General features: G+C 63.0%; 56 protein-coding genes, 2 tRNA genes and 2 pseudogenes (1 of these 60 running past the window's edge). 32 read left to right on the plus strand and 28 right to left on the minus strand.

Going from position 1 to position 56,117, the window contains the following annotated elements; translation table 11 throughout:
- Positions 1–623: 623 nt before the first annotated feature.
- The 4 genes from thrC to JQ624_RS32725 all read left to right on the plus strand — a co-directional run bounded on the left by thrC (position 624) and on the right by JQ624_RS32725 (position 4,664).
- Positions 624–2,042 carry a threonine synthase gene (gene thrC / locus JQ624_RS32710; protein ID WP_212423025.1) on the plus strand — a complete coding sequence of 473 codons (1,419 nt, stop codon included), beginning with the start codon at positions 624–626 and terminating at the stop codon, positions 2,040–2,042.
- On the plus strand, positions 2,039–3,328 hold the full coding sequence (locus JQ624_RS32715) for a pitrilysin family protein (protein ID WP_212423026.1): 1,290 nt from the start codon (positions 2,039–2,041) through the stop codon (positions 3,326–3,328). Before thrC ends, JQ624_RS32715 begins: the two co-directional genes overlap by 4 nt.
- A 10-nt stretch (positions 3,329–3,338) precedes the next feature.
- Positions 3,339–3,926, plus strand: coding sequence for a GNAT family N-acetyltransferase (locus tag JQ624_RS32720; protein ID WP_212423027.1), 588 nt, complete (start codon positions 3,339–3,341; stop codon positions 3,924–3,926).
- Between the two features lie 102 nt (positions 3,927–4,028).
- Positions 4,029–4,664, plus strand: a complete 636-nt coding sequence (locus JQ624_RS32725; RefSeq protein WP_212423028.1) for a hypothetical protein — start codon at positions 4,029–4,031, stop codon at positions 4,662–4,664.
- A gap of 54 nt (positions 4,665–4,718) precedes the next feature.
- Here the strand turns inward: JQ624_RS32725 and JQ624_RS32730 are convergent, their stop codons facing one another.
- The 5 genes from JQ624_RS32730 to JQ624_RS32750 all read right to left on the minus strand — a co-directional run bounded on the left by JQ624_RS32730 (position 4,719) and on the right by JQ624_RS32750 (position 7,299).
- The gene (locus tag JQ624_RS32730) at positions 4,719–5,204 is read right to left on the minus strand and encodes an ATP F0F1 synthase subunit B (RefSeq protein WP_212423029.1); all 486 of its coding nucleotides are present in this window, start codon (positions 5,202–5,204) and stop codon (positions 4,719–4,721) included.
- Positions 5,205–5,208: 4 nt separating this feature from the next.
- Positions 5,209–5,757 (minus strand): F0F1 ATP synthase subunit B', encoded by a 549-nt coding sequence (locus tag JQ624_RS32735; RefSeq protein WP_212423030.1) that lies wholly within the window; start codon positions 5,755–5,757, stop codon positions 5,209–5,211.
- Between the two features lie 59 nt (positions 5,758–5,816).
- Complete coding sequence (locus JQ624_RS32740) at positions 5,817–6,047, minus strand: F0F1 ATP synthase subunit C (RefSeq protein WP_016847054.1); 231 nt, start codon at positions 6,045–6,047, stop codon at positions 5,817–5,819.
- Positions 6,048–6,102: 55 nt separating this feature from the next.
- Positions 6,103–6,858 (minus strand): F0F1 ATP synthase subunit A, encoded by a 756-nt coding sequence (locus JQ624_RS32745; RefSeq protein WP_212423031.1) that lies wholly within the window; start codon positions 6,856–6,858, stop codon positions 6,103–6,105.
- 69 nt (positions 6,859–6,927) lie between these two features.
- Positions 6,928–7,299, minus strand: a complete 372-nt coding sequence (locus JQ624_RS32750) for an AtpZ/AtpI family protein (protein ID WP_212423080.1) — start codon at positions 7,297–7,299, stop codon at positions 6,928–6,930.
- Between the two features lie 275 nt (positions 7,300–7,574).
- Between JQ624_RS32750 and JQ624_RS32755 the strand changes: the two genes are divergently transcribed.
- The 3 genes from JQ624_RS32755 to JQ624_RS32765 all read left to right on the plus strand — a co-directional run bounded on the left by JQ624_RS32755 (position 7,575) and on the right by JQ624_RS32765 (position 9,394).
- Positions 7,575–8,198: a 2-hydroxychromene-2-carboxylate isomerase gene (locus JQ624_RS32755; protein ID WP_212423032.1), complete on the plus strand. Its 624-nt coding sequence runs from the start codon at positions 7,575–7,577 to the stop codon at positions 8,196–8,198.
- 66 nt (positions 8,199–8,264) lie between these two features.
- Complete coding sequence (locus tag JQ624_RS32760; protein WP_212423033.1) at positions 8,265–8,804, plus strand: hypothetical protein; 540 nt, start codon at positions 8,265–8,267, stop codon at positions 8,802–8,804.
- Positions 8,805–8,920: 116 nt separating this feature from the next.
- On the plus strand, positions 8,921–9,394 hold the full coding sequence (locus tag JQ624_RS32765; RefSeq protein WP_212423034.1) for a secondary thiamine-phosphate synthase enzyme YjbQ: 474 nt from the start codon (positions 8,921–8,923) through the stop codon (positions 9,392–9,394).
- Between the two features lie 75 nt (positions 9,395–9,469).
- Here the strand turns inward: JQ624_RS32765 and JQ624_RS32770 are convergent, their stop codons facing one another.
- From JQ624_RS32770 to JQ624_RS32795, 6 genes are all read right to left on the minus strand, one after another.
- Positions 9,470–11,092: an MFS transporter gene (locus tag JQ624_RS32770; protein WP_212423081.1), complete on the minus strand. Its 1,623-nt coding sequence runs from the start codon at positions 11,090–11,092 to the stop codon at positions 9,470–9,472.
- Between the two features lie 375 nt (positions 11,093–11,467).
- Entirely contained in the window at positions 11,468–11,836 is a 369-nt protein-coding gene (locus JQ624_RS32775; RefSeq protein ID WP_212423035.1) for a hypothetical protein, read from the minus strand.
- 96 nt (positions 11,837–11,932) lie between these two features.
- A complete protein-coding gene (locus tag JQ624_RS32780) occupies positions 11,933–12,256 on the minus strand; it encodes a hypothetical protein (RefSeq protein ID WP_025590700.1) in 324 nt (107 codons plus the stop codon).
- Positions 12,253–12,672 (minus strand): hypothetical protein, encoded by a 420-nt coding sequence (locus JQ624_RS32785; RefSeq protein WP_212423036.1) that lies wholly within the window; start codon positions 12,670–12,672, stop codon positions 12,253–12,255. Before JQ624_RS32785 ends, JQ624_RS32780 begins: the two co-directional genes overlap by 4 nt.
- 73 nt (positions 12,673–12,745) lie before the next feature.
- A complete protein-coding gene (locus JQ624_RS32790) occupies positions 12,746–14,725 on the minus strand; it encodes a sodium:solute symporter family protein (protein WP_212423037.1) in 1,980 nt (659 codons plus the stop codon).
- Between the two features lie 14 nt (positions 14,726–14,739).
- Positions 14,740–15,018 carry a DUF4212 domain-containing protein gene (locus JQ624_RS32795; RefSeq protein ID WP_249130245.1) on the minus strand — a complete coding sequence of 93 codons (279 nt, stop codon included), beginning with the start codon at positions 15,016–15,018 and terminating at the stop codon, positions 14,740–14,742.
- A gap of 334 nt (positions 15,019–15,352) precedes the next feature.
- Here JQ624_RS32795 and JQ624_RS32800 point away from each other — a divergent pair, with 334 nt between their 5' ends.
- The 4 genes and pseudogenes from JQ624_RS32800 to JQ624_RS32815 form a co-directional block, all read left to right on the plus strand.
- Entirely contained in the window at positions 15,353–15,961 is a 609-nt protein-coding gene (locus JQ624_RS32800) for a hypothetical protein (RefSeq protein WP_212423038.1), read from the plus strand.
- 65 nt (positions 15,962–16,026) lie between these two features.
- Positions 16,027–18,159, plus strand: a complete 2,133-nt coding sequence (locus JQ624_RS32805) for a DUF294 nucleotidyltransferase-like domain-containing protein (protein ID WP_212423039.1) — start codon at positions 16,027–16,029, stop codon at positions 18,157–18,159.
- Positions 18,160–18,334: 175 nt separating this feature from the next.
- Positions 18,335–19,009: a response regulator transcription factor gene (locus tag JQ624_RS32810; protein WP_212423040.1), complete on the plus strand. Its 675-nt coding sequence runs from the start codon at positions 18,335–18,337 to the stop codon at positions 19,007–19,009.
- Between the two features lie 64 nt (positions 19,010–19,073).
- A pseudogene (locus JQ624_RS32815) lies at positions 19,074–19,262 on the plus strand (transposase); the annotation flags it as partial.
- A gap of 98 nt (positions 19,263–19,360) precedes the next feature.
- On the opposite strand, the gene JQ624_RS32820 reads toward JQ624_RS32815, so the two are convergent.
- The 7 genes from JQ624_RS32820 to JQ624_RS32850 form a co-directional block, all read right to left on the minus strand.
- Positions 19,361–22,870: a hybrid sensor histidine kinase/response regulator gene (locus JQ624_RS32820; RefSeq protein ID WP_212423041.1), complete on the minus strand. Its 3,510-nt coding sequence runs from the start codon at positions 22,868–22,870 to the stop codon at positions 19,361–19,363.
- Between the two features lie 171 nt (positions 22,871–23,041).
- A complete protein-coding gene (gene hemA / locus JQ624_RS32825) occupies positions 23,042–24,271 on the minus strand; it encodes a 5-aminolevulinate synthase (protein ID WP_212423042.1) in 1,230 nt (409 codons plus the stop codon).
- Positions 24,272–24,586: 315 nt separating this feature from the next.
- Complete coding sequence (locus JQ624_RS32830; protein WP_212423043.1) at positions 24,587–25,399, minus strand: outer membrane protein; 813 nt, start codon at positions 25,397–25,399, stop codon at positions 24,587–24,589.
- Positions 25,400–25,655: 256 nt separating this feature from the next.
- Positions 25,656–26,717: an MBL fold metallo-hydrolase gene (locus JQ624_RS32835; RefSeq protein WP_212423044.1), complete on the minus strand. Its 1,062-nt coding sequence runs from the start codon at positions 26,715–26,717 to the stop codon at positions 25,656–25,658.
- 162 nt (positions 26,718–26,879) lie between these two features.
- Complete coding sequence (locus JQ624_RS32840; RefSeq protein WP_212423045.1) at positions 26,880–29,006, minus strand: methyl-accepting chemotaxis protein; 2,127 nt, start codon at positions 29,004–29,006, stop codon at positions 26,880–26,882.
- 217 nt (positions 29,007–29,223) lie between these two features.
- Complete coding sequence (locus tag JQ624_RS32845; RefSeq protein WP_212423046.1) at positions 29,224–29,949, minus strand: outer membrane protein; 726 nt, start codon at positions 29,947–29,949, stop codon at positions 29,224–29,226.
- Positions 29,950–30,173: 224 nt separating this feature from the next.
- A complete protein-coding gene (locus JQ624_RS32850; protein ID WP_212423047.1) occupies positions 30,174–30,494 on the minus strand; it encodes a DNA-binding transcriptional regulator in 321 nt (106 codons plus the stop codon).
- Between the two features lie 97 nt (positions 30,495–30,591).
- Here JQ624_RS32850 and JQ624_RS32855 point away from each other — a divergent pair, with 97 nt between their 5' ends.
- Positions 30,592–30,825 carry a hypothetical protein gene (locus JQ624_RS32855; RefSeq protein ID WP_212423048.1) on the plus strand — a complete coding sequence of 78 codons (234 nt, stop codon included), beginning with the start codon at positions 30,592–30,594 and terminating at the stop codon, positions 30,823–30,825.
- A gap of 6 nt (positions 30,826–30,831) precedes the next feature.
- On the opposite strand, the gene JQ624_RS32860 is transcribed toward JQ624_RS32855, so the two are convergent.
- Together JQ624_RS32860 and JQ624_RS32865 are read right to left on the minus strand one after the other, a co-directional pair.
- The gene (locus JQ624_RS32860) at positions 30,832–32,295 is read right to left on the minus strand and encodes a GH1 family beta-glucosidase (RefSeq protein ID WP_212423049.1); all 1,464 of its coding nucleotides are present in this window, start codon (positions 32,293–32,295) and stop codon (positions 30,832–30,834) included.
- A 12-nt stretch (positions 32,296–32,307) separates the two neighbouring features.
- Positions 32,308–33,333, minus strand: a complete 1,026-nt coding sequence (locus tag JQ624_RS32865) for a family 16 glycosylhydrolase (RefSeq protein WP_212423050.1) — start codon at positions 33,331–33,333, stop codon at positions 32,308–32,310.
- A gap of 256 nt (positions 33,334–33,589) precedes the next feature.
- Here JQ624_RS32865 and JQ624_RS32870 point away from each other — a divergent pair, with 256 nt between their 5' ends.
- Positions 33,590–34,630 (plus strand): HD-GYP domain-containing protein, encoded by a 1,041-nt coding sequence (locus JQ624_RS32870; protein ID WP_212423051.1) that lies wholly within the window; start codon positions 33,590–33,592, stop codon positions 34,628–34,630.
- 905 nt (positions 34,631–35,535) lie between these two features.
- Positions 35,536–35,817, plus strand: coding sequence for a hypothetical protein (locus tag JQ624_RS32875; protein WP_212423052.1), 282 nt, complete (start codon positions 35,536–35,538; stop codon positions 35,815–35,817).
- A gap of 52 nt (positions 35,818–35,869) precedes the next feature.
- On the opposite strand, the gene JQ624_RS32880 is transcribed toward JQ624_RS32875, so the two are convergent.
- A tRNA-Thr gene (locus tag JQ624_RS32880) sits at positions 35,870–35,944 on the minus strand.
- A 329-nt stretch (positions 35,945–36,273) separates the two neighbouring features.
- On the opposite strand from JQ624_RS32880, the gene JQ624_RS32885 reads away from it, so the two are divergent.
- The 15 genes from JQ624_RS32885 to JQ624_RS32955 all read left to right on the plus strand — a co-directional run bounded on the left by JQ624_RS32885 (position 36,274) and on the right by JQ624_RS32955 (position 48,485).
- Positions 36,274–36,486, plus strand: coding sequence for a hypothetical protein (locus tag JQ624_RS32885; RefSeq protein ID WP_312014531.1), 213 nt, complete (start codon positions 36,274–36,276; stop codon positions 36,484–36,486).
- An 88-nt stretch (positions 36,487–36,574) separates the two neighbouring features.
- Positions 36,575–38,281, plus strand: a complete 1,707-nt coding sequence (locus tag JQ624_RS32890; protein WP_212423053.1) for an FAD-dependent oxidoreductase — start codon at positions 36,575–36,577, stop codon at positions 38,279–38,281.
- 51 nt (positions 38,282–38,332) lie between these two features.
- Positions 38,333–38,644, plus strand: a complete 312-nt coding sequence (locus JQ624_RS32895) for a UBP-type zinc finger domain-containing protein (protein WP_212423054.1) — start codon at positions 38,333–38,335, stop codon at positions 38,642–38,644.
- 191 nt (positions 38,645–38,835) lie between these two features.
- Complete coding sequence (locus JQ624_RS32900) at positions 38,836–39,336, plus strand: hypothetical protein (RefSeq protein WP_212423055.1); 501 nt, start codon at positions 38,836–38,838, stop codon at positions 39,334–39,336.
- Positions 39,337–39,424: 88 nt separating this feature from the next.
- On the plus strand, positions 39,425–40,249 hold the full coding sequence (locus JQ624_RS32905) for an alpha/beta fold hydrolase (RefSeq protein ID WP_212423056.1): 825 nt from the start codon (positions 39,425–39,427) through the stop codon (positions 40,247–40,249).
- A gap of 17 nt (positions 40,250–40,266) precedes the next feature.
- Positions 40,267–40,926, plus strand: a complete 660-nt coding sequence (locus JQ624_RS32910; protein ID WP_212423057.1) for an epimerase — start codon at positions 40,267–40,269, stop codon at positions 40,924–40,926.
- Positions 40,927–41,156: 230 nt separating this feature from the next.
- Entirely contained in the window at positions 41,157–42,446 is a 1,290-nt protein-coding gene (gene murA / locus JQ624_RS32915; RefSeq protein ID WP_212423058.1) for a UDP-N-acetylglucosamine 1-carboxyvinyltransferase, read from the plus strand.
- A gap of 101 nt (positions 42,447–42,547) precedes the next feature.
- Positions 42,548–43,003, plus strand: a complete 456-nt coding sequence (locus JQ624_RS32920) for a DUF2948 family protein (RefSeq protein WP_212423059.1) — start codon at positions 42,548–42,550, stop codon at positions 43,001–43,003.
- Between the two features lie 235 nt (positions 43,004–43,238).
- The gene (gene hisD, locus JQ624_RS32925) at positions 43,239–44,534 is read left to right on the plus strand and encodes a histidinol dehydrogenase (RefSeq protein WP_212423060.1); all 1,296 of its coding nucleotides are present in this window, start codon (positions 43,239–43,241) and stop codon (positions 44,532–44,534) included.
- The gene (locus JQ624_RS32930) at positions 44,531–45,034 is read left to right on the plus strand and encodes a UPF0262 family protein (RefSeq protein ID WP_212423061.1); all 504 of its coding nucleotides are present in this window, start codon (positions 44,531–44,533) and stop codon (positions 45,032–45,034) included. The genes hisD and JQ624_RS32930 overlap by 4 nt, the downstream gene beginning before the upstream one ends.
- 120 nt (positions 45,035–45,154) lie before the next feature.
- Positions 45,155–45,622 carry a low molecular weight phosphatase family protein gene (locus JQ624_RS32935; RefSeq protein WP_212423062.1) on the plus strand — a complete coding sequence of 156 codons (468 nt, stop codon included), beginning with the start codon at positions 45,155–45,157 and terminating at the stop codon, positions 45,620–45,622.
- Positions 45,623–45,720: 98 nt separating this feature from the next.
- Positions 45,721–47,133, plus strand: a complete 1,413-nt coding sequence (locus tag JQ624_RS32940) for an amidase (RefSeq protein ID WP_212423063.1) — start codon at positions 45,721–45,723, stop codon at positions 47,131–47,133.
- A 258-nt stretch (positions 47,134–47,391) separates the two neighbouring features.
- A complete protein-coding gene (locus JQ624_RS32945) occupies positions 47,392–48,015 on the plus strand; it encodes a Maf-like protein (RefSeq protein ID WP_212423064.1) in 624 nt (207 codons plus the stop codon).
- Positions 48,005–48,208, plus strand: coding sequence for a DNA gyrase inhibitor YacG (gene yacG, locus JQ624_RS32950; protein WP_212423065.1), 204 nt, complete (start codon positions 48,005–48,007; stop codon positions 48,206–48,208). Before JQ624_RS32945 ends, yacG begins: the two co-directional genes overlap by 11 nt.
- A 201-nt stretch (positions 48,209–48,409) precedes the next feature.
- A tRNA-Phe gene (locus JQ624_RS32955) sits at positions 48,410–48,485 on the plus strand.
- Between the two features lie 345 nt (positions 48,486–48,830).
- On the opposite strand, the gene JQ624_RS32960 is transcribed toward JQ624_RS32955, so the two are convergent.
- The 4 genes and pseudogenes from JQ624_RS32960 to JQ624_RS32975 form a co-directional block, all read right to left on the minus strand.
- Entirely contained in the window at positions 48,831–49,712 is an 882-nt protein-coding gene (locus JQ624_RS32960) for an ArdC family protein (protein WP_212423066.1), read from the minus strand.
- A 304-nt stretch (positions 49,713–50,016) separates the two neighbouring features.
- Complete coding sequence (locus tag JQ624_RS32965) at positions 50,017–50,649, minus strand: hypothetical protein (protein WP_212423067.1); 633 nt, start codon at positions 50,647–50,649, stop codon at positions 50,017–50,019.
- A gap of 17 nt (positions 50,650–50,666) precedes the next feature.
- Positions 50,667–51,179, minus strand: a complete 513-nt coding sequence (locus JQ624_RS32970; protein ID WP_212423068.1) for a hypothetical protein — start codon at positions 51,177–51,179, stop codon at positions 50,667–50,669.
- 44 nt (positions 51,180–51,223) lie between these two features.
- Positions 51,224–51,664: pseudogene (locus JQ624_RS32975) on the minus strand (hypothetical protein).
- 118 nt (positions 51,665–51,782) lie between these two features.
- Here JQ624_RS32975 and JQ624_RS32980 point away from each other — a divergent pair.
- From JQ624_RS32980 to JQ624_RS32990, 3 genes are all read left to right on the plus strand, one after another.
- A complete protein-coding gene (locus JQ624_RS32980; protein WP_212423069.1) occupies positions 51,783–52,724 on the plus strand; it encodes a DUF4238 domain-containing protein in 942 nt (313 codons plus the stop codon).
- On the plus strand, positions 52,714–53,418 hold the full coding sequence (locus tag JQ624_RS32985) for a hypothetical protein (protein ID WP_212423070.1): 705 nt from the start codon (positions 52,714–52,716) through the stop codon (positions 53,416–53,418). Before JQ624_RS32980 ends, JQ624_RS32985 begins: the two co-directional genes overlap by 11 nt.
- Before the next feature lie 259 nt (positions 53,419–53,677).
- On the plus strand, positions 53,678–54,082 hold the full coding sequence (locus JQ624_RS32990) for a hypothetical protein (protein WP_212423071.1): 405 nt from the start codon (positions 53,678–53,680) through the stop codon (positions 54,080–54,082).
- A 110-nt stretch (positions 54,083–54,192) separates the two neighbouring features.
- Here the strand turns inward: JQ624_RS32990 and JQ624_RS32995 are convergent, their stop codons facing one another.
- The 3 genes in view from JQ624_RS32995 to JQ624_RS33005 are tightly spaced (at most 42 nt apart) and all read right to left on the minus strand, a layout consistent with a single transcriptional unit that may run on beyond the window.
- Positions 54,193–54,903: a phosphatidylserine/phosphatidylglycerophosphate/cardiolipin synthase family protein gene (locus JQ624_RS32995; protein WP_212423072.1), complete on the minus strand. Its 711-nt coding sequence runs from the start codon at positions 54,901–54,903 to the stop codon at positions 54,193–54,195.
- 18 nt (positions 54,904–54,921) lie between these two features.
- Complete coding sequence (locus JQ624_RS33000; protein ID WP_212423073.1) at positions 54,922–55,491, minus strand: hypothetical protein; 570 nt, start codon at positions 55,489–55,491, stop codon at positions 54,922–54,924.
- A gap of 42 nt (positions 55,492–55,533) precedes the next feature.
- A protein-coding gene (locus JQ624_RS33005) for a DUF6680 family protein (protein ID WP_212423074.1) crosses the window boundary here: on the minus strand, positions 55,534–56,117 show its 3' portion. It continues 19 nt past the right edge of the window; the window shows 584 of its 603 coding nt (coding positions 20–603); its start codon lies beyond the right edge, outside the window — the gene reads right to left on this strand; its stop codon occupies positions 55,534–55,536.

Raw genomic sequence — 56,117 nt, forward strand, 5'->3', positions numbered from 1 at the left:
GCGACTGACGTGTGTGGCCTATCGCGTACGGCGAAGTCGTGTGGTCCTGACGCCGCGGTGCTGGCGTCAAGTTGCGCGGGGTTGATTTCCTGCGCGGCGACGGTGGCAAGAAAGCCGTTCACCGGGGAGAGCTCGAAGTAAGCCGTAAAGCCATTGCGCAGGGAAGGCCGGAGTGTTCCGCCTGTACCTGTATGCTCGTGTGCGCGTTCCTTGTGCGCAATTGCACACGAGACCGCGGGTGCAGCGTGCACCCGGTCTTCCCTGCGCCCTCTGACAAAGAGGGCGGGAAGTTCTCCAGCAAACCTCGGGCAGTTCATGTCGCGAGATCGCGAATGTATTTCTATCGTAGGATGGGTGGAACGAAGCGATACCCATCGCCACACGCACCGGCATTGATGGGTATCGCTTCGTTCCACCCATCCTGCGGGCTTCTCGCAATGGCAGGGAAACAGCCGGGCTCCGACCGGCGGGGCAGCCGCTCCGCCATCCCGATTTTTCGCCCTCATGGCATTTCCCCTTCACCCCAAAACGCTTTATGGTGCCGCTCGCTTCGCGCTTGGCGAAATCTAATACATGATCAATATCAAAGGCTTGGCATAGGGCTTGCGCCTTTGGAGGGTGGTTTGACGCGCTATATTTCGACGCGGGGGGAGGCCCCCGCCCTGGGTTTCTGCGATGTGATGCTGACCGGGCTCGCCCGCGACGGCGGCCTCTATGTGCCCGAGGTCTGGCCGCAGCTTTCGCACGAGACCATCGCGGGATTTTTCGGCCGGCCCTACTGGGAAGTCGCGGTCGACGTGATCCGGCCGTTTACGGCGGGCGAGATTTCCGACGCCGATCTCGGCCGGATGGCGAATGAAGCCTACGCCACCTTCCGCCATCCGGCGGTGGTGCCGCTCGATCAGATCGGGCCCAATCAATTCGTGCTGGAGCTGTTCCACGGCCCGACGCTGGCGTTCAAGGACGTCGCGATGCAGTTGATCTCGCGGCTGATGGATCACGTGCTGGCCCGGCGCAGCCAGCGCACCACCATCGTGGTTGCGACCTCGGGCGATACCGGCGGCGCCGCGGTCGATGCCTTTGCGGGTCTCGACAATGTCGATCTGGTCGTGCTGTTCCCGAACGGGCGCATCTCTGACGTGCAGCGGCGGATGATGACGACGACGGGCGCGTCCAATGTGCATGCGCTCGCGATCGAAGGCACCTTCGACGATTGCCAGGCGCTCGTGAAGGCGATGTTTAACCATCACGGCTTTCGCGACGCGGTTTCGCTGTCGGGCGTCAATTCGATCAACTGGGCGCGGATCGTCGCGCAGGTCGTGTATTATTTCACCTCCGCCACGGCGCTCGGCGCGCCCGCGCGCATGGTGGATTTCACCGTGCCGACGGGGAATTTCGGCGACATCTTTGCAGGCTATGTCGCCAAGAAGATGGGCCTGCCGGTTCGCTGGCTGCGCATCGCCTCCAACGTCAACGATATCCTGCCGCGCACACTCAAGACCGGAATCTACGAGGTCCGCGAGGTTCACGCCTCCGCTTCGCCCTCGATGGACATCCAGATCTCCTCGAATTTCGAGCGGCTCTTGTTCGAGGCGAGCGGTCGCGATGCCGAGAGCGTCCGCCGGCTGATGGCCTCGCTGAAACAGTCCGGACGTTTCGTGCTGCCGGATGCCATCCTGGCCGCGATCCGCGAGGAGTTCGACGCAGGCCGCGCCGATGAGACCGAGACGTCGGCTGCGATCCGGGCCGCCTGGCGCGAGGCCGGCGACCTCGTCGATCCCCATACCGCGGTGGCGCTGGCGGTGGCCGATCGCGACACCTCGGATTCGAAGATCCCCAACATCGTGCTGTCGACCGCGCATCCCGCCAAATTTCCCGATGCGGTGGAAGCCGCCTGCGGCGTGCGGCCGCAACTGCCGGCCTGGCTCGACGGCCTCATGACCAAATCCGAACACATCACGGTGATGAAAAACGATTCAGCCGAAGTGGAGCGATTCGTGCGCTCGGTGAGCCGTGCCGCGAAGCAGGGAGTTGCCGGATGAGCGTTGACGTAACCAAGCTGCCATCCGGCCTGACCGTCGTTACCGACACCATGCCGCATCTGGAAACCGCGGCGCTCGGCGTCTGGGCCGGCGTCGGCGGCCGTGACGAAAAGCCGAACGAGCACGGCATCTCGCATCTTCTGGAACACATGGCCTTCAAGGGCACGACCCGGCGCTCCTCGCGCGAGATCGTCGAGGAAATCGAGGCGGTCGGCGGCGATCTCAATGCCGGAACCTCGACCGAAACCACCGCCTATTATGCGCGGGTAATGAAGGCCGACGTGCCGCTGGCGCTCGACGTGCTCTCCGACATTCTCGCCAATCCGTCCTTCGTGCCGGATGAACTCGAGCGCGAGAAGAGCGTGATCGTGCAGGAAATCGGCGCGGCGCAGGATACCCCTGATGACGTCGTGTTCGAGCACCTCAACGAACTCTGCTTTCCGGACCAGCCGATGGGCCGTTCGCTGCTCGGCACCGCCAAGACGCTGAAGAAGTTTGATCGCGACATGCTGCGCGGCTATCTCTCGACGCACTACCGCGGGCCCGACATGGTGGTGGCCGCCGCGGGCGCGGTCGACCACAAGCGCGTGGTCGAGGAAGTGGCGCAAAGATTTGCCAGCTTCGACGCCACGGCCGCGCCGAAGCCGGTGCCCGCGATGTTCGGCAAGGGCGGCTCGCGCGTGGTGCACCGCGACCTCGAACAGGCGCATCTGACGCTGGCGCTCGAGGGCGTCCCGCAAACGGATCTATCGCTGTTCTCGCTGCAGGTCTTCACCAACACGCTGGGCGGCGGAATGTCGTCGCGGCTGTTCCAGGAAGTGCGCGAGAAGCGCGGCCTGTGCTACTCGATCTACACCTTCCACGCGCCCTATTCCGACACCGGCTTTTTCGGCCTCTATACCGGCACCGATCCCGGCGACGCGCCGGAGATGATGGAAGTGATCGTCGACGTCATCAACGATGCGGTCGAAACCCTGACCGAAGCCGAGATCGCCCGCGCCAAGGCGCAGATGAAGGCGGGGCTGTTGATGGCGCTGGAGAGCTGCTCCTCCCGGGCCGAACAGCTGGCGCGGCACATCCTGGCCTATGGCCGGCCGCAGACGGTGGAAGAGCTGGTCGCGCGAATCGATGCGGTCAGCGTCGAATCGACCCGCAACGCTGCGCACGCGCTGCTCACCCGCAGCCGGCCGGCGGTCGTCGCACTTGGCAGCGGCAGGGGGCTGGACACGGCGGTGTCTTTTGCGGAAGGATTGACGAGGTCGAAGGCGAAGACGCTTCTACATTGAGGTAGAGGGCATGGCCCTGTTTCGTTTGCCAACCAGCGGACCGGCCGCACTCGTACCGCGCGGCCACGGGCTGCTGCTGCGCGCCCCGCAAATGTCGGATTTCCTGCAATGGGCGCAATTGCGCGAGCAAAGCCGGGCCTACCTCACGCCGTGGGAGCCGATCTGGCCGTCGGACGATCTGACCCGCGCCGGCTTTCGCCGCCGGTTGCGCCGCTACGCCGAGGATATCGCCGCCGACCGCTCCTATCCGTTCATCATCTTCCGCGAGTCTGACGGCACCATGATCGGCGGCATCACGCTCGCCAATGTCCGCCGCGGCATCGTGCAGGCCGGCACCATCGGCTATTGGGTCGGCGCGCCCCATGCCCATCGCGGCTACATGACCGCGGCGCTCCGGGTGCTGCTGCCGACGCTGTTCGGCGAGCTCAATCTGCACCGCATCGAGGCCGCCTGCATTCCCTCCAATTCACCGTCGATCCGGGTGCTGGAGAAATGCGGCTTCACCCGCGAGGGGCTGGCGCGGCGCTATCTCTGCATCAACGGCGTCTGGCAGGACCATCTGCTGTTCGGCCTGCTGCATGAGGATTTCCGCGGCTGAACCGTTGATTTGTAAGCCTTTTGGGTGCCTTGGGTTCGCCGCCATTGGGCTGCTATAACGCCGCCGGGAACAATGACGCGAGACGATGGGATCAGGGGTCGCATGGGTGACAATCGTTTGGCCAAGGTGATGGCGGCTGCGGCGGTCGCGGGCGGGCTGGCCTGCCTGATGGCGGCGCCGGCATCGGCGCAATCGCTGACGGATCGTTTCAAGAGCCTGTTCGGCGGCAAGTCGGACGCGGAGCCGGCCGCGAATGCGCCGGCGGTGCCCGAGGACACGGGCGACCTGACCTGCCCGCCGGTCACGGTCAGGGCCGGCGCGGCCACCTACGCCGTGGCGGCGCCCGGCAAGCAGCCGGTCGGCAACGACCTGCGCTTTCAGGCCACGATCTCCAAAATGGCCCGCGAATGCAGCCTCAATGGCGGCGTGATCACGGCGCGGATCGGCATTCAGGGCCGCGTCATTGCCGGCCCCGCCGGCGCCCCGTCGTCGGTCCAGGTTCCGATTCGCGTCGCGGTGGTGCAGGGCGGCGTGTCTGAGAAGACCATCGCCACCAAGGCCTACCAGACCACCGTCACGATGACGGAAGGCGGCAGCGAGCCGTTTACGCTGGTGGCCGAAGATCTCGCCTATCCCGCGCCTTCCGGCGCCGTCGGCGACAGCTACATCTTTTATATCGGCTTCGACCCGCAGGCCCTGAAGCCCGAACGCCCGGCGCCGAAAAAGAAGAAGCAATAAAAAAAGCCGGCGCGAGATGATCGCGCCGGCTTTGATTTGGTGGGTCGAAAGCGCTCAGTTCAGCTTGGCGCGAACCTCGGCAATGCCCTTGGCGAGCAGGTCGTCGGCGACCGAGCCCTTGACCGACTGCGACAGGATGGTCGAGGCGGCTTCGACTGCAGCGTTGGCGGCGGCGGCGCGGACGTCGGCCAGCGCCTGGGCTTCGGCCAGCGCAATCTTGCTCTCGGCGGTCTTGGTGCGGCGGGCGACGAAGTCTTCCATCTTGGCCTTGGCCTCGATCGCGATGCGCTCGGCTTCGGCCTTGGCGTTGGCGATGATCTCCTGAGCCTCGCGCTCGGCGCTGGCGCGGCGGGTCTGGTACTCGCCGAGCAGCTTGGCGGCCTCCTCCTTGAGACGGCGGGCGTCGTCAAGTTCGGCCTTGATGCGTTCGCTGCGATGATCGAGCGCCGTCAGCACCGTCTTGTGGATGCCGAGATAGGCAAACAGCACAAAGAGGATGACGAAGGCGATCGCGACCCAGGTTTCCGGTTGGGTGAACATCCGTCTATCCCTTCAACGTAGCATCGACGGCCTTGCTCACCGTCTTGCCGTCGGGCAGCACGCCCGTGAGGCGCTGCACGATCGCGCCGGCTGCATCCGCGGCGATGCCGCGGACATTTTTCATCGCGGTCTCGCGGGTCGCCGCGATCTGCTTCTCGGCAGCGGCAAGCCTGATGGCCAACTGGTCTTCCAGCTTCTTGCGCTCGGCTTCCGAGGCCGCGTTCAGTTTCTCGCGGGTCTCGTTGCCGATGGCCTGCGCGCGGGAACGCGCCGAAGCGAGTTCCGTCTCATACGCCTTCAGCGCAGCGTCGGACTCGTCCTTCAGCTTCTGCGCCGCGGCCAGATCGCCCTCGATCGCATTCTGACGTGCGTCGATCACGCTTTCGACGCGCGGCAGCGCAAAGCGGGACACGATTACATAGAGCGCGACGAATGCGATAGCGAGCGATACCAGCTGCGAAGCAAACGTGCTGGACTCGAACGGAGGAAATCCTCCGCCGTGTCCGCCATCGGCTTCTGTGTGGGCGCCGGTACCATGACTTTTTTCAGCCACGGAGTTCTCCTCTTGCTGTCAGCGCGCCGCCCGGACCGGGCGGTGCGAGTGGGTGCAGCTCAGAGCGGGACGAACAGCAGCAGCAGCGCGATCAGCAGCGAGAAGATGCCGAGCGCTTCGGTCACGGCGAAGCCGAAGATCAGGTTGCCGAACTGGCCCTGCGCTGCCGAAGGATTGCGCACCGCTGCGGCGAGGTAGTTGCCGAAGATGATGCCCACGCCGACGCCCGCGCCGCCCATGCCGATGCATGCGATGCCCGCGCCGATAAGTTTTGCTGCTGCCGGTTCCATTTTCTAGAGCTCCTTGAGAGATAAGACAGAGTGAGGGTGGAAATTCCCCGGACGATTAGTGTCCCGGATGAATGGCGTCGTTGAGGTAGATGCAGGTGAGGATCGCGAACACGTAGGCCTGCAGGAATGCGACCAGGAGCTCGAGCGCGGTGAGCGCGACGGTGAGCGCCAGCGGCAGCATGCCGCCGGCCCAGCCGAGCGCGCCGAGCGCGACGCCGAGCATGGCGACGAAGCCCGCGAACACCTTCAGCGCGATGTGACCGGCCAGCATGTTGGCGAACAGACGCACGCTGTGCGAGACCGGCCGCAGGAAGAACGACAGGATTTCGATGAACATGACCAGCGGCAGGATGTACATCGGAACGCCGGTCGGCACGAAAATCTTGAAGAACTTGAGGCCGTTCTTGTAGATGCCGTAGACCAGGACCGTGAAGAAGACCAGGAGCGCAAGCGCCACGGTGACGATGATGTGGCTCGAAACCGTAAACGTGTAGGGAATGATGCCGATCAGGTTCGAGACGCAGATGAACATGAACAGCGAGAAGATCAGCGGGAAGAACTTCATGCCTTCCGAGCCGGCGGTAGAGCGGATCGTGCTGGCGACGAACTCGTAGGAGATTTCGGCGATCGATTGCAGTCGCCCCGGAATCAGTTGCCCTCTCGCCATGCCGCCGATCATCAGCAGCGAGATCACCGCCACCGTGATGAACATGTAGAGCGACGAGTTGGTGAAGGCGATCGTGTGCTTGCCGATATGGCCGATCGTGAAAAGGGGTTCGATATTGAACTGGTGGATCGGGTCGATTTTCATCCGCGCGGCTCTTTATCCACCGGCCTGGCCGGCAATCGAATTTCCAATGTCGTGACTTCCCGTCGACGCTCAGCGCCTGCCTGGACCTGCGCCGGCAGTTCTCACCACGTTGACCACGCCGGCGACGAAGCCGAGCAGCAGAAACACGATGAAACCGAACGGCGATGTCGACAATAAACGGTCGAACCCCCAGCCAATCGCCGCTCCGACGACAACGCCCGCGACCAATTCCGAGGAAAGCCGGAAACCAAGCGCCATGGCAGAAGTTCTGGCAGCTCTGTCTCCGCTTTCAGTTCCGGGTTGATCAGTCCTGATTTTGCGGCTGTCACGAATTTCGGACAACCGGTGATCCAGACTTCCGAGCCTTGCGGAAAGCGCAGCTTCGTCGGAAGACGGCTGATCGCGATTTCCACCTGCGTTGTCGTTTTTGTCTTCGGCCATGCCCAAGACATTAAACGATGCCAGCGGTTGATGGAAATTACGCCCGTCACCCTTGAAAGCCGCGCGGACCATACTTACCGCGTCTATTCAAGTCAAGATTAGGCCGTAACCAGTTAGTTCGTTGATTTAATTGGACTTATTCAAGCGTCGCCTGCGACACTGTGGACCCGTCATCGCAGTGCAGCAGCTATTCCCGCATCGATCGATCTTGCGCCCGTTTGGGCGGTCTGTTGGGATGCTTCGAGTGAAGCGAACATCCTCGTGCCGGAGCCCGCATGCCGCGTCAGGTTGATTACTATTTTTCGCTGCAATCGCCCTGGGCCTATATCGGGCACCAGTCCTTTCGGCGTCTGGTAAGTACCTATGATCTAAAGGTAAATCACAAGCCGGTGGTGCTGGTCGATCTGTTCTCGGAGACCGGCGGCCTGCCCTTGATGAAGCGCCACCCGGTCCGGCAGCGCTACCGGATGGTCGAACTGCAGCGCTGGCGCGACAAGCGCGGACTGAAGTTTCATCTGCAGCCGGCGCACTGGCCATTCAATGCACGCCTGGCCGATGGCGTCGTGATTGCGGCGCTCGAGGCCGGCCACGATCCCGACCGCTATTTGCGCCGGGCCTTTGCCGCCGTCTGGGAAGATCAGCTCAATCTCGCCGATCCCGCAACGATCGCGAAACTCGCCGACGAATCGGGGCTACCCGGCAAGCAATTGGTGGAGCGCTCCGGCTCGGAGGAAATCAGCGCAGCGTACGAGCAGAACCGGCAGGACGCGCTGGCGGCCGACGTGTTCGGCTCGCCGGTCTATGTGCTGGAGGGCGAAGTGTTCTGGGGACAGGACCGCCTCGAATTGCTGGAAGATGCGTTGAAATCCGGCCGAGCGCCCTATAGCTCAAAGGTCTAGGGACGCGCCTTGAAAGCGTCCCGGCGGTCGAGGAAACCGGTACTGTCCTGCGGCGGGAGCAAGCCCATGAGCACAGCAAAATCGTCCTCAAAATTCCTTGGGCTCGTCGTGCTGGCCTTTTGCCTCGCAGGCACCGGGCAAGCGCTCGCGGGAGCGCTGCCGGAAACCGAGAATGGCCGCTATGCGCTGTCACCGACGGGGGATGGCGTGCTCCGGCTCGATACAAGAACCGGAGCGATTTCGACCTGCAACAATTCGGGCGCGGGCTGGGCCTGCTACGCCGTCCCGGACGAGCGCGCGGCGATGGACACGGAAATCGGCCGGCTGCAAGCAGACATTGGCCGGCTGCAGGCCGACAATGAAAGGCTCAAGGCCCAACTCGCCGAGCGCGAGCCGACGGTGCCCGGCAAGATCGAAGAGCCGCTGCCGAAATCGGATTCGCTGAAGAAGAGCGAGCCGAAGGTGGCGGAGGGCGAGCGCAAGATCGAAATCCCGCTGCCGAGCGACCGCGACATGGATCGCATGATGTCGTTCCTGGAGCGCGCCTGGCGGCGCTTGATCGAAATGGCCAACCGGGTGCAGCGGGACGTCAACGGCAAGATTTGACGGAGACGTTGAATTCGGGTGGGCAAAGCGAAGCGTGGCCACCAACTTTAACCATGCAAGAACCGGTGGGCACGGCGCGAAGAGCGCCTTTGCCCACCCAACGAAGTTTGACGTTGATGCCTGCACCCAAATCCCTCTCCCGCACCACGCCCTCCGCCGTCGCCGCCAACACCATCGTATCCTCGCTGCTGACCGTGCAGACTTCCGGCGCGGGCTTTACCGATCTCACCGCCGAGGTCGCGAAATTCGTGGCGGACGCGCGGGCGCGCGAAGGTGCGGTGACGCTGTTCATTCGTCACACCTCGGCGTCGCTCACGATCCAGGAAAATGCCGACCCGACCGTGCTCGTCGATTTGACGACGGCGCTGAACCGGCTCGCGCCCGAGAACGCCGGCTGGCGCCACAACACCGAGGGGCCGGACGACATGCCGGCGCATATCAAGACCATGCTGACCGCAACCTCGCTGCACATCCCGGTGCTGCAGGGCGCGCTTGCGCTGGGCACGTGGCAGGCGATCTATCTGGTCGAGCACCGCGCGCGGCCGCACCGGCGCGAGATCGTGCTGCAGTTCGCGGGCAGCGTCGATTGAGGCATCCGCAAAAACAAACCGGCCGCGGATTGCTCCGCGGCCGGTTCGTGATTTCGTTCCGCCGAACGAAACCGGTTACTTCGTGATGTCGACGTCCTTGGTTTCCGGCAGGAAGAAGAAGCCAACGACTGCGGTGATCGACGCGAAGATGATCGGATACCAGAGACCAGCGTAGATATCGCCGGTCGAGGCCACGATCGCGAACGAGGTCGCCGGCAGCAATCCGCCGAACCAGCCGTTGCCGATGTGATAGGGCAGCGACATCGAGGTGTAGCGGATCCGGGTCGGGAACAGTTCGACCAGCATCGCCGCGATTGGCCCGTACACCATGGTGACGTAGACCACCAGGATGAACAGCAGGCCGATGATCGCCGCAACCTGAGGACGGAAGATGTCAAATGGGTTTGACATCTTCACGATGCCTGCGTCACCCGCCTTGGGATAGCCGGCGCCCTGGATCGCTGCCAGCACCGCCGGGTTGGAGGTCTTGGCGTCGGTGTAAGGCACCTCCTTGCCGTTGACCATCACCTTCACGCCGGAACCTGCCGCGCCGTAGCTGGTCGAATACTTGACCGACGACTGGGCGAGGAAGGCGCGGATGGTGTCGCAGGGTGCGGTGAAGACGCGGGTGCCGACCGGGTTGAACAGATCGCCGCAGCCCTTGGGATCTGCCACCACCTCGACCTTGGTGGCTTCGATCGCCTTCTCCAGCGCCGGGTTGGCGTTGGTGGTGATCATGCGGAAGATCGGGAAGAAGGTCAGCGCCGCGATCAGGCAGCCCGCCAGGATGATCGGCTTGCGGCCGATCTTGTCGGAGAGAGCGCCGAACACGATGAAGAAGCCGGTGCCGAACAATAGCGACCAGGCGATCAAGAGGTTGGCGGTGTAACCGTCGACCTTGAGGATCGATTGCAGGAAGAACAGCGCGTAGAACTGGCCCGTGTACCAGACCACGCCCTGACCCATCACGCCGCCGACGAGCGCCAGGATGACGAGCTTGGCGTTGCTCCAGTTGGCGAAGGCTTCGGTCAGCGGAGCCTTCGAGCCCTTGCCCTCGTCCTTCATCTTCTGGAACACCGGCGATTCATTCAGCCGCAACCGGATCCAGACGGAAACGCCGAGCAGCAGCACCGAGACCAGGAACGGAATACGCCAGCCCCAAGCCGCGAAATCAGGCTCGCCCAGCGCCGTGCGCGTGAACAGGATCACCAGCAGCGACAGGAACAGGCCGAGCGTGGCCGTGGTCTGGATGAACGAGGTGTAGTAGCCGCGTTTGCCCATCGGGGAATGTTCGGCCACGTAGGTCGCCGCACCGCCATACTCGCCGCCGAGCGCGAGGCCCTGCAGCAGGCGCAATGCGATCAGGATGATCGGCGCCGCGATGCCGATGGTCGCGGCATTGGGCAGCAGGCCGACGATGAAGGTCGACAGGCCCATGATCAGAATGGTGACGAGGAAGGTGTATTTGCGGCCGACAATGTCGCCGATGCGGCCGAACACGATGGCGCCGAACGGACGTACCAGGAAGCCGGCGGCGAAGGCCAGCAGCGCGAAGATGTCGCGCGTGGCCGGCGGATAGGCCGAAAAGAACTGCGCGCCGATGATGCTGGCGAGCGATCCGTAAAGGTAGAAATCATACCATTCGAAGACGGTACCAAGCGACGAAGCGAGAATGACGAAACGTTCGTCCTTCGTCATCCCGGCGGCCTTGCCGGATGTGGCAGTCATTGTAGACATTTCCGAATCGCTCCCCTTTTTTATGCTCGCAAAGATGTGCGTTGCGTCAGATCGACGCTTGATTATTTCAGGGTTTCCTACATGTTCGCGAAGCTTGGCCCAATAGTACTTTCGGCTGGCGGTGAATCTCCATGTGCGCGATCCGGCGCGGACCCTGCTGCCGCCCTTTCGTGATGGATCTGCGCAATCAGGAGGCAGTTCCGATTTCCGAAACACGAAACGCCTTGGCATTCAGGCTGTTCTCGATGTTTTGGCTGGCCGGCATTCGGCCATTCCCGCAAGCTGAAAGCCGTGAATTGACCGCGCCCGAAGTCTCGCCGGTTGGCGCGGCCCCGACTAAAGTCCAATGACGGAGAAAAAAAGCGCAATGCTCCACATCACGATGGAGATGAGGGCGGTCCAGCGCGCGAATTGCAGATAGGTCTCGCGCATGACGGTTGAGATCATCTTCTGCGCGAAAGCTTGGGGCGGACGGCTTTCCTTGGGGAGGTAGAGCCACATCTCGGTGCGGCGGTGGTCCTTGGTCCGGGCTTCATAGGCTTTCAGCACCAGAACGAGCGTCATCAACATGCTGAGGAAACCTCCCGCCTGGAAAGCCGAGCGGGGCAGGAAGGACAGGCCGATCATGACGCAGAAAATGGCGAGCGACGCGAATCCGCAGGCGCGAAGCACGGTCTCGTAGGCAATACGGCGCATCTCTTCCACGATCCGCCACTCCGTCATTGGAAGGGAATTCGTCGGATAAAGGTCCTCCGCAGGGTAGCGGCAGCGCGGCGTGTCCTCAACATCGCACCCCAGCCGTTACAGCCCGATCTTGAGAAAATTACCGGCGGCGGGAAGCGCAAGAATCGCGGTTCCGGCAAGCCATATCCAGAGCGACGCGTCATTCGATTCGGAGGCGCCGGTGGCCCGCTCGTAGAGCGCCGCAGGAATCCCGCCAAGAATGACGGTCGCGGTCGAGACCATCAGCGATGCGAACATCAACGTCAGAGACAGGCTGCCAAACAGCAGCGGGCCGGCGAGCAACTGGACGTACAGCAGCGTGAAGATCAGCGCGAGCTGGTTGAAGATGCCGTTGATCATCCCGAAGAACGCAATTCCGATGTAATAGAAGTTGCGATTCATGATGCCGCTCCGCCAAACCGGGGGGCGAGGCTCAACACCAGCAACGTGTAGTGAAACACCACGCGCAGCCAGAACATCCAGACGAAGCCGAACAACCATAGCAGGGCAGGAGGGGTGATCTTCGGAGTTACGATCGAGATGACGCCGATCACGGGATCAGTGATTCGGCAAAAGAATCGCCAGATATAGTTCGGCGAATCCGCGTCGACCATCAGGCCAAGCAGGAAGCGGCCGAGCATCGTGTACATCAGCGCCGCCAGGACGAAGTTTGGCAGATGAAAATACCAATAGCTGGCGAAGGAAGTTGCAGTATCCAAAGTCCGGTGCTCCTGCAGTGCTTCAGCAATCGACGAGCCGGGATGTCTGACGACGCCGCGATCGTGCCCAACAATGGCAAGCGGCGACTTTCCCGGCAAGCGATGTCATGGCTTCATCGAAAACAAAACGGGGCCCCGAGGGCCCCGTTTGCCGATATCAGTCGTGCGCTTCTCAAGTGGTCTTCTCTTCGAGCACCGTCCTGCCCCGCGGCTTGCGGATGTCATCGACATAGGCTTGCATTTCTGCTGACGGCTCCTTGCCGAGCAGGCTGACGACGTAGATGACAACGAAACCGAGCGGCGTTCCCAACAGACCACAGGCGATGTTGGTAAGGTCGAACCACCCGACCTTGTTGGCCATCGGGTGGGCGAGGGTCGGGAAGCTTTCCATTGCGTTGGGCAACGCCATGGCTTTGGCGATATCGACCAGCGGCGCCCCCGTCAGCGGGTTGGTCAGCGACGTCATGCCGAAATACTTCACGCCTGCGCCCGGGAAATACCGGGTTGTGACGAGATAGAACAGGCAGAGTCCGAAGCCGGCAATGATGCCGCAGATAGCACCCGTTGCCGTCGTCCGCTTCCACCAGACGCCCATCACCAGAGCCGGGAAGTTGCCGGCCATTGCCAGCGAGAACGCCCAGCCGACCATGGCCAGGATGTCTGCCGGCTTGGTTGCTGCCGTCGCGGCTGCGATCACGGCGACGACTACGAGGAGAGCGCGAGCCACCGTGAGCCGACGCATGGTCGGCGCGTTGGGGTCGATCATCTTGTAGTAAACGTCGTGGGATAGCGCGTTGGCGATGGCGAGCAGCAGGCCGTCGGCGGTGGACAACGCTGCGGCAAGACCGCCGGCGGCGACCAGGCCCGAGATCACATACGGAAGTCCCGCGATCTCCGGCGTGGAGAGCACGATCACGTCGGTGTTGATGATAAAGTCCTGCAGCCTGACGACACCGGGGTGGTCAGCAATCGCCTTGCAGGCTGCGATAACGGCATCGATGCTGCTTGCATTCTTGCCGCAAATCTGGATCAGCCCGAGTTCACCCCAGTTGAACAACCACGGGCGGATCGCCGATAGATCCCGCCCGATGATGTTGGTGTAGACTTCCAGTTTCGAGAACGCCGCATAGGCCGGCGCCGAGAAGTACAACAGGAAGATGAACAGCAGCGACCAGGCGACCGACTGACGCGCCTCACGCACCGACGGGGTGGTGAAGTAACGCATCAGGATATGCGGCAACGATGCCGTGCCGACCATCATGCACATGATGATCGCGAAGAAGTTCAGCGGGCTGTAGTTGATGAACGGCGCGATGTGCGGCTTCAGGTTTGCCACCGTCGCAAGACCGGTCGCCAGCATCTGCTGCTCGCGCGCCGTAATATCCGCGATCGCCTGCCCGTAAGTGAGCTCCGGAATCGGAATTCCGTACTTCTTGGTGGACAGGATCACGATCGGCGTCAGATAAGCGATGATCAGCACGACGTATTGTGCGATCTGCGTCCAGGTCACCGCCCGCATGCCGCCGAGCATCGCGCACAGCAGAATGCCGACGAGGCCTGCGAACACCGCCACTTCGAACTGCATCCCGAGGAACCGCGAGGCAATCAGGCCGGTGCCGTAAATCTGCGCCGTCACATAGGTGAAAGAGCAGGCGACCAGCACGATCACACCCAGCGAACGGGCGAAATTGCCGCCGTACCTGAACGACAGGAAGTCGGGCACAGTGTAGGCACCAAACTTGCGCAGATAGGGACCGATCAGGATCGATACCAGCACGAAGCCGCCGGTCCATCCGAGCACCCACGCCAGGCCGTCATAGCCGAGCAGGAACAAAGTGCCGGCCATGCCCACGAAAGATGCCGCAGACATCCAGTCAGCGCCGGTTGCCATGCCGTTGTAGAAGGCCGGGACGCGCCGGCCGGCGACGTAATACTCCGAGACCTGTGCGGTTCGGGTCATGACGCCGATGATCGCGTAGACCGCCAGCGTAAAGAACACGAACAGGTAGCCGAGGATCTTGTTCGGGACGCCGAACTGTTCGAGTGCGGCGAGCACGAGAATGAAGGCGATGAACCCGCCGGTATAGGTGCCATACATCTTGCCCAGATTCTTGATGAAGTCCGAGCTGCTGGCAGAAGTCTCTGTAGCCATGGTCTCTTCCTCCCTCAATCTTCCTCGGCAAAGCCGAATTCGCGGTCAATCTTGTCCTGCTGCTTCGCGAACAAGAACAGCATGACCACGAACACGATCAGCGACCCCTGCGCGGCCATGTAGAAGCCGAGCGGAAAACCGAGAATCGGAATGGTGAACTTGTTGAGAGGAACCACGAACATGTGGATGATGAAGCCGAAAAAGAACCAGATGCCGAGATGCGTGAACATCAGGCGCGAGGTCTTTGCCCAGTGCGCTTCTTCTTTTTGTTTCATGCTTGTAGAGTCAGCCATGGATCGCATTCCTCCCTCAAAGCACCGGTCAGCAAACTGCCGGAATGAAATGATCGAGGGGAATACAAATCCCTTCAGTGCGGCGCCCCCCTTGCCGCTGCTCTATCGGTCGTATGCCGATTTTAGAGACAACGAAGGGTAACATCACGAACGGTCAGGTCTTCATTATACTTTCGGGGGTATTAATTGTTGCAATTGCGAACGGAAATGAAGCGTTGAGCAATGGAAATTGCCGCAGCTGCTAACGACGCGGCGTTGAGAACATTCAACCTGGCGGGATCGGATAAGGTAAGCTGATGAAGTCACCCGCGTCGATCGGCAGGATGGGACCGCGATGAAGCTGTTGGAAAAATTGTTTCGAGCCCGCCCGCCGATTCGCGACCGCGAGGCGCTCGCGGACTTCATCGACGCGCAATCGGCCTTCATCGTGCAGAAGGGCATCTACGAATACTCCCGCGCCCGTGCAGGACATTACGCCAAGGTGCTGTTTGCCGAGGAGGGGTTTGCCAAATCGGTTGAACATTCGCGCTGGCAGGCGTTTCCGCTCGGTCTTTCGATGGTGGGCGAGATGGTGGACGTGGTGCTGCGCCCGCATGCCGGTGCGGACCGCCGGGCCGTTCTCGACCAGATCATCGCGGCCGTCCTTTCGGTTTTCGACCGTTATCCGGTGCCGCCGTCGATCGGCGAGGCCGGCTGGCAGGAGGCCCGGCGCGAGCTGGAGCACCGGCTCGACCTGGTGGGGGGGCATGCGCCCAAGCGGGTGATGGATATTCCCGAACCGCTGGCGGAGAGCTACTTTGCCATGATGCCGATTCACGAAAAGCTGCGCGGGCGGGATTTCCAGACCACGCGCAACTACCTTCGTGTCAGCCTGTGCAACATCCATGATGAACTGGTCGACCGGATCGATGCACCCGTGTTGACGGCTGCGCTGCTGAAGTAGGGCCGCGCTCGGCACCCCCCGGGTGCCAGGCCGGTCGCGCGGCTGGCGAGCGAGAGGGAGGGGCGATGGACAGGGCAAACAGCGGGGCTCCGCTTTTGTCGCTCGACGCCGTTGTCATCGATACCGAAACCACCGGGCTCGATCCACGCAAGGCGCGGGTGATCGAGCTTGCCGGCGTGCGGCTCTCGGCTGGAAAACTGATTGCCGGCGACTCGTTCCGTCAATTGCTGCGGCCGGCCGACGAATCGATTCCCGCCGTGACCACGCGGATTCACGGCATCGATGACGCGATGGTCGCCGGCTCGCCGCTGTTCGCCGATGTCTGGCCACGTTTCAACACGTTTCTCGGTCAGGCACTGGTGATCGGGCACGCGGTCGGGTTCGACCTTGCGGTGCTGAAGCGCGAATGCGATCTCGCCGGCCTGCCGTGGAGACGGCCGCGCACGCTTGACACGCGGCAGCTCGGGCAGATCGCCGCCCCCGATCTGGCTGGCTATTCGCTGGACGACCTCGCCGCCTGGACGGGTGTCGACGTCGTCGACCGGCATTCCGCGCTCGGCGACGCCATAACGTCGGCGCGGGTGTTTCTGGCGCTGGTGCCGAAGCTGCGCGACCACGGCATCCGTACCATTGCCGAGGCCGAACGAGCGTGCCTCGCCCTTACCTCCGTACTCGACGATGAGGTGCGGATCGGCTGGATCCAGGCCGTCGAAGCTCCGGAACGCGCCGATGCGGAGCGCACCCTGAAGCGCTTCGACAGCTACGCCTATCGGCATCGCAATCGCGACATCATGCGGATGCCTCCGGTCTTCGTGGAGGCCGACATTTCGGTCCACGACGCGCTCGCGCGGCTGGCGAGCGAGAAAATATCGGCTGTCTACGTCGCGCCGCATGCTGTTCCCGGCGTCGTCAAGGCGGCGGAAGCGGGCATCGTCACGGAACGCGACCTGCTGCGCGCGATCGCCCGGTTCGGCGCCGCCGCGCTCGATTTGCCGGTCGGGCAGATCATGAGCCGGCCGCTCGCGGCGGTTCGCGACGACGCGTTCGTCTATCGCGCAATCGGTCGCATGAACCGTCTCAAGACCCGCCACCTCGGTGTCGTCGATGAGGCCGGCCACGTGGTCGGCGCGTTGTCCGCGCGTGACCTGCTCCGCCTGCGCGCCGGGGAGGCCATTTCGCTCGGCGAGGAGATCGATGATGCGGTGGACGCACACGGCCTGGCGGTTGCCTGGGCCAAGCTGCCGCGGGTCGCGGAAGCGCTGCTTGCCGAGGGCCTCTCCGGCCGGGATATTGCGGAAGTGATCTCCCGCGAACTCGGTGCGCTCACCGGACAGGCCGCCGTGATCGCCGAGCGAATCATGGGGGAGCGTGGCCGGGGCGGCCCGCCATGCCGCTACGCAATGATCGTTCTTGGATCGGCCGGGCGCGGCGAAAGCCTGCTGGCGATGGATCAGGACAACGCCGTGATCTTCGAACGCGGCGAGCCTCATGGCGAAGAGGATCGCTGGTTTGCAGAGCTCGGGACGCATGTCGCCGATATCCTGCACGAGGTTGGCGTGCCCTATTGCAAGGGCGGCGTCATGGCAAAGAATGCGCCCTGGCGGGGTTCGGTAGCAACGTGGCGGGACCGGATCGACAAATGGATCACGCGCTCCAAGCCTGAGGATCTGCTGTCGGTCGATATCTTCTTCGACCTGCGGGCCGTTCACGGCGACGGCAGCCTTGCCGTCGCCGTGCGGCAGGCCGCCTTCGCGGCGGCGGAAGGTCAGGTCGCTTTCGCCAAACTGTTGGTGGAGGATGTCCGTACGCCGTCGAGCCTGACGTTCCTTGGTGGCATCCGCACCGTGGCCGGCCGTATCAACCTCAAGGCGGCCGGGCTGTTCGGCCTGGTCGCCGCGGCGCGTGCCCTCGCGATCCGATACCACGTGTTGGAACGATCGACACCGGCGCGACTGGCCGCCGTGAAGGCGCTTGTCCGGGTCAGCGAGAGCGATCTCGACGCGCTTGGCGAGGCGCAGGGCGTCTTTCTCGATCTGATCGTGTCGCAGCAGGTCGAGGATATCGCCCACGGCACACCGCCCTCTAATGCCGTCTCGGTGAAGCGTCTGACAGCCCACGACCGTGATCGGTTGCGGTCGGCGCTTGAAGCGGTGGCATCCGTCGACGAATTGGTCCGCGACGTGCTGTTCAAGGATTAATGCGGGCTTGCCGTGCCGATCAGCATCATTGTGCAATGCACAAGGGCCGGGTTAACCGCTTCTGCTTAGAGCGATATTTGCGCCTTGCATGCGGCCGCCGGGCGGGGGACAATTAAACGCACGCAGCGGGCCTGTTCCCGTCTCTCGCGTCGTTGCAACCTCGCGCAAGAAGTATATGACCGCCGCCGCCAATACCCACCTCGTGATCGCCGACGACCATCCGTTGTTCCGCGACGCGCTGCGTCAGGCGGTGGCAAGCGTCGTGAGTTCGGCCGTCATCAGCGAGGCGGGATCGTTCGACGATCTCACCGCGCTGCTGGAGCAGGATTCCGACGTCGATCTGATCCTGCTCGATCTCACCATGCCGGGGATCTCGGGATTCTCCGGCTTGATCTATTTGCGCGCGCAGTATCCCGCGGTTCCGGTGGTTATCGTGTCCGCGAGCGATGACGCCGGCACGATCCGCAGATCGCTGGATTTCGGCGCCTCCGGCTTCATCCCCAAGCGCTTCGGCGTCGAAACGCTGCGCGATGCCATCATGAAGGTGATGGAGGGCGACGTCTGGGTTCCGCCGGATACCGATCTCTCCTCGGCCAACGATCCCGACATGACGCGGTTGCGCGACCGGCTGGTGACGCTGACGCCGCAGCAGGTGAGGGTGCTGATGATGCTGTCGGAGGGCCTTCTCAACAAGCAGATCGCCTATGAGCTCGGCGTATCGGAAGCGACCATCAAGGCGCATGTTTCGGCGATCCTGCAGAAGCTCGGCGTCGAGAGCCGCACCCAGGCCGTGATCGCCGCCGCGAAAATCGCCGGCGGCAACTGGCGCCAGGGAACGCCGTCGGGCTGATGTCAGGCCGTAGGATGGGTGAAGCGCAGCGATACCCATCGCCTCACCACACGAGCATGTGCACATGACCGGCTACCGCCGCAATTTCATTGCCGGAGGCAGCTTTTTTTTCATGGTCAATCTGGCGGATCGGCGGCTTCAGTTACTGACCGAAAGTATCGATGCATTGCGAACAGCCTTCCGCGAGACGCAACGGCATCATCCATTCACAATCGATGCGATCGTCGTGTTGCCTGACCATCTCCACACGGTCCGGCCTCGACGGGGAGTTTGGTGAGAGGCGTTGAATGCGCGGCGAAGTGATGGGTATCGCTACGCTCCACCCATCCTACGGTCTTGCAATGGTGTAGCCTACTCCGCCGCCACTAACTGTTGCGCGCGCCACTGACCGAGCAGGGCGCGGAGCGAGGCCGGTTTGACCGGCTTGTTGAGGATCGCGATGTTTTCCTCGCGCGCGGCGGCCCGCACATTCGGGCTGCGGTCGGCCGTGATCAGGATGGCCGGAATGTTTTCGCCGAAGCGGCGGCGGATCTCGCGGATCGCGGCGACGCCGTTGCCGCGGTCGAGATGGTAGTCGACCAGAAGGCCCGTCACGCTGTTGCCGGAGGATTCGATCGCCGCGATCGCGGCGTCGGGATCGGCCACCGCGATCACCTCGGCGTCCCAGGCCGTCAGCAGCGTCTTCATGCCGTCGAGGATCGCCGGATCGTTCTCGATGCAAACGATCAGGGCGCCGCTCATCGGCGTCCTGGAAAGCGGCGTGGCGCTGGTGACCGCGGCGGTATGGTTGATCGCCTTGGCGATCGGCACGGTCACGGAAAACACCGAACCGCCGCTGGCATTGGCGTCGATCGCGATGCCGTGGTTGAGCACGCGCGCCAGCCGCTCGACGATCGACAGGCCAAGGCCGAGGCCGCGGGCGATCCGCGCGCCCTGTTCCAGGCGGTGAAACTCCTTGAAGATCTCGCCGCGTTTCGTCACGGGGATACCGACGCCGGTGTCGTAGACTCCGATCTGCAGCGATTGTCCGTGGCGGCGGCATCCGACCAGCACGCGCCCGCGCGGGGTGTATTTGATGGCGTTCGAAATGAAATTCTGCAGCAGCCGGCGCAGCAGCGAGCGGTCGGACTGCACCGGCAGGGAGCAGGGCACGAAGGTCAGCTCCAGCCCCTTGGCGCGGGCGATCGGCGCGAATTCGATCTCGAGCGAGCGCATCAGGTCGGCCATCTTGAAGCTTGAGATCGAGGTCGTCATCGCTCCCGCATCGAGCCGCGAGATGTCCAGCAGCGCGCCGAGGATCTCCTCGATCGCCTCCAGCGAGTCGTCGATGTTCTCCACCAGACGCGAGTCCTCGCCGCCGTTCTGCCGCTCGACGAGACTCGTCACGTAGAGCCGCGCCGCGTTGAGCGGCTGCAGGATGTCGTGGCTGGCGGCCGCGAGGAAGCGGGTCTTCGAAATGTTGGCGTCCTCGGCGGTGCTTTTGGCCTGCGCCAGCTCGGAATTCAGGCGGGTGAGCTCCTCGGTGCGGTCGCGGACGCGCTTTTCCAGCGTCGCATTGGCGCGTTCCAGCGCTTCGGCTGCCTCGAAGCTCGGCGTGACGTCGGAGAAGGTGATGACGAAGCCGCCGCCCGGCATCCGGTTGGAGCGGACCTCGATCACCATGTGGCGGTCCGGCAGGCGCTCCAGATAGGGCTCGCCCTCGGTGGTGTAGGCCTCCAGCCGCCGCTGCAGCAGCCCATCGGGGTCGCCGAAGTCGGCCGGGCTGACGGCGCCCATGAATTCGAGGATTTCCTGCAAGGGGATGCCGAGCTGCACGAGATGCGGCGGCAGCGCGAGAATTTCGCCGAACTGGGCATTCGAGCAGATCAGCTGCAAATCCGCATCGAACACCGCGATGCCCTGGCGCACATGGTTCAGCGCGGTCTGCAAGATCTCGCGGTTGAAATGCAGCGCGGCGTGGGAATCGTCGAGCAGCTTCAGCGCGGCCTTGGCGGAGACGGTCCGCTTGCGCAGCAACAGCGACATCACGAGGCGCGAGGAGGCCGCCCCGATCGAGGAGGCGATCAGGCGTTCGGCGTGTTGCAGCAATTCGAAATCGGCGGGCGCGGCCGGATCGAGATTGCCGGGATGGCCGGCGGCAAAGGCCTCGAAGGCTTGGGCGGCGCGCTCGGGGCCGAGATATTGCGCCACCGTGCTCTGGATGTCCTGCACGGTAACGGTCGTCCGCCAGCGCCGGAACGTCGGCGCGATCGGCGTCAGCGTGTTGGGGACGAACAGATCCGCCTGCAGCCGTTCGATCGACGACGGCCGTTGCGCGATCGACATCACGATGTAGGTCAGGACGTTGAGCGAGAGCGACCACAGCACGCCATGCATCAGCGGCGGCAGATCGGCGCCGAACAATGCCCGCGGACGCAGCGCCTCGATGCCGAACGGTCCGTGCTGCAGCAGCAGCAGGCCGGTGGGATTGCCCTCCAGGAAGCTGGGCAGGAACAGCGTATAGGCCCACACCGCAAAGCCGACCAGCATGCCGGTCATGGCGCCGCGGGCGGTTCCCTGGCGCCAGAACAGGCCGCCGAAGAAGGCCGGCGCCAGCTGGGCAAGCGCTGCGAACGACAGCAGGCCGATCGCCGCCAGTTGCGCATTGCCGAGCGCACGATAGTAGAAATATGCCATCACCATGATGGCGAAGATGGCAAAGCGCCGGATCCTGAGCAGGAAGTCGCCGAAATCCTGGCTGCCGGCGCGCGTCGCGGGGCTGCGCTGCAGCACCAGCGGCAGGACGATGTCGTTGGAAACCATGATGGAGAGCGCGACGCATTCCACGATCACCATCGCGGTCGCGGCCGACATGCCGCCGACGAACACGGCAATGCTGAGCAGCGGGGAATCCGCCTCGATCGGCAGCGCCAATACGTACATGTCGCTGTCCACGGCGCCGAACGGAAAGGTGACGAGGCCGGCGAGCGCGATCGGAATCACGAACAGGTTGATGGCGACCAGATAGAGAGGAAACAGCCAGCGCGCGCGGCTGACCTCCTCGGGGCTGGAGTTCTCGACCACGCTGACGTGAAACTGCCGCGGCAGCAGCATGATCGCGCAGAACGACAGCAGCGTCATGGTGAGGAAATTGCCGATCGACGGCACGTAGTCGATCGCGCGCACCGCCTCCGGGGTCCTCATTGCGCGCTCGATCAGTTCGATGGGCGTGAACATCCAGAAGGTGACGAAGGCGCCGGCGGCGAGAAAGGCCACCAGCTTGACGATGGATTCAGTGGCGATCGCCAGCATCAGGCCGTGCTGGTGCTCGGTGGCGTCGGTCTGGCGGGTGCCGAACAAAACCGCGAATGCCGCCATCGCCAGTGTCACGACCAGCGCGATGTCGCCGATGATCGGGATCGAGGAGAACAGCTTGTCCTCGCTCAGGATCGTCTCCAGCGAGGACGCCACCGCCTTGAGCTGGAGCGCGATGTAAGGCACCGAGCCTACGATCGCGATCACAGCCACCGTGGCGGCGACCGCCTGGCTCTTGCCGTAGCGCGCCGCGATGAAGTCGGCGATCGAGGTGATGTTCTGCGATTTGGCGAGCTGGATCACGCGGCGCAGCAGCGGCGTGCATAGCCCGATCATCAGGATCGGGCCTAGATAGATCGCGAGGAAGTCGATGCTGGTGCGGGTGGCGAAACCGACCGAGCCGAAGAAGGTCCAGGAAGTGCAGTAGATCGCCAGCGACAGCGGATAGATCAGCATGCCGGCACGGCCGCGCTGGCCCGGCGACAGCCGGTCGCCGTAGCTGGCGACGCCGAACAACAGGCCGATATAGGCGAACGCGGCGGCGATCACGCCCCAGTCGTGCAGCATCGCTGCGGGTCTCCCTCTCCCGGCGCTTGATGCGGACGTGCTTTCTTCACGCCGGCCGGACGCGCGCAGGCGCCCAAGCCGGAACACTTGGCCGGAAGAGATGAATATAAACGCTTTGGGCCGGCAGCGCACCGCGCTACCGGCCCAATTTGCGAGGTTAGGAGGGTAGGGTTACTCGGCCGCCAGTGATTTCTGCTTCAGCGGCAGGCCGAGACGGTCCCAGACCTGCAGCAGCGCTTCCGCGAGCTGATCGATCAGGCCGTCGTCGTGGTAGGGCGAGGGTGTGATCCTTAAGCGCTCGGTTCCCTTGGCCACCGTCGGATAGTTGATCGGCTGGATGTAGATGCCGTGCTCCTCCAGCAGCATGTCGGAGGCCTGTTTGCACTTCTCCGGATCGCCGACGAACAGCGGCACGATATGGGTGTCGCTCGATATCACGGGGAGGCCTGCGGCATTGAGGATTGCCTTGACCCGGGCGGCGCGGTCCTGGTGGCGCTCGCGCTCCCAGTTCGAGGTCTTCAGATGCCGGATCGCGGCCGTGGCGGCCGAGCAGATCGCCGGCGGCAGCGCGGTCGTAAAGATGAAGCCCGGCGCGTAGGAGCGGACGGCGTCGATGATCTCGGCATTGCCCGCGATATAGCCGCCAAGGCAGCCGAAGGCCTTGGCGAGGGTGCCTTCCAGCACGTCGATGCGATGCATGACGCCGTCGCGCTCGGCGATACCGCCGCCGCGCGGGCCGTACATGCCGACCGCATGGACTTCATCGACATAGGTCATGGCGCCGTATTTCTCGGCGAGATCGCAGATCTTCGAAAGCGGCGCGACGTCGCCGTCCATCGAATAGAGGCTCTCGCAGGCGATCAGCTTCGGCCGGTCGGGGCCCGCCGCGATCAGGAGCTCTTCCAGATGCGCCATGTCGTTGTGGCGGAAAATCTGGCGCTCGCAGCCGGCCTGGCGGACGCCTTCGATCATCGAATTGTGGTTCAGCGCGTCAGACAGAATGAGGCAGTTCGGAATCAGCTTGGCGATCGTCGAGATGCCGGTCTGGTTCGAGACGTAGCCCGAGGTGAACAGCAGCGAGGCCTGCTTGCCGTGCAGGTCGACCAGTTCCTGCTCGAGCTGGACCAGCGGATGATGGGTGCCGGCGATATTGCGGGTGCCGCCGGCGCCGGTGCCGACTCTTGTGGCGGTCTCGACCATGGCGCCGACCACTTTCGGGTGCTGGCCCATGCCGAGATAGTCATTGGAACACCAGATCACGACATTGCGCGGGCCCTTCGGCGAGTGCCAGACCGCGTGCGGGAAGCGGCCGGCGATCCGTTCGAGGTCGGCGAAAACGCGGTAGCGCCGCTCGTCATGCAGGCGGTTGAGGGCGGCACTGAAAAATTTGCTGTAATCCATCGCAAGACCTGGAACGGAACCGGCCGGATTGGCTTCCCGCCTTTTTAGAGCCTTTCCAGCTTTGGTGTCTACGCGAAATCCCACATTTCGGCGCGCCTCCGGGATGCTACCTAGGCGGAGCAAATATTGATCGGGATCAAGGCGCTAGGCGGAATTTTCTGTCCAGCTGCTTGGCCGCCGAACGTCCGGTAACGGCGGGAAATCCATTGAAGCCTCGCGATCAAAAAAAGCCCCGGACCATGCCGGGGCTTTGCTTGCTGAAAATCCCGTCGCCGCATCAATATTGGGCGACGACCGGACCGCCGAACTTGTCGTTCAGAACTTGTAGTTCACGCCAACGCGCCCGATGTTCGAACGCAGATCGACCGTATGGGTGAAGACGTTGGTCGGGAAAGCGATCGCGGGGACGAATGCGGTGAGGTTGGTGCTCGTCGTGCTGGCCCGGCCCAGGTCAACATAGAGATATTCGGCCTTAACCGACCAGCCGTTCATCAGCGCATATTCGCCGCCGACACCGGCGGTCCAGCCATAGCGGGTCTCGTCGATCGAAGCCGATTCGCTGGCCGTCGCAAACGTATCGGTGAACCGGTAGCTGCTCTTCACATTGGCCACTGCAAGACCGCCCGTGCCGTAGAGGAGCAGGGACGGGCTGACCAGCACGCCGACGCGTCCGCGAAGGGTGATCAACCAGTCGGAAGATACCGACGAGTTAACCGTGAAACCGGTCGGCGCGCAGCATGGATAAAGGGCGGAAGCGCTCGTCGAGCCTTTCACGCCGAAATAGTTGAAGTCCGATTCGATACCGACCAGCCAGTTGTTGGCCTGCCAGTTGTAACCGGCCGTCAGGCCCCCGGTGAAGCCGGACCGGTTGATGTTCTGGTTACCCGCGGTTGCTATGGCCGGAACGCTGGTCGTGGCAAAATAGCCCACGGGAGAGAAGACTGTCGTGGTGGTTGCATTGGATTCGTTCCAGGCACCGCCCGCGTTCAAACCGACATAAAAGCCGGTCCAGTTGTAAATCGGAGCGACAACAGGTGCCTTGGTGTAGGGCCGGGCTGCAAGGTCGGCAGCGGAAGCGACAGTGGCGCTCAGCGCGAAGATGGCGGCGGCAACGGCTAGTTTTTTCACGGAAAGCTCCAGAAGTATGTGCAACTCAAAACGCGCCAAATTCTATCAAATTTCCGCCGTTTGGCTGTCACCAGTAGGGCACAACCCTAAGAATACGGAACGAGGCCCGACAGGAGCACGACGTGTAGCCGGGAAACACTAATCGCCATGGCGCTTCGCTTGCCGCCGCCTGACGGCCGGCTGCTTTGCGTCGGTTTCCGTTCAAATCAAGCTGAATTGGCGGGTAAAGCCGCGGCGGCCGGGCATGTGCCCCCAGTCAGGTGGTCCGGAACCGCAGCACGCCGTCGGCCACCTCGCATGTCAGGCGGCCCTCGACCAGCATGTAGTTGACATGCGCGACCAGCTCGCCGGCGGCAAAGCCCATCTGGTGCTCGTCCAGCACGTGCTTGTGGAACACGACCGGCACCAGCTCCTTGGAGGTCTGCGGCACTTCCCGGCAGGCTTCGGCGATCAGGCGGCAGCGATCCTCGTGATGGTCGGCGAGCTGCTTGATGCGGGTCTTCAGCCCGTAGAACGGCACGCCGTGGCCAGGCAGCACCATGACGTCGTAGGGCAGCGTGGTGGTGAGGCTCGCGAGCGAGGCCAGATATTCCCCGAGCGAGTTCTGGTCGGGTTCGACCGCCCAGACGCTGACATTCGGCGAAATCTTGCTCAGCACCTGGTCGGCGGAGAGGAACAGCTTGTCGGCGGCGCAATACAGCATCACCTGGTCGAGCGCATGGCCGCCGCCGGTGATCACCTTGAAGCGGCGGGCGCCGATCACGACCTCGTCGCCATGCGAGATGCGGCGATAGGACGGCGGCAGCACCGAGACCCGCTTCAAATAATCCTGGCCGCGGCCGAGCAATCTGTCAGTCAGGCTTTCGTCCATGCCGTGGCGGCGGAAGAACAGCCGCTGCGCGTTGCGCCGCTCCTCGGTACCGCGGTTCTGGTGATAGACCGATTGCAGATATTCGACCTGCGACATCTGCAGCGGGCAGTCGAAGCGCTCGACGATCCACCCGGCAAGGCCGACGTGATCGGGATGCGAATGGGTGACGATCAGCCGCGTGATCTTCACATGCCGGAGCGGGCCCTCGAACAGGGTGGTCCAGGCCGCGATGGATTCCTCATTGCCGAAGCCGGAATCGACCATCGCCCAGCCGTCGCCGTCAGCCAGCAGATAGATGTTCACATGATTGAGCCGGAACGGCAGCTTGAGGCGGACCCAAAGCACGCCGGGCATCACCTCGACGACCTGATCGTGGCCGGGGTGATTTTCCCAGGGGTATCGCAGTGCCTCGGCCGAGGACTGCACCATGTCGCTTTTCGAATGCATGGTACCGGCTTAGCGGTAGAGGCGGCGCCGCGCTAGCCGAAAAAAGCAGGTGTCGGTCTGGATAAAGGCATGGGTAGTGCTGACACCGTGATTCCCCGGTGCGCAATTGCGCACCTGAGGTCTGGTCCTTCGGACCATCCCGGAATGACGGGTGTGGGGCGGCTACGCCGCCCGGATGTTCGACAGGAACGCGTCGATCTCTTCACGCAGCACGTCGGCCTCGCGGCGCAGCGCGCCGGAGGCGGTCAGCACCTCGCCGGCGGCGGTTCCGGCCTGCGAGGAGGCGCTGGAGACACCGACGATGTTGGTGGAAACCTCGCTGGTGCCGCCGGCGGCGTGCTGGATGTTGCGCGCGATCTCGCGCGTTGCCGCACCCTGCTCCTCGACCGCGGCCGCAATCGCGGTGGTCACCTCGTTGATCTCGCTGATCGTGTTGCTGATGTTCCTGATCGCCGACACCGCCGTCGTCGTTACCGTCTGCATGCTGACGATCTGCTGGCGGATCTCGTCGGTGGCCTTCGCGGTCTGGTTGGCGAGGCTCTTCACCTCGGAGGCGACCACGGCGAAGCCGCGGCCGGCGTCGCCGGCGCGTGCCGCCTCGATGGTGGCGTTCAGCGCCAGCAGGTTGGTCTGCGAGGCGATGGTCTGGATCAGATCGACCACCACGCTGATCCGCGCGGCGTTGTCCGCAAGCCCCTGCATGGTGGCATCGGTCGCGCCGGCGTCGTCGACCGCCTTGCGGGCGATCTCCGCCGAGGTGATGACCTGACGGCCGATTTCCTCGATCGAGGAGGACAATTCCTCGGTGCCCGACGACACGGTCTGCACGTTGGCCGAAGTCTGCTCAGCGGCGGTCGCCACCGCGGTCACCAGTGCGTTCGATTGATCGGCTGTCGCCGACATGCTTTGCGCAGTCGACTGCATCGAGCCTGCCGCGGACTGCAGGCTGTCCAGCGCGGTGCGAACGGTGCTTTCGAACTCGACGATGCGCGCTTCCATGCGGCTGGCGCGTTCGGCCTTGGCGATGCGGTCCTTGTCCTGCTCGGCGGAGAGCGCGCGGCTCTGGATCATGCTCTCGCGGAACACCTGCAGCGAATCCGCCATGGCGCCGATCTCGTCCTGCGCGTGGCTTTGATAGACCTCCGATTCGAGGTCGCCGCTGGACAACACTTGCATCGAGTGCTGCAGATTGCCGATCCGCCGCAGGATGTTGCGGCCGACATAGAGCCAGACGAACAGGATCGAGCCGACCAGCGTCGATACGCCGAGGGCGAGCATGACCATGGTCGCGAACGAAATCTCCTGACGCGCCTGCCAGGCCGCGGCGTCGGTTTCCTTCTGCACGCCGTCGACCAGCTGCTGCACGCTGATGCCGAGGCCGACATTGAGCTTGCGGGTTTCCTCCAGAATGGTCTGGCCGTAATCGTCCGCATCCAGTTCCTGCTGGCGGACCTTGAAGACGCCGGTCTTGCCGTCGGCCAGCGCCAGCAGGCTCAAGGTTGTGTTTTGAACGGACCGCATCGCCGTGGTCTTGGGCAGCGCTTCGAGATTCGACTTCACGCGCGCCTGCGCGGTGCGGAAGTCCCTGGCAGTCGCTTCGAGTACGTCGCTGCTGTTGGTCGAAAGCGCGGCGATCATGTCGAACGCCATGAGATTGCCGCTGGCGGCGATGTCGGCGAGTTGGTCGGCCGTTTTGTGTGCCCGGATGGCTTCGGCTTGCGAGAAGTTGGGGGCAGCGTAGATGCTGTAGAGCTCGGTCTGCGCGTCGATGGCCGCTGGGCCGGCGGCGGCCACGAAACGCCGCTGGGCCTTGCGCACCGCGTCGTAGAGCTTTTCGTGCTGGGCGCCCAGTTCGAGCCGCTCGCGCGCGGCCGAGCCGAGGCTCCTGATCACCTCATCGATGTTCTTCATGTTCTCGGTGAGCGCCGCGACGACCGCCTTGTCGGCGCCGAGTTCGACGATCTCGCCGAGCTTCTGCAGCGCGACCGCCTGGGTTTCCTTCATTTTCTTGGTTCGATCGTTGAGCGCCTCTTCGCTGCGCGCAGCCAGCAGCGCCGGCCCCTGGCTGGCGAGGCTGGCGCTCTGTGCGGATAGCTGCAGGCTGGCGGCGAGACGGGGAATATCCCGTCCGCTCAGATCGACCATGGTCCCGCCGAGCCGCCCGAGCATCAGGCCGGCGCCGGCGGAGATGACGATCGCCATGCCGGCGATGACGGCGAAGGCGGCAAACAGACTGCCCCTGACGCCGAAGCGAAAACCCTTGAGCCGTGAATTGGATTGTGCCGCCATTTGCCCGCTGTCCCGTCTACGCTACCTTGAGATGTTTCCTCGCGCGGCAGTATCCCTGTACCCGGTTAACAAGTTTGGAACCGGAAGGCTTTTCGCCGTATTTTTGGCAAACGTATTGCTTGCTTTTGGTGGATTTTTCCGTGAACCGGAAAACGCGGACAAAAAGCAAAAAGGCCGGCATGAAAGCCGGCCTTCCGCAATTCGCAGTTGTAAGCGCTCAGTAGCGTGCGACCACGGGGCTTGTGAAGTTGAAGCGATAATTGACGCCGAGCTTCAGCGTGTGGTCGTCAGTGTGGAAGCTTCCGAACGGCGCCAGCGCGGCAGGGCTCACGAAGCGGGTGCTGCCGAAGTCGTAATACATGTACTCGCCTTTGACCGACCAGTTCGGGGCGACCATGTACTCGACGCCGGTGCCGACGGTCCAGCCGTTGCTGTGGTTGCCATCGAGCAGGAAGGCGATCGGTGCGCCGCCCAGGGTCACTCTCTCGCTGTTGTCGGAATAGGCGTAACCGCCTTTGACATAGACCAGGCCCGGACCCCAGGTGTAGCCGATGCGGGCCGTGATCGAGCCGAGGCCGCGCTGATCGTTGGTATAGACGTAGCCGCCGGGGAAGGTGGCGGTGAGGTTGCTCTTGCCGAGCCAGGAATACTGGCCCTCGGTGCCGAGCACCCAGTTCGGCGCGAATTGCCAATCGAGGCCGGCCTGAACGCCACCCAGCAGCCGGGCGCTGGACTCGCTCAGCACCGCGCCGTTGAAGTCGTTGCTGCCGCTGAAGGCGCCGCCGAGATGGCCGCCGAGATAGAAGCCGGTCCAGTTGTAGAGCGGCGCCGCATAGACCGGCGCCTTGTTGTAGTAGGGCCGCGCGCCGAGATCGGCGCCAAGCGCGGGCGCGGCGGCGGTGAGGGCTGCGAAGGCCACCAGGGCTGCGAGGATCTTCTTCATTGTGTTGGTCTCCGAAAACCGTTCGGCGACACCCTCGTTGCGGGGCGCCTTCCATGCCCACGCAATTAGACTGCATTTATCTAAAATGCTGTCACCTGGAGGTGACAGCGGGTGCTAACCCAACCCATTGGCGGACAAACGTTTTTTGTACTTAATGAAGGCCTAATCAAAGGTTAGGAAAGGCTTAATTTTCGGCTCTACCCGGGCCTCCCGGCAAGCTTTGCTTAACCAATGCGGCGCCGCACGTCGCTGCGCATCTGTTCGCGGAAGGCCTGCCGGCGGGCGGGGCGGTCCTTCACCGGGACGTCGTGGCGGTCGAAGACGTTGAACATTTCGAGGATCGGATAGTGGTCGCTGGCCATCGCCAGGATGCGCAGCAGCTCCGCCACCGGCCCGGTCGGGCCGGTGACCTCCCATTTGCGGATGGTGTCGGCGCCATCGGAGGTCGGCAGCCCGCAGAGTTTGGCCATGTCGGCCACCGACAACGGCTGGCCGATGGCCTCACCGAGATGCTCGCGAAGTTTCTTCAGTTCGGCTCCGGTCACGGGTTCTCCGTCTCAAATCGACATCTGTGAAGTACGTCACACACCGGGCGCGGCTTGGGGCGTATACGCAGCGCATCGGTTACCCGAGGAGGCCATTATGCGCCGATTACTCGAAAGCCTTACTCCCGACGCCCGCCAGCTCTACTGGAAATGGGTCGGCGGCATGTTCGCTCTTTATGTCGTGCTGATGCTCACCGCGGCAGGTGTGTTCATCGGTCACGAATCATCGCGCAAGCTGGCGCAGGAACCGGTCACGACTGTGGCAGCGGGCGGCAAGCAGCGCTCTATCTCCGAGGTCTCTGCGCCGCTGCGGCAGGCCGCACGGTATTAATGGCGTTCAGACGCCGATTGCATTCCGCGCCACCACGTCGCGATAGAAGGCTGCGCTGAGCTTTGGCGTCCGGCGCTGCGTCCCGAAGTCGACGTGATAGAGCCCGAAGCGCTTTCCATAGCCGTAGATCCATTCGAAATTGTCCATCAGGCTCCAGAGGAAATAGCCGCGGACCGGCACCCCCTCTGACGTCGCGCGCTGCAATTGCCTGAGATAGTTGCGCAGGTACATGATGCGATCGAGGTCATAGACCTGGCCGTCAGCGTGAAGCTTGTCTTCCGACGAGGTGCCGTTCTCGCTGATGTAGATCGTCTCGATGTTCCAGATCTTTGCCGCCAGCCGCGGCGCCCAGTAGATCGTCTCGGGGCCGACCCTGAGCCAGTCCGAATTCATGTGCGGGAATGAGGCCGGAAAAGGCAACACGCTCCAGCCCGGCGCCTTGTCGGACGCGGCGATGTAGAATTGCGGCGCGTAGATGTTGAGGCCGACGAAATCATTGGGCTGCGAAATGATCTTCAACTCCTCATCTGTGAATTTCGGCGCGGCCTTGCCTGCGAACTGCAGAAACCCGTCGGTGTATTTGCCTTCCAGTATGACGCCGAGGAAGCCGGAGTTGAGCTCGCGCGTCGCCATCTCGGCGGCGCGAACGTTTTCCGGCGTGTCGAATGCGGGCACGCAGGCCGCGATGTTTTCGGCCGGACCCACCCTGGTGCCCGCGCGCCCATGCGCGCGGATCGCCTGCACGGCGAGGCCATGCGCCAGCGCCACATGGTGGCGGACCTGGTTGACGTCTGCGTCCGGCAGTTTGAGGCCGGGGGCATCGATGCCCCATCCATAGCCGAAATTCACGAACCTTCCGGCTTCGTTGATTGTGAAGATCGACCTGACCCGATCACTGATACGCGCCGCCACGTGGCCGGCATAATCCCCGAATGCTTTCGACGTTTCGCTGGATCGCCAGCCGCCGACCTTGTCCTCGAGCGCCTGCGGCAGATCCCAGTGATAGAGCGTCGCATATGGTTCAATGCCGTGCTTCAGCAACTCGTCGATAAGGCGGTCGTAGAAGTCGAGGCCCTTGGAGTTCGGCGCGCCCGTTCCTTCCGGAAACACCCGCGGCCACGCGATCGAAAACCGGTAGGCCTTGGCGCCCAATTCCCCGATGAGGCCGATGTCTTCCTTGTAGCGGTGGTAGTGATCGTTGGCGTTATCGCCGGTAGTGTGATCCTCGATCTTGCCCGGCGTATGCGAAAAAGTATCCCAGATCGAGCGGCCGCGGCCGTCCTCGTTCACCGCGCCCTCGATCTGGTAGGCCGAGGTGGCGGTGCCCCACACGAAGTCTTTCGGAAAACTCGCAGGCCCCGGCCGCTCGGCTGCTGCTTGCGTGGCGGCGTCGGCCGGCGCAGCGGCGATGCCGAGCCCGGACAAGCCTGCAAGCTTTGCAAAATGCCGGCGCGAGAATTTTCCGAACATCGTCATCTCCGGTCAGCGTTCGTCGATTTGGTAGGCGGATATCCTGTCGATCTCGAATGCGACGGTCGCGGGCGACTCGCCATCGACGAATCCGACGCCCTCGAAAGTCTTCGAGCCCATGGCGAGGTTGACGATCATGTACATGGGATCGTTAAAGCCGACCGGAACCTTGATCTCGGAGACTGGCTGGCGGTCGATGAAATAGGTGATGCGATCCGGCTGCCACAGCACGCCATAGTCGTGGAACACGCCCGATGCGTCCGGCACCTGGAAGTCAAACCCGCAGCGTTCCACGCGCTGCGTGTCCGGTATCCGCCAATGCGTCGTCATCACGATGTCGCCGGGCCGTTGCCCGCGGCCCTCCATGATGTCGACTTCCGGCGGCCAGCCGCCATCATCGGCGAGCATCCAGAACGCCGGCCACACGCCGATGCCGACCGGGATCTTGGCGCGGATTTCGAAGTATCCGTACTTCTGGGAAAACCGGCTTTGCGTTGTCAGGATGCCCGAGACATATTCATTGTTGAACAGCACGGCCTTCAGCGCCGGCGGGGTGCGGCTGGCAACGATCGAGAGAATGCCGTCGCTGACCTTGAACGGATCGAGGCCGAGCGGCGTTGTTTCCCGCCCGCCATAGTGCGGATCGACATAGATCTGCTGCTCGCCATTATAGCTGGTCTTGCGCCTGAAGTCGGAGCCGTCGCCGCCCCAATAGCGCGCTTCCGGCCAGGCGGCGCCGCCGGCGTAATGCGACACCCATCTTGCATTGAGCAGCGGATGTGCGTCGAAATCATCGTGGAAGGTTCGGTGCAGCGATACCGATGCGAACGATGCGCGGTCCGGCGCCTCGACGCGGCGGCAGCGCTCGCCGAGCATGGCGGTCGCGACCTGCAGCGTGAGTTTGGTCGTCGCGCCGGCGAGATCGGCCTGTGCAAGCGCCGGGACGGCGGCGAACAACAGACAGCCGATCGAGATTAAGGCGCACAACGTCAATCTCTCGGTCCCCGGTTCGCTCCGAAACGACGGGAGATCGTTCATCGACGATGCCCTCGATCTGACGATCCGTCGGAGACCGACCGACATGCTCACCTGTTTGAGGTCCGTAGTTATACGAGGTGAAAACTTAACGGCAAGGTAGCCAAGTCTGATGTTGATTAAAATGCTTGAGATGCCGATGGCGCCAGGTGCGGGGCGCGAGGTGTCGGAATTTTCGGCAAATGGGTTCATTTTCTTTTCAGTGCTTCAATTTTAAAGGGCAGCTACCTCACTATTACGGCGTACGGAAGTTCCTTAAATGCTCGTCTATTTTGTTACGGACGAACCGACGAAGTTGCCGGCGATTCGTGCGATGCTCGAGCCGCAACACGCCGTGCTGCCCTGGGTGTTGGGCGGCGACGGCACCGGGATCCGGTCGCATGGCGTGCTGATGGTCGACATCGACCTGCGGCAGATGACCCGCGTCGATCAGCTCAAGTTCATTCTGCAGGACCTTGCCGGCATTCCCGAGAAGCTGTTCGTCGTTCACAATCTCTCCCGTTCGATGGTTGCGCAAGCCCATGCGCTCGGCGCGACTTCGATCATTTCACGTCCCAAGGAAGCGGTTCTCAAGGTCGCGCAGATCGAAGAGGCGGAGGTGGCCGCGGAAGAGGACGCGGCAGAGCCGACACCGGAAATGGACGAGGGGGTGGTAGCCTTCGCCTCGATGTTTTCGGATGTGCGCCGTGGCAGGCCGCTGAAGCTTGTCGATGCGAAGCGTGCGACGTCGAAGATCATCACCCGCGTCGGGCAGGACGGACTTTCGACGTGGCTCGACGAGGTGCGCCGCTATCATGAGGGCACGTTTCAGCACTGCCTGCTTGTGACCGGTGTTGCGGTGGCCTTCGGGCTGGATGTTGGATTCTCCGGCGGGGACGTCTCGCGGCTCGGCATCGCGGCGACCCTCCACGACATCGGGAAGGCGCGCATCCCGCTGTCGATCCTGGACAAGCCGGGACGCCTCGACCCCGAGGAGGAAGAGATCATCCGGCGTCATCCGGCGATCGGATATGATCTGTTGAAGGGCGTATCGGGCATCAGTCCGGAAATTCTGGATGGCGTGAGGCATCATCACGAATATCTTGACGGCTCCGGCTATCCGGATGGACTGGCGGCCTCGCAGATTTCCGATCTGGTTAGGTTGCTGACGATCTCGGACATCTTCGCCGCGCTGGTCGAGTCGAGGCCCTACAGGCCGCCAATGCCCCGGCAGGACGCCTACCAGATCCTCTGCGGCATGGAGGGAAAGCTGGAGGGGGCGCTGGTCAAGGCGTTCCGCAAGGTGGCGCTTGCGTCGTGATGAACCTGTGGGCTAGCCGGGCGCACTGATTTCCTGGGCAAAGCTGCCGTCGTGCCGTCCGCCGATCGATTGATCGGCGGAAATCACCGCGTGGGCATTGCGTATCCGCAACCACAGGATTTCAGCCCCTGTGGAACGGGTTGGTGATGCTCGTTATCATTCCCGCGATCGAGAGCCGAATCCATGAATGTCGCCGGCCGGGATATCAATCAAACGCTGGAATACAGGTCAGCCGCGGCCATCGTCAGGCTGCTTCCAACCGGGCTTCTGCTGGTTTTTCTCGGCCTCTTGATATCAGCACTTGTTGTCGATCCCGATCGTGAATCGGTCTGGACGTATATCGGGGTCGTTGTCTGCTTGGTGCTCGGCGGGGCCTTGGTCGGGTTTACGCTCTGGCGACGCTCGCATCCCGGCAAGCCATTATTCAAACTTTCGCCGGACGGCGTCCATTACCGGATTCCCCTGGTCAAGGAGGTCCTGATCCCCTGGCACCAGATTCAAGGTGTCGACACGATCGATATTGAAGCGGGGTATTGGTCGATCTCCTGGCTCAGGCAGAACCCGACCCTGACATACGAACCGGCGGTCGCCTGCAATGTCACCGTGATCCTGCTGCCGAAGCCGTTCTACGATCAGCGGATCTTCGTCGATTCATTTTTGCTGCGAGGGCCCGGCTGGAAGGCCAACTTCATTCCCAAGGGTTCGCTGGTCCAGATGGCCTTGCACCACGAATCGTATCGGTCGAGCCACGGGCGCTCCGCGAAGCGGTCGAGGCGCGCTGGCTTGCATTTCGCGACAGGCCCGCCGGCGAGCCGGCGCGAACGAGCGTGCCAAGTGTGGTGGCAGCGAGCCATTCGAACGTTTCGAAGAGCGCTGCGGCTCGCGCCGCGCCGAAGGCAGACGTCGTGGCGATGGGCGACAGTCCGAAGGCGATGTCGCGGTGGGAGGCCACGAAGGTCATTGTCCTGCTGATCGGCATCGTCATCGTGCTCGCCAACCTCGCCGGGCTTTGGCAACTGTCAGGGAAGACGCAGGAGCGCGAAGCACGCGCCAAGGCGCACGAGGAACGGAAATATTGGGAGGAGTCGGCCAGGCGGCGGAAGGAGGAAAGCAAGAGGCTCGAAGCCGAGGATAGAGAGAGAAGGGAAGAGTTCGAGCGGGATATGCGGCGCGTGTTTGGGCGATAACCGTCCATCGACCGCTGTGGCCGGATATGTTGCTGACATCAGCTGGAAAGAATGGTGCTGCCAGACAGGATTGAACTGTCGACCTCTCCATTACCAATGGAGTGCTCTACCACTGAGCTACGGCAGCATGCCCGGTATCGGGGAATCGGCCCAAATGGCCGCCCACTAGGCGGCCGGTTCTTGCCACAAGGGCCCCTCTGGCGCAAGCATGCGGGCGGGCCGGAAAGGGCCCAAAATTGTCAAAACCGGCGCTGACGATCGCGAGGTGGGAGAATTTTGGCGAGTTTGGGCCGACTCCGGTTCCAGATCTCGCCCTGAGCCGCCGAATCGTGGCTTGCGCCGCCTGGCATGCGGGTTGGGCGGAGTGTGATGTGCCGGGCGCAGGATTGCAGTATGGATGATCGAAACCCACCATCTTCCGGCGGCGTCGTCCCCTGACGTCGTTTCGATCAAGGCGTGTTCGACGGATTGACGATGAAGGACAAGCAAGAAAGGGCTGCGGGAAAGACCGGCGCGGATGTGAAGGATTCACGACGGGACCGGCTGAAGCTGGCGCTGCGCGAAAATCTCAAGCGGCGGAAGTCGCAGGCCCGCGGGCGCAGCGAGGCGAGCGCATCTTCCGAAAGCGCCGATGCCTCCCTAGATGACGCCAGCGGAGAAGAGCCTTAGCCAGTAGCGTTCGAGGAAAATCCCGATCGCTCGCCGGGCGGCATGGCTCGCTCTCTGCACGGTTCTGTTTCTTTTTTAGGCGGCGACAATGAGCGCAGACATCACGGCCGGTTCGGCGACCGGCGCGACTTTCACCACGTTTCCACGTCACGAGCAGACGTTCCCGACGCTGACCAATCACGAAATCGAGCGTATGCGCCGGTTCGGGGAACTGCGAAGCTACAAGGATGGCGAAGCGCTGTTTGAGACCGGCAAGCCCGGTCCCGGCATGTTCGTGGTGCTGTCGGGCCATGTCGCCATCACCCAGCGTGACGGCCTTGGCCATGTCACTCCGGTCATCGACCAGGGCCCGGGACAATTTCTGGCCGAGATCGGCCAGCTTTCCGGTCGCGTCGCGCTGGTGGACGGCCATGCCGAGGGCGAGGTCGAAACGCTGCTGATTCCGCCGGATCAATTGCGCGCGCTTTTGGTCGCGGAAGCCGAACTCGGCGAGCGCATCATGCGCGCGCTGATCCTGCGTCGGGTCAACCTGATCCAGGGCGGCGTCGGCGGCCCGGTGCTGATCGGTCCGCCCTCGCTCGGCGACATGGCGCGGCTGCAGAACTTCCTGGCGCGCAACGGCCAGCCACACCACATGCTCGATCCCGCAACCGACAAGGACGCCGCCGATCTCGTCGCGCGCTATTCGGCCTCGCGCGCCGATCTGCCGCTGGTGGTTTGCCCTGACGGTACCGTGCTGCGCAATCCGTCGGAGACGGAGCTGGCACTGGCGGTGGGCATGATCACCAACCATGCGCATGAGAAGCTCTATGACGTCGCGGTGGTCGGCAGCGGTCCCGCCGGTCTCGCCACCGCGGTCTATGCCGCATCCGAGGGGTTGTCGGTGGCGGTGTTCGACGCGCGGGCGTTCGGCGGCCAGGCCGGCGCCAGCGCGCGGATCGAAAACTATCTGGGCTTTCCGACCGGCATCTCGGGGCAGGCGCTCGCGGGCCGCGCCTACAATCAGGCGCAGAAATTCGGCGCTGAAATGCTGATTCCGGTTTCGGTCCGGTCGCTGGATTGCTCGCAGCGCGACGGCGCGTTTGCGCTGGCCACCGAATGCGGGCAGTCGTTGCGCGCCAAATCCATCGTGGTGGCGAGCGGGGCGCGTTACCGGCGGCCCGAGATCGAAAATCTCGACGCGTTCGAGGGCCGCGGCGTCTGGTACTGGGCCTCGCCGATCGAGGCCAAGCTGTGCGTGGGCCAGGACGTCGTCCTGGTCGGCGGCGGCAATTCCGCAGGGCAGGCGGCGGTGTTTCTGTCCGGCCATGCGCGCAAGGTCCACATGATTATCCGCGGCGGCGGGCTGGGGGCCAGCATGTCGCGCTATCTGATCGAGCGCATCGAAGCGGCGCCCAATATCGAACTGATCTTCAACGCCGAGGTGATTGCGGTCGAAGGCGGCGGCGATGGATCGCTCGAACGCGTGCGCTGGAAGAGCCGGCTGGCGCCCGAACAGCACCATTTCGATGTTCGTAACCTGTTTCTGTTCGTCGGCGCCGATCCGGCGACCCATTGGCTGGACGGCTGCGGCGTGACGCTCGACCGGGCGGGCTTTGTGGTGACGGGGGCGCAGTCCGAGCAGAATCACGGCCGCCCGGTGCCGCCGCTGGAAACCTCGGTGCCCGGCGTGTTCGCGGTCGGCGACGTGCGCTCCGGCTCGGTCAAGCGCGTCGGCGGCGCGATCGGCGAGGGTGCGCAGGTGGTGGCGGCGCTGCACGGCTATCTCGCCGATGCCATGAAGCCGTCGCTATGATGCGGCTTAGTGGCAGGCGGCAATAGGCAAAGACGCACGAGGTGTGAAGCGGTGACGAAAAACGGCTGCAGCCACATCGCCGGTATTCAAACGGTCACGCCGAGCGCGCTCGGTTGCGAGGAGTGCCTGAAAAGCGGCAGCCAGTGGCTGCATTTGCGGATCTGCCGCACCTGCGGCCACGTCGGCTGCTGCGACGATTCGCCGAACAAGCATGCGACCGCGCACTTCCATGCCACCGGCCATCCCGTGATCGAAGGCTACGATCCGCCGGAGGGCTGGGGCTGGTGCTATGTCGACGAAGTGCTGTTCGATCTGTCGAACCGCAAGACGCCGCATAACGGTCCGATCCCGCGCTATGATTAGATTCAATTCTTTAGCGTCGCCTCCGCTGTCGTTTGTGACATCAGTGCAAATATTTCGTGCATCATACAACTTTCGTTGATGTGTCTTCAGTCACGCACATGCCTGCATTGCCGGCCCCGCACGCGATGCGTGTGGAAATTTTCCACAACGCGTCCTAACCTTTGGAAAGTTTCCAACGGAGGGGGCGCATCATGATTTTGGGTATGAGTTTGGCGACGTTCACGATGGTCCATGTGGTCATCAGCCTGATTGCAATCGTCGCGGGCCTGATCGTGATGTTCGGAATGCTCGGCTCGAGGTCTCAGCCGGGGCTCACCGCGATCTTCCTGCTGTTCACGATCCTGACCAGCGCCACCGGTTTTCTGATTCCGCCGCTGCTGTTCGAAAAGACGCTGCCATCTCACATGATCGGCATTCTGTCGCTGGTGCTGCTGGCGATCGCCTGCATCGCGCTCTATGTCATGAAGCTGTCCGGGCCGTGGCGCTGGATCTATGGGCTGACGGCGCTGCTGTCGCTTTACTTCAACGTGTTCGTGCTTGTGATCCAGAGCTTCCTGAAGGTGCCGGCGCTGACGGCGCTGGCGCCGGGCAACCCGCCCTCCGGGTCGGTATTCGCGGTGGCCCAGGGCGTCGTGCTGGTGTTTTTCGCCGTCATGATCATCGGCGTATGGCGGCGCTTCCGCCCCGCGTGACCGCTCCACCGAACGTCGCCTGCCGTTCGATGGACACCAGGTCGCCGAGCGGTGTGGCGTTGACTGCCCAAGCAAGAGGAGAATTCCCATGCCCACCATCACCACCAAAGACGGCGTCGAGATATTCTACAAGGACTGGGGCGCTGGTCAGCCCATCGTGTTCAGCCACGGCTGGCCGCTGTCGTCAGACGACTGGGACACGCAGATGATCTTCTTCGTCAACAACGGCTTCCGCGTCATTGCGCACGACCGCCGCGGCCATGGCCGGTCCAGCCAGGTGGCTGACGGCCACGACATGGATCATTACGCCGACGACCTCGCGGCGCTGACGGCGCATCTCGACCTGAAGAACGCCGTTCACGTCGGCCATTCCACCGGCGGCGGCGAGGTGGTGCATTATATCGCCCGCCACGGCGAGAGCCGGGTCGCGAAGGCGGCGATCCTCTCCGCCGTACCGCCGTTGATGGTGCAGACCCCGGCCAATCCCGGCGGCTTGCCCAAATCGGTGTTCGACGACCTGCAGGCGCAGCTCGCCGCCAACCGCTCGGAATTCTATCGCGCGCTGCCGTCGGGTCCGTTCTATGGCTACAACCGGCCGGGCGCCAAGCCCTCGGAAGCGATCATCCAGAACTGGTGGCGTCAGGGCATGATGGGCGGCGCGAAAGCGCATTACGACGGCATCGTCGCCTTCTCGCAGACCGACTTTACCGACGACCTCAAGAAGATCACCGTGCCGGTGCTGGTGATGCATGGCGACAACGACCAGATCGTGCCGTACGAAGACTCCGCGCCGCTGTCGGCTAAGCTTCTGAAGAACGGCACGCTGAAGACCTACAAGGGCTTTCCGCACGGCATGCCCACCACGGAAGCGGCCACCATCAACGCCGACCTGCTCGCGTTCATCAAGGGATGAGCGGAGCTCACCCTGACATGAAGGTGATCCTGTTCGGCGCCACCGGCATGGTCGGGCAGGGTGTCCTGCGCGAATGCCTTGTCGATGCCGGCATCGAACGCGTGCTCGCGGTCGGGCGCAGCCCGGCCGGGGTGCAGCACGCCAAGCTGCATGAAATCCTGCACGACAATTTCACGGATTTTTCGGCGATCGAATCGCAGCTTGCCGGATACGACGCCTGCTTCTTCTGCCTCGGCGTCTCCTCGATCGGCATGGACGCGGAGCGTTACCGGCATCTGACCTACGACGTCACCATGGCCGCCGCGACGACGCTGGCGCGGCTCAACCCCGGCATGGTGTTCACCTACGTCACCGGCAAAGGCACTGATTCGACCGAGCAGGGCCAGTTGCGATGGGCGCGGGTCAAGGGCAAGACCGAGAACGATCTCTTGAAGCTGCCGTTCAAGGCGGCGTACATGTTCCGGCCCTCCGGCATCCAGCCGCTGCACGGTGTCAGGTCGAAGACCCCCTGGATAAACGCGGTCTATGCTGTCACCGCGCCGCTGCTGTCCTGGATGGTGCGAGCCACGCCGAACCACATGACGACAAGCGAACAGCTCGGCCGCGCCATGATCAAGGTGGCGCGAGACGGCTATCCGAAGCCGATCCTGGAGAGCGCGGACATCAACGCGATCTAGGGGTCCGTCATTTCTCTCCCGTCATTCCGGGGCAGCCCGCAGGGCTGAGCCTGGAATCCATTTCACGGCAGAATGTGAGGCCTGATGGATTCTCAGATGTGCAATTGCACATCATAGCTCGCGCTTCGCGCGCCCCGGAATGACAGCGAACCCCATCAAATCGCCGCAAATATCACCGCTTCTGCTGTGAACGCGCGCGCTCATAATTTGTGCGTGGCAAGGGGGGTGGCATGGACCGCATTCGTATCGTCGGCGGCAGCAAGCTCAACGGCACCATCGCGATTTCGGGCGCGAAGAATGCTGCGCTTCCCTTGATGATCGCAGCGCTCCTGACCGAGGAAACGCTCATCCTCGACAACGTGCCGCGGCTCGCCGACGTCGCGCAGTTGCAGCGTATCCTCGGCAACCATGGCGTCGACATCATGTCCGCGGGCAAGCGGCCGGGCGACCGCCAATATCAGGGCCAGACCCTGCATATCTTGGCAGCCGACATCATCGACACGACAGCGCCTTACGACCTGGTGTCGCGGATGCGCGCCAGCTTCTGGGTAATCGCGCCGCTCTTGGCGCGGATGCACGAGGCAAAAGTCTCGCTGCCGGGCGGCTGCGCCATCGGCACGCGGCCGGTCGATCTTTTGATCATGGCACTGGGAAAACTCGGCGCCGAGCTCACGATCGACGGCGGCTATGTGGTGGCGAAAGCGCCCGGCGGCCTGCGCGGTGGCGAAATCGATTTCCCAAAGGTGACGGTGAGCGGCACCCGTGTCGCGCTGATGGCGGCGACACTGGCGAAGGGCACGACCATCATCACCAACGCCGCCTGCGAACCTGAAATCACCGATGTCGCCGATTGCCTGAACAAGATGGGCGCGCGCATCACCGGCGCCGGCACGCCGCGGATCGTGGTCGAGGGCGTCGCGAAGCTGCACGGCGCGCGGCATACCGTGCTGCCCGACCGGATCGAGACCGGCACCTATGCGATGGCGGTCGCCATGACCGGCGGCGACGTGCAGCTTTCCGGCGCGCGTCCGGAATTGCTGCAGTCGGCGCTCGACGTGCTGGCGCAGGCCGGCGCCGACATCACCGTCAACAATGACGGCATCAGGGTTATCAGGAACGGCGCCGGGATCCGGCCGGTGACGGTATCGACCGCGCCGTTCCCGGGCTTCCCGACCGACCTTCAGGCGCAATTGATGGCGCTGATGGCCTGCGCCGGCGGTTCCTCGCAGATCACCGAGACGATTTTCGAGAACCGTTTCATGCATGTCCAGGAACTGGCGCGGTTCGGTGCGCGTATATCGCTGGACGGTGAGACCGCGACCATCGACGGCACCGCCAGGCTGCGCGGCGCGCCCGTGATGGCGACGGATCTGCGCGCCTCGGTGTCGCTGGTCATCGCAGGGCTTGCCGCCGAGGGCGAAACCATGGTCAACCGTATCTATCACCTGGACCGCGGTTTCGAACGGCTTGAGGAAAAACTCTCAGGCTGCGGCGCGTCGATCCAGCGCATCAGAGACTGACGCGCGTATCCCGCAAAAGCATGTCCTCGGACCTGATCCGGGGATGGGCTACCGGTTTTGCGATTAGGATACGCGCAAATTAAAGGTAAGGATTTCTGGGAATGCCGGCGCCTGACCCGCTCAAACTGATTGCGCTCGATGTCGATGATCTCGCCGTCATATCGGCCCATGTGCAGGACGCCCGCGTGCAGGCGTCTGACATTGTCTGGCGGCAGGACGAAAAGCGGCTGGTGGTCGGCATCGACCGGCTGGACTGGGAGCAGACGCTGTCCGGTGGAACCGAACCGCGCCGGTCGATCGCGGCGCTGCGCTTCGACCGCGTTCTGGCCTGCAAGTCGCGCAACATCGATCTGGCGCAGCCCGAGGCGGTGCTGGAACTGGTCGGGATCGAATTCCATCCCGGCGAAGCCCCCGGCGGCAGCGCGCTGCTGCTGTTCAGCCATGGCGAGGCGCTGCGGCTGGACGTCGAATGCCTGGAATGCGAGCTGACCGACCTCGGCACCGACGATCTCGGCACCAGCGACCTCGCCATCGCGCCCCTGGGGCCGGAGGGGTGAGGATGTACCCCTCTCTATCGTCGTCCCCGCGAAAGCGGGGACCCATAGCCACAAATGCGAGTTGTGAAGGGGATTGTTGCCAAAGCTCGGCTAAACGCGAACATTGGTGGCTATGGGTCCCGGCTCGCGCTTCGCTTGGCCGGGACGACGAGATTTTGGGGTATGGCAAGGGTTGACGGCCCTTGGCCGCCGCGCCATTGAGCAGGGGCCTTTCGCTGTCTCTCAGAAAGCCACCATGCCCGTTCGCCTGGATACCAGCAGCGCCGATTTTGGTCCACGCTTCAAGCAATTCCTCGCCGCCAAACGCGAGGTTTCGGCCGATGTCGAGCGCGCCACCCGCGCCATTGTCGACGACGTGGCCGCGCGCGGCGACGCCGCCCTGATCGAGGCGACCAGGAAATTCGACCGGCTCGAGCTCACCGCCTCCGGCCTGCGCGTGACCGCTGCCGAGATCGATGCCGCGGTCGGGGCTTGCGACAGCGCAACGGTCGATGCCCTGAAATTCGCCCGTGACCGGATCGAATTGTTCCACCAGCGGCAATTGCCGAAGGACGAGCGCTTCACCGATGCGCTGGGCGTCGAACTCGGCTGGCGCTGGAGCGCGGTCGATGCGGTCGGCCTCTACGTGCCCGGCGGCACGGCGGCCTATCCGTCCTCGGTGCTGATGAATGCGGTACCGGCCAGGGTGGCCGGCGTGCCGCGGGTCGTCATGGTGGTACCGTCGCCGGACGGCAAGCTCAATCCGCTGGTGCTGGCCGCCGCCCACCTTGGCGGTGTGTCCGAGATCTATCGCGTCGGCGGCGCGCAGGCAGTGGCGGCGCTGGCCTACGGCACGGCCACGATCGCGCCGGTCGCCAAGATCGTCGGTCCGGGAAATGCCTATGTCGCCGCTGCCAAGCGGCAGGTGTTCGGCAAGGTCGGCATCGACATGATCGCCGGTCCCTCGGAAGTGCTGGTGATTGCTGACGACACGGGAAATGCCGGCTGGATCGCCGCCGATCTGTTGGCGCAGGCCGAACATGATGCGAGCGCGCAGTCGATCCTGATCACGGACAGCGCAGGCCTGGCCGCCGACGTCGCGCGTGCGGTCGAGTCGCAACTGGCGACATTGCCCCGCGCGGATATCGCGCGCGCGTCGTGGAACGATTTCGGCGCCCTCATTATGGTCAGGAAGCTCGACGAGGCGGTGGAGCTCGCCAACGCCATCGCCGCCGAACATCTGGAAATCATGACCGCGGATCCGGAGGCGCTGTCCGCCAAGGTCCGCAACGCCGGCGCGATCTTCCTCGGGCCCCATACGCCGGAAGCGATCGGCGATTACGTCGGCGGCTCCAACCACGTGCTGCCGACGGCGCGTTCGGCGCGGTTTTCGTCGGGGCTCGGCGTGCTAGACTTCATGAAGCGCACCTCGATTCTCAAATGCGGGCCGGACCAGTTGCGCGCGCTGGGGCCTGCCGCGATGACCTTGGGCAAGGCCGAGGGTTTGGACGCCCATTCACGCTCGGTCGGATTGCGCCTCAATTTGCCATGAACAAGCCGCCACCAGACGATGACCAGCACAACCGCATCGTCGCGGTGACGCTCGACGAGGAATCGATCGGGCGTTCCGGGCCCGATATCGAGCATGAGCGGGCGATTGCGATCTACGATCTGATCGAGCAGAATCTGTTCGCGCCGGAAGGGGCGGGCGAGGGCCCGTTCACGCTGCACCTCGCGATCACCGGCAACCGGCTGATGTTCGACATCCGCCGCGAGGACGGCACGCCGGTGGTCGCGCATTTGCTGTCGCTGACGCCGTTCCGGCGGATCGTGAAGGACTATTTCATGATCTGTGACAGCTACTACCAGGCGATCCGCACCGCCACGCCCGACAAGATCGAGGCGATCGACATGGGCCGCCGCGGCATCCATGACGAAGGCTCGCGCACCCTGCAGGAACGGCTGAAGGGCAAGGTAAGAGTCGATTTCGAAACCTCGCGCCGGCTGTTCACGCTGATCTGTGTCCTGCACTGGAAGGGGCAGGACGGATGACGCCGAAAAGTGCGAAGCGGTTTTCTCGGACAAACGCCTTCGTTTGTCCTGACGTCATGCGCAAAAGAGATGGCATGACGCCGAAGAGGGTTTCGTCCCAAACCAGAGAAGCCTGACCGCATGGATGCGCCGCCCCGCGCGCGCACTCCGCAGGCCGTGCTGTTCGCATGCGGCCTGAACAGCGTGCGTTCGCCGATGGCGGAGAGCCTGCTGCGGCAGATGTTCCCGCAGGCGCTCTACGTAAAATCCGCCGGCGTCAAGAAGGGCGAACTCGATCCGTTCGCGGTCGCCGTGATGGCCGAGCTCGGCCAGGATATTTCCGGCCACAAGCCCACCACGTTCGAGGAGCTCGAGGACTGGGAAGGGCTCAATTTCGATCTCATCATCACGCTGTCGCCGGAAGCCCATCACAAGGCGCTGGAGCTGACACGCACCATGGCCGCCGATGTCGAATACTGGCCGACGCCGGATCCGACCGGGATGGAGGGCAACCGCGAACAGAAGCTGCAAGCCTATCGCGAGGTTTGTGACGGACTGTTGCTGCGCATCCGCCGCCGGTTTGCCAAGGCAGGCGCGGCGAGCGGGTGACGCCCGAGCCGTCGACATCCGACAGGTGCGGTACTACTCTGACCGACGGGTGGGGGCGCCAGCGCGACTTCGTTGCGCATGTCATGTTGGAGTAGGCGATGAGCGAGATCTGGCAACTCCCGGCCACTGAGCTGGCGCAGCGCATTGCACGCCGGCAACTGAGTTCGGCGGAAGTGGTGGATGCCCATCTGGCGCGCATCGATGCGGTGAATCCTGTGCTGAATGCCGTGGTGCGCGTGCTGGCCGACGAGGCCCGCGCGGCTGCCGTCAACGCCGACCAGCGGCAGGCCGCCGGCGAAACCATTGGCCCGCTGCACGGCGTGCCTTTCACGGTGAAGGAAAACATCGACATGGCCGGGCTACCGACGACCTGGGGCGTGCCCGCGCTGGCCAAGGCGGTGGTCCCGGTGGATGCGCCGGTCGTCGAACGCATGCGCGCCGCCGGCGCCATCCCGATCGCCCGCACCAATCTGCCTGACATGGCGCTGCGCGTGCACACCGACAGTTCGCTGCACGGCCTGACGCGAAATCCCTGGCATCCCGGCCGCACCGCGGGCGGCTCGAGCGGCGGCGAGGCCGCAGCGCTGGCCAGCGGCATGAGCCCGATCGGCCTTGGCAACGACATCGGCGGCTCGCTGCGTAATCCGGCGAACGCCTGCGGCATCGCCTCGATCCGTCCATCCGCCGGCCGCGTGCCCGATGCGGGTTATGTGCCGGCCGAAGACCGGTTGCTGGCGGTGCAATTGATGAACGTGCAGGGGCCGATGGCCCGCCGCGTGGCGGATGTGCGCCTTGGCCTGCGTGTCTTGATGGGCGCGCATCCGCGCGATCCCTGGTCGATCGATGCTCCGTTCGAGGGGCCGGCGTTGGCGCGGCCGATTCGCGTGGCTGTGCTGCCCGAGCCGCCCGGTGGCGGCACCGATCCAAAGGTGGCGGCTACGGTGCGGCGTGCCGCGCAGGCGCTGGCCGATGCCGGTTATGTCGTGGAAGAAGCCTGCCCGCCGCGTTACGACGACGCGATCGGCTGCTGGGCGCGCCTGATCATGGGTGATTTCGGCTCGGTGCTGGCCTTGCTGTCCCCGATGATGGGCGCGGACGCCATGGCCTTCCTGAACAACTTCAATGAGGGCATACCGCCTTTGGCCGACGCGGCGGCATTCTCGCAACTGATGGCCGAACGTGACGGCATCGCGCGCGCATGGTCGACCTTCATGGCGGACCGGCCGCTGCTGCTGTCGCCGACCTGGACGCAATTGCCGTTCGAGCATGGCTTCGATTCGGCGACCCCGGCCGGATCGGCTGCGACCAAGGAGCTGATGCGCCCGGTGGTCCCGGCCAATCTGCTCGGCCTGCCGTCGGCCTGCGTGCCGGCCGGGCGTGACGAGGCGACGGGATTGCCGATCGGGGTGCTGATCACCGGGCGGCGGTTGCGCGACGATTTGTGCCTGGACGCGGCCGAGGCCATCGAGGCCCGCCTTGGCCTCGCGACCCCGATCGACCCGGTGCGCTGAATGTTGCCGAGCGGATAGCTTCCCGTCGTTCCTGCGAACGCAGGAACCCATACGCCGCGGCCGAGCGATTGGAGGCAGTGCCAGTTCGACTTGTCATTTCCCCGACAACCGCCTGTGGTTATGGGTCCCTGCGTTCGCAGGGACGACGAAAGATTCGTAATGACAACAATCACTTGTTCCCCGGTTGTGGAATGGAGTGCCTTCCGATAGGTTCCGCGCGCGATCCCCTCCGAATCCTTTTTCCGCGACAAACCCTGCATGCTTGGCCGTCCCAAACTCGTTCTCGCTTCCGGCTCGCCGCGACGGCTCAGCCTGCTCAACCAGGCCGGCATCGAGCCCGACGCGCTGCGTCCGGCTGATGTCGACGAAACGCCGAAGCGGGGCGAGCTGCCGCGCGCCTGCGCCAATCGCCTCGCCCGCGCCAAGGCCGACGCGGCGCTGAAATCCGTCCAGCTTGACGACGAACTGCGCGGCGCCTTCATCCTCGCAGCCGATACGGTGGTCGCGGTCGGCCGCCGTATTCTCCCCAAGGCCAATCTGGTCGATGAAGCCGCGCAGTGCCTGCGGCTGCTCTCGGGACGCAATCACCGCGTCTACACCGCGATCTGCCTGGTGACGCCGAAGGAGGCGTTCCGCCAGCGCCTGATCGAAACCCGCGTCCGCTTCAAGCGCTTGAGCGAGGACGACATCCAGGCCTATATCGGCTCCGGCGAGTGGCGCGGCAAAGCCGGCGGCTACGCCGTGCAGGGCATCGCCGGATCCTTCGTGGTCAAGATGGTCGGCTCCTACACCAACGTCGTCGGCCTGCCGCTCTATGAGACGGTCACGCTGATGGGCGGCGAGGGCTTTCCGATCCGATTCGGCTGGCTCAATGCCAGCTAAGCCCCCCCAAGCCGCCGGCGCCAGCGGGCCATCGAAGCCGCCATCGAAACCGTGCCCGGAATGCGGCAAGCCCGCCAGCCCCGCCACCGCGCCGTTCTGCTCCCCCCGCTGCCGCGACGTCGACCTGAACCGCTGGCTGTCAGGCAAATACGTCATCCCCGGCCGCGAGACGGACCCGGAGGATGCCGAATAGCAAAATGTCGAAAACAACCCCATGCAAAGTAGCATGGTGTTGCCGGCATGGATGCTTCGAGCGCGACGCCCGAGGCGAATTAACGTGATTTCCCAGTAATTTGGCTGGAGATGCGAAGCGAGGCCGCGTCCGGCGAAGCCGGGTGGACATGGCCCGCCGGCCTGACTATAAACCGGCGCTCCCTGCTCCGCGCCGGGACATGCCCAGGTAGCTCAGTTGGTAGAGCATGCGACTGAAAATCGCAGTGTCGGTGGTTCGATCCCGCCCCTGGGCACCATCAAAATCAATGAGTTAGCTGCGCCACGGCCCTTTCGAGAAATCGTCGTGTCCGCACTATGTCCGTATTAACCTTGTAGCTCCCCGCTGCGCTGCCGCGCGTCAACGCTGAACCATCCTGCCACCGGGTTCATTGCGTGCCGATATGCTGCGTAGCTCGTAGGGAAGGGTCCAGCGGCCGGGCTGGATGGCGAAAAGCCACGCCGGCGAGGCCACCAGAACCAGCCAGCGCCGCTTCTGCCGAATGTTTCCAGCCTGCGGTCGGCGTAGAACACCTCGATGCTGACGCCGGTCTGGGGGTTGATGTCGTAGAGCGCCTCGCGGGGGTGGTACATCGGCGGCACTCTCAAGCCGCGATCTCGGCGGGCTCGGCAAGGGCCAAGCCGCGCAGATAGTCCGCGGCCTTTGATGCCCGGCTGCATGCCGTAAAGAATGCACGCTTGTCCGATTTCAAAAGCTCAATCCAGTTGGCGATGTAGCCCGCGTTCCTTACGTCACCGTCAAAGCCAAACTCCGCGCACAGAAAGGCGGCGCCCAACTCCGCAATCAATTCCTCGGCTGCGTAATTGCGCGAGCCGAAGCGGTTCTTCAGATCGCGATCCAGGCGGGCCTTGTTCGCGGTCCAATGGCTTAGCTCGTGGAATGCCACGTTGTAGAAGTGATCCGCGCTCTTGAAACAAGAGAATGCCGGCATCGAGATAAAATCGTGGCTCGGGATGTAACAGGCTTCGCCGTGACCCTCGCGGATGTCCGCACCGGTCGAGCACAAGAATGCGTCCGCAAGTTCGTCCCGCGTGTCGGGATTGCGAACGCGCAACGGCTTTCCGCTGATGGCGCTAGCGGGAATGTTCTCGCACTGGTCGACGTTGAAAACCGTATATTCCCGCATCATCGGGACTAGGCGCGTTGAAGAGCTATCGTCCGCGCCGTTGTCGTGAACCTGGAGTTGCTTGACGAAATAGACCCTGGTGCCATGCTCGCCCTTGCGCACGTTGCCGCCCAACTCCAAGGCCTGCTTGAATGTCAGAAAGCGCGGCGAGCGATAGCCAGCCGCCTGTGCCATCCACAACAGAACGACGTTGCAGCCGGAGTAAGGCCGGTTGCTCACCGCGTTGCATGGGATGTTCGCACCGGGGGTCGCCGACCAGGGCTTAACCCAAGGGGCGGCACCGGCTTCTAGCTGCGCAATAATGCGCGCGGATACCTCCGCATAGAGATCACGTTTCATAGCCCGCCTCGCCGTTATGGCGCGACCACGATCGGCCGCATGCCATAGCCGCGTTGGGCAGTCTTACAAATTCCCCCCGGGGAGCATGGACAGGGCGCCCCTGTCTCGCTTCGCGAGACCTCACCGGAAAATATCCAGGGGTCAAAAAGTGCCATTAAGGAGTTGTTAAGGTTGCGCCCGTCTGCCGGTGGGCTTTGGATGGCCGGTGGCGTCCTCAGACCGCGACGTGCGCGATCTCGACACGAAGGGCGGGGCGCGCGGCATCAGCTAGTGTAATCAAGCTATTGCATCCACGGGCACCGCGCTATTCGTACTCAAATTCGTATCGACCAGTATGTTTAGAGCGAAAAACGGTCAGGCGTTTCCGCTCTTCATCGCTCAAATGTTCGGTCATCGCCCTCAGCGCCTCACCGAATGAGCATAGATGAAGTTCAACCGCACCTTGCTCAATTCCGTCCTTAAAATATGTCCGATACACGCGATTGCCCTTCACGCGAGATGAAGCCGCTCGCTCAAACTCGCCTCCCTTACTGACGTAAACGGAGAATAGAACAATCCAATCCTTTGACCCACCGTAGCCTTCCGCGCGCATTTGGTTTTCGCGCAGATTAAGGTCCCCGGTTGTTCCGATCTTGATGATGCGCCCTGACAACGAGCCAGCGATGTACACATAGCCCGGCGTGTCCTCCCGCCTTTGAAATGCGATGTTCGTTGGCTTGCACTGAATGCAATGGCCTGCCCGCGTTCGCAGGCGATGGCCCATCCTTCGACAATTCGCCCGACCGATCACTCCGGCGAGTACCAGATGTTTCCCCGCCTCCTTGGCGGCGGCTGCGCGCCCCTCTTTTGATTGATAACGACCGTCATAAACGTCTTCTTCGGAGTACCCGTGCCGCGCGAGAAATCTGACTTCGTCGGCCGAAAGGAGAGAGGTCATGGCCTGTCTTCACATCTTCACATATCGCTTCGGGTTTGCGCCACCACCGGCAGGATGCGCCATCGCCTCTTGGGTTCTAGCGTCCAATACATCACGCTGACCTTTGCGCTTTTGCGCTGACTGTGTGCAGGCTGATGCAGCAGAAAATTTTGCTGCATTGTTTCGCCCGCAGCGACGGTGCATTTGAACGGCATCGCCAAGCAATGGTCAACGGCTGCCATGTCTAGTCCGCTTGGGCTGCCATTGGGTGCCGTGATCGGCTTTGTCTGCCATATACTGCCGAGCCGATAATCCGGGAGATCAACGCCAAGCTTCTCGATCTCGATACCGAGATGAGAGCCGTTTTTGACGTTCAATGTCGCGAGCCACCACTCGGTGCTAGGACGCGTAAGCGTGATCCACGCATTGACGGCTTTTTCTGCTTTCGCCTGTCGAGCAGTGCTCCAAGAGATGTACAGGCTCAGGCCGGCGACAACCAGCGCCAGTGCGGTCAGGCCGTCGCGTACCGGAAAGGCGGTCCAATCGATCATGCCGCGCAACCTAAACGGGCCTGCCTGGGCGGGCAAGCGGCCTTCTACGTGTCGTGTCGCTTGCGTGGCGCAAGCTGCAACAGCGTCGCGGCCAGGCGCTTCCCCGCGCCCTTGCACTTCTGGCAAACCAGTCGCCCGGCGAGATCGTGCACGCACGTTGTCGGCGGTCGGCGCAGCGCGGCGAGATCGACATCGCGCGCCGTCTTGCACCGGCTGCATCTGACCTCCAGCCATGGATAGCCGCCGTTGATGGCCTGATCGATGGTCGGGCTCGGGTCGATGGGGCCGCCATCTGACCACATGCGTTCGTTGAAGGACTAACAGGCCAGATTATCCGCTTCCCGGATCAGCGCCTCGCCCTCGCGACGCTTTTCCGCCGAACGCTCGGCGAAGATGTGCGTCATCGCCCGGCTCTTGGCGAGTTCTTTTGTCAGCGCCTTCCGGTCGCCGCCGGATAGCGGCGCTGGGTGATGCTTCGGGGCCATCACACATTTGAGCGCGCCGCACCGGTTCGTGCAATCGCCCGAGATGTTGGGTGAGCGGGCGTCCGGAACTCTACCGCCGGCCGTGTTCCTTGATTTCGCCTTGCGGAATTGACCCTCGGTGCGGTATATCCGCACCATGCAACTGCCGCGCAAGCACCACTACAAGCCACAGTTCTTCCTCGGCCGATGGGCGGGAAAGGACCGGCAGCTTTGCGAGATGAAACTGATCCATGGAAAGCTCGTGTCAAGCCGTCGTTCCCCGGCCGGTACCGGCTACATCAAGGACCTATACCGCACCGCAGGGGTCGCCGAGGAACGGTCGCAAGACCTTGAGACGAATTTCATGTCGCCAATCGACAACGGCGCGGCGACCGCGTTGCAAAAGCTCACTTCGGGCCGGCTGCTAGATGCCGACGACCGCATCGCTTGGGCGCGGTTCATGCTGTCGCTGATCTATCGAAATCGTGAGTGCGTCGAAACCATCAAGACCCACATGGCAAACATGTGGGACGAAGGCACCGGTGCCTTGGAGGCGGAATGGGCCGCGAACCGTGATCCGCATGACCAGCGGACCTTCGCCGAGGTGACCGCATCCCGGGAGCCGGCTGCTGCCGCGATCAGCGCCACGAACATGATGGCGGACATCATCGCCAACAGCCGCGCCGTCCCGGATATTGCCAGTATGCCTTGGATACGCATCGATTTGCGCGCGTCCGAGAGGCCGTTGATGACATCGGACAGGCCGCTGGTGTTCATCCCGCTGGAAAACCCCAAGGCCTACATGGCTCTGCCGATTGGTCCTCACGATCTGTTCGTCGCGGCGAGAGATGACCAATTCTTGATGGCTTTGGCCGCTCGCAATCCAACCCTCATTGCGCGACAGATGAATAAGGATGTCGTCTCGCAGGCCCGGCAATTCGTCTGGGGCGTCGATGATGACCAGCTAGATTTCGTGCGCACCTATGTCGGCGCGGCCCCTGATCGCGTCATCATCACCGATGCCCAGCGAGAAGAGGCGCTGGCTGCGGCGCGCGGCTGGCAGCCGGCCGATGCCGGATAGTGTCGTGCCCAGACCGTGGGCCGAAAATTTAGCCGAGGCACGGCGGCTTGCCGCTGGCTTGAGCGCCAGCCTGCCCGACAAGATAGAAATCGCTGCAATCGGCGTTCGTTCGAAGGCTCCGTTCCAGCTTATCTCCGTCTGCGAAGCGCTGATCTGGCGCACCGAAGAGTTGGCGCGCAATGCGTGCGATGCCGTCGAAAAGGAAGACTTCACCGTCGCGGCGTTGCTGATCCGCAGCATCGCCGAGAGCGCGGCGATGACTTGGTATCTGCTCGAAATTTTAGAGAACCGGAAGGGCTACACGCCGGCCGAACTTAACGACAAGCTGATGAGAATGTTCGCGGGCTCGAAGAACGGCTGGGCCGACGGGCCGGAAGCCATCAGTGTGCTAACTTTCGTCGAGCGATTGAATAGGAAACTACCGGGCTTTCAGGCAGCCTATAATTCGCTGAGCGAGTACGCGCATCCGAACTGGTTAGGCGTTTCCGGTTTGTACTCGAAAATCGACCGCGAGAATTTCACTGTGCACTACGGTCGTGGCCTTCGCACCGAACCCGCCGGCCATCAACTGGCGAATGCACTTGTTGGCGGCCTTCTCACATTCGAAGATGGATACAACAAGATCACCGATGCCATGCCCGCGTTCATAGACGAGCTTGAAAAGCTCTCTGACGAATGGCCCATCGCTCCGTAACAACGTCGGTCGATCTACGGGGAGGGCGTTGTACCTTCGTACCTTGCTCCAGTTGTGCGCTGCAAGGAGCTTGGGGGGGTGGTCTTGTCGACAGTCTAGCTCGAACTGATTTATTAACTATTGGCCTCGGCGGCGAACGCGAGGACCACTGGCGCGACCACAATCCCAGAGATTAGTGGGAAATAACTCACTGTCATGGTGCGCCTCGCGTCAAAGCATTCGCTTGGCTACAAATAAGCATAGGAGGACTGAGCCCGACGTGACCGCGGTCAGGGTCATATTTATTAAGCTGCCGACTGCGGTTGAAATTGCCGTCAGTGGACGATCCTCCGGCCGCAATGATTTGGCCTTGCGCATTTTAGCTGCCATGGCGATCCTTGGACGGGTCAGGCTGCGATGCAGCCTGACCCTGACGCTTCCCTGTCGGGTTGATCCCGATCATGAGCACACCATCGCACCCGTGCTCGATGAAATGCTTAAGCTGAAAGGTCAATCAGACATTACCAAGGGGGATGGTTTACAGAAACGCGGATGCGCTTCCGAGCGCGAAAGGAGTGCGTTTTGCGGCGTGACACGCGCTGACATCTTTCTGATCTTAGTGGTGCGAGAACCTAATGTCCGCTTTGAGGAGGCGATCAGACTTGCCGGTTGCGCCCGTGTTTGACCAGAAGCGGAACTTTAGCTTCTACCCAAATAGGCGACGGTTTCTATCTCCACCAACACTTCCGGCTTCGCAAGGGACCGTACCTCGGGCGGTTCCCGGTGCGAACCTCGTTAGAGCGGTGTCGCTGATGACCACATTAGTTCGTAGGCATCAATCTTGAGCTTCCCCGCGTCCGGTGGCATTCGGACGAGACTGGTGTGCGAGCGCTTTGCCAAGTCCTTGAACGATTGCCCGAGCACAAAGGCTGTCTTGCCGTCGATCAGGATCAGTCGATCATGCAGACTGCGCGGTAAGCCGAGCCGAACCTCAAGCGACTGCTTCATCTGCTGCGCCCAGTGCCGAGCCGCTGGCTTCAGCGCCTTGCTATGCGTTGCTTCGGTCAAGACCCGCACCGACGCATTGTCGGGCGCCAGCACGGCATAGTCAGTGAGCACCTTCGCATCGGCATAAGGATCGACGATGAACACGTCGGCTGTCGCCGTGCCCAGCGCCTTGCCAACCGCAGCAAACGCATCGAAGGCATGGCCGGCAGCGATGAACGCTCCCTGCAACTCGGCGGGCGCGTGAAGCTCTGCCTTCGCAAGTGCCTGATGTGCGACGGCCAAGATCGTACTCCAATTCCCGTCACGCAGTCCGCCTTGCAAATGCAGTGACGCGACTTTGAACGAAACGATGCCCACCGTGTCGACCAACTTACCCGCTTCGATCAGCGCCAAGACCTGGGCGACCCAACGGTGCGTTTCGGGTGTCGGGTCGGCCTTCAGATCGGGCGTGTCGGCGATCAGGCTGCCGAGCCGCAGGTAGGTTGCTTCCGTCGTCAATGGGTGTGTCATGAGGATTTACGGATCAATGAACTGGATGTGCTGCGGAGCGCCCTTAAACTCCTGCCGCTGCAAAATGAAGCCAACCGTGAGCCAAATTCCAACCCCTATGATGATCGACCCCGGTCCAAGGGAATTGTCGATAGTGTAGGCGACCACGAACCCAGCGAACGCTGAAACGATCGAGACTAACAACCACAGCACCCGAACCATCTTCCGTTCCAGCCAAGCCACCCGTTCGTTGAGTTGATCGACTTCAACCTGCGTCATTTCAGTTCCCCAGTGTGTCATTTCGCAATTTCCAAAATAAGGCTTGGACATCGGTCCGCACTTGCTGTTGTCGGGGTTGAGACACCGAAGACCGCCCCCATCCCATGCCCGCCAAGTTGTCGAGTAACATTCTGCGCCGACGTTCGGGTACAAAACACCGCAAAGGTGCGAAGTTGAAAAAACGTAGCTTTGCTCATCCATGCATATTTCGGTCTGCACCGGATCAGCCTGGGCTTTCTTAATGCAGGCTTGGAAAGCGCGGTTTTTGTCATCGTCGCACCCGCACAATGCAAGGCCTGCGATCAGGACCGCAGCCATTCTCGTAGCGGACATGCTGCTTCACCCCTTTGGGTTGCCGTTTCAGCGGGGCGTCGATGGCGGCGGCGGGAATTTATTTGCGGAGGGGCTGGGCTGGAATGGGGTGATCGGTAGTGGTCGCTTACCCTGCAGTAGCTCCAACGCGAATTGTCGTATAGCGTTCTGTTCGGCCTCGATATTGACCCAGCCCTGCGGAGCGTAAGAGTACTTTGCAAGCTCACGCTTATCGAGCGCGAAGCCCAAATGCTTTCCAATCTCAAACATCATCTCGTTGAAAGCGTCGTCGCGCCCATCAACGAAATGGCGAATAGCCTCGTTTGATGATCCCGGCGGCAAGGCCGGGCCCCCTAGGTTGTCGATGTATTTCTTGTAAGCGGTGATTACCCTATCATCGTCGTGAAATTCGGTCTGGATCACATTGAGCGCCGTGACATGATCGGGCGAAAGCGTCACCCGCCGTGTCCTCATGAGTGCGTGAAACGTATCGTATTTCCTGCGGCGCTTCTCTCGCTTTTCTTCAAAGCGAAGCGTAATCTGGACGGCTACGATCGGGCCAACGACAATAGCAACGGCTGTGACGATAAGGATTGCGACGTTGAGCCAATCCTTGAATTGCATGCACCAGA

It is taken from the genome of Bradyrhizobium sp. AUGA SZCCT0283 (assembly GCF_018130385.1).
Taxonomy (GTDB): domain Bacteria; phylum Pseudomonadota; class Alphaproteobacteria; order Rhizobiales; family Xanthobacteraceae; genus Bradyrhizobium.

Coding starts and splice junctions, on each gene's coding strand:
- JQ624_RS32750 (WP_212423080.1), bottom strand. CDS start 7,299: ATGGCCGAAGACAAAAACGACAACGCAGGTGGAAATCGCGATCAGCCG.
- JQ624_RS32715 (WP_212423026.1), top strand. CDS start 2,039: ATGAGCGTTGACGTAACCAAGCTGCCATCCGGCCTGACCGTCGTTACC.
- hisD (WP_212423060.1), top strand. CDS start 43,239: ATGCCCGTTCGCCTGGATACCAGCAGCGCCGATTTTGGTCCACGCTTC.
- JQ624_RS32860 (WP_212423049.1), bottom strand. CDS start 32,295: ATGTTCGGAAAATTCTCGCGCCGGCATTTTGCAAAGCTTGCAGGCTTG.
- JQ624_RS33000 (WP_212423073.1), bottom strand. CDS start 55,491: ATGGCTGCGGTCCTGATCGCAGGCCTTGCATTGTGCGGGTGCGACGAT.
- hemA (WP_212423042.1), bottom strand. CDS start 24,271: ATGGATTACAGCAAATTTTTCAGTGCCGCCCTCAACCGCCTGCATGAC.
- JQ624_RS32930 (WP_212423061.1), top strand. CDS start 44,531: ATGAACAAGCCGCCACCAGACGATGACCAGCACAACCGCATCGTCGCG.
- JQ624_RS32920 (WP_212423059.1), top strand. CDS start 42,548: ATGCCGGCGCCTGACCCGCTCAAACTGATTGCGCTCGATGTCGATGAT.
- JQ624_RS32970 (WP_212423068.1), bottom strand. CDS start 51,179: ATGATCGATTGGACCGCCTTTCCGGTACGCGACGGCCTGACCGCACTG.
- murA (WP_212423058.1), top strand. CDS start 41,157: ATGGACCGCATTCGTATCGTCGGCGGCAGCAAGCTCAACGGCACCATC.
- JQ624_RS32760 (WP_212423033.1), top strand. CDS start 8,265: ATGAGCACAGCAAAATCGTCCTCAAAATTCCTTGGGCTCGTCGTGCTG.
- JQ624_RS32910 (WP_212423057.1), top strand. CDS start 40,267: ATGAAGGTGATCCTGTTCGGCGCCACCGGCATGGTCGGGCAGGGTGTC.
- JQ624_RS32780 (WP_025590700.1), bottom strand. CDS start 12,256: ATGAATCGCAACTTCTATTACATCGGAATTGCGTTCTTCGGGATGATC.
- JQ624_RS32905 (WP_212423056.1), top strand. CDS start 39,425: ATGCCCACCATCACCACCAAAGACGGCGTCGAGATATTCTACAAGGAC.
- JQ624_RS32725 (WP_212423028.1), top strand. CDS start 4,029: ATGGGTGACAATCGTTTGGCCAAGGTGATGGCGGCTGCGGCGGTCGCG.
- JQ624_RS32720 (WP_212423027.1), top strand. CDS start 3,339: ATGGCCCTGTTTCGTTTGCCAACCAGCGGACCGGCCGCACTCGTACCG.
- JQ624_RS32965 (WP_212423067.1), bottom strand. CDS start 50,649: ATGACCTCTCTCCTTTCGGCCGACGAAGTCAGATTTCTCGCGCGGCAC.
- JQ624_RS32765 (WP_212423034.1), top strand. CDS start 8,921: ATGCCTGCACCCAAATCCCTCTCCCGCACCACGCCCTCCGCCGTCGCC.
- JQ624_RS32730 (WP_212423029.1), bottom strand. CDS start 5,204: ATGTTCACCCAACCGGAAACCTGGGTCGCGATCGCCTTCGTCATCCTC.
- JQ624_RS32960 (WP_212423066.1), bottom strand. CDS start 49,712: ATGAAACGTGATCTCTATGCGGAGGTATCCGCGCGCATTATTGCGCAG.
- JQ624_RS32795 (WP_249130245.1), bottom strand. CDS start 15,018: ATGGCTGACTCTACAAGCATGAAACAAAAAGAAGAAGCGCACTGGGCA.
- JQ624_RS32810 (WP_212423040.1), top strand. CDS start 18,335: ATGACCGCCGCCGCCAATACCCACCTCGTGATCGCCGACGACCATCCG.
- JQ624_RS32940 (WP_212423063.1), top strand. CDS start 45,721: ATGAGCGAGATCTGGCAACTCCCGGCCACTGAGCTGGCGCAGCGCATT.
- yacG (WP_212423065.1), top strand. CDS start 48,005: ATGCCAGCTAAGCCCCCCCAAGCCGCCGGCGCCAGCGGGCCATCGAAG.
- JQ624_RS32740 (WP_016847054.1), bottom strand. CDS start 6,047: ATGGAACCGGCAGCAGCAAAACTTATCGGCGCGGGCATCGCATGCATC.
- JQ624_RS32835 (WP_212423044.1), bottom strand. CDS start 26,717: ATGCATTCGAAAAGCGACATGGTGCAGTCCTCGGCCGAGGCACTGCGA.
- JQ624_RS32840 (WP_212423045.1), bottom strand. CDS start 29,006: ATGGCGGCACAATCCAATTCACGGCTCAAGGGTTTTCGCTTCGGCGTC.
- JQ624_RS32900 (WP_212423055.1), top strand. CDS start 38,836: ATGATTTTGGGTATGAGTTTGGCGACGTTCACGATGGTCCATGTGGTC.
- JQ624_RS32865 (WP_212423050.1), bottom strand. CDS start 33,333: ATGAACGATCTCCCGTCGTTTCGGAGCGAACCGGGGACCGAGAGATTG.
- JQ624_RS32745 (WP_212423031.1), bottom strand. CDS start 6,858: ATGAAAATCGACCCGATCCACCAGTTCAATATCGAACCCCTTTTCACG.
- JQ624_RS32935 (WP_212423062.1), top strand. CDS start 45,155: ATGGATGCGCCGCCCCGCGCGCGCACTCCGCAGGCCGTGCTGTTCGCA.
- JQ624_RS32870 (WP_212423051.1), top strand. CDS start 33,590: ATGCTCGTCTATTTTGTTACGGACGAACCGACGAAGTTGCCGGCGATT.
- JQ624_RS32945 (WP_212423064.1), top strand. CDS start 47,392: ATGCTTGGCCGTCCCAAACTCGTTCTCGCTTCCGGCTCGCCGCGACGG.
- JQ624_RS32800 (WP_212423038.1), top strand. CDS start 15,353: ATGAAGCTGTTGGAAAAATTGTTTCGAGCCCGCCCGCCGATTCGCGAC.
- JQ624_RS32755 (WP_212423032.1), top strand. CDS start 7,575: ATGCCGCGTCAGGTTGATTACTATTTTTCGCTGCAATCGCCCTGGGCC.
- JQ624_RS32790 (WP_212423037.1), bottom strand. CDS start 14,725: ATGGCTACAGAGACTTCTGCCAGCAGCTCGGACTTCATCAAGAATCTG.
- JQ624_RS32805 (WP_212423039.1), top strand. CDS start 16,027: ATGGACAGGGCAAACAGCGGGGCTCCGCTTTTGTCGCTCGACGCCGTT.
- JQ624_RS32985 (WP_212423070.1), top strand. CDS start 52,714: ATGCCGGATAGTGTCGTGCCCAGACCGTGGGCCGAAAATTTAGCCGAG.
- JQ624_RS32855 (WP_212423048.1), top strand. CDS start 30,592: ATGCGCCGATTACTCGAAAGCCTTACTCCCGACGCCCGCCAGCTCTAC.
- JQ624_RS32770 (WP_212423081.1), bottom strand. CDS start 11,092: ATGACGAAGGACGAACGTTTCGTCATTCTCGCTTCGTCGCTTGGTACC.
- JQ624_RS32890 (WP_212423053.1), top strand. CDS start 36,575: ATGAGCGCAGACATCACGGCCGGTTCGGCGACCGGCGCGACTTTCACC.
- JQ624_RS32820 (WP_212423041.1), bottom strand. CDS start 22,870: ATGCTGCACGACTGGGGCGTGATCGCCGCCGCGTTCGCCTATATCGGC.
- JQ624_RS32845 (WP_212423046.1), bottom strand. CDS start 29,949: ATGAAGAAGATCCTCGCAGCCCTGGTGGCCTTCGCAGCCCTCACCGCC.